Raw genomic sequence first — 57671 nt, forward strand, 5'->3', positions numbered from 1 at the left:
CGCTCACCACGAACAATCGCATGGAGTTGACGGCGGCGATCATGGCGCTTGAGACTTTGACGCGGCCATGCGTCGTCGATCTCCATACTGATTCGGAATATTTGCGCGGCGGCGTCACATCCTGGATCGCCGGCTGGAAAACGCGCGGCTGGCGCACCGCTGACCGGAAACCTGTGAAAAACGTCGATCTCTGGCAAAGACTGGAAGCCGCGGCTGAGCGGCACGACGTCGCCTGGCATTGGGTGAAGGGCCATTCGGGCCATGACATGAACGAACGCGCAGACGAGTTGGCGCGGGCCGGTATGGCCCCGTTCATTCCTGGCAAGCCGCCGGGAAGAGAACCGGCGTCTTCGAGATAGTCTTGCCGGCGGACGGGCGCGCTCTACTTCACATTCGACCAGGACTCTTCTTCGCCTCTGGGGAGCGCGGCGCAGCCGCGTTCCCCATTTTGCATTGGCCATCATATTGACATCCCGCCGCGCAAAGGAACCATGTGCAGTTTAGAGTATGCGCGTCTTCGCTGATTCTCTCTAATGGGGAGCAAAGACGTCGATGCATCTTCCCAGAAAATGGTGGATCGGCCTGCCGGTCCTTTTCGGGCTGGCCTATTTTGCACAAGGCGCGCTGACGTCTCGGCTAGAGAATGATTTGCGCGCCGGGGTCCTCTCGCGTCTCGCTCAGTCGCCCGACGCCATCGATAAGGCTGAGGTCGGCATCGTGGGGCGTGACGTCGTCATCGCAGGCATTTCGCTGTCGCCTGATGTGAAAGCGCGAGTCATGGCGGCCTTGGTGGGCGGCACGCCCGCGCGGCGAATCATCGATGCGACACAGCCCCTCTCGCGCGCAACGCCCTTCGTGCTCACGCTTGAGCGTCATGGCGCCAAGGCGACGATGTCGGGCAATGTCCCGCCGACAGGCGCGCGTGAAAGGCTGCGCGCCGAGATCGCCGCCTTGGGGCTCGAGGTGACGGACAATGCCGCATATGCCGATGGCGCGCCGAAATCCTTCGCCGATCTGGCTTCCTTCGCCGTGCGCCGCCTCGCTGAACTCGACCCTGCGACGACGACGCTCACGGACGCGACGCTCTCTGTTTCTGGCGAGGCGCGCAGCGCAGCCGATTACGACAGGGCGGTCGCGGCGCTTAAGGCGCCGCCGTTCGGTGAGAGCGCAATAAAGTCGCAAGTGTCGCCGCCGCGCGTCTCTCCCTACGTATTTTCTGCAACATTGCGCAACGGGATCATCAGCCTGTCCGGCCATCTTCCGAGCGACGACATGCGCAAACAGGTTGTCGCTATGGCGGCTGCGGCCGGCGCCGGGGCTGCAGTCAGCGACTCCGCTCAGCTTGGCGCGGGCGCGCCGGCCGGAGACTTCGCCGGCGCGCTTGCGTTCGCGGTCGGCGAACTCGGCAAGTTGTCGCAAGGCAAAGTCGCTGTGTCGGACGGCAAAATCTACGTCGAGGGGCAGGGGCGCGAAAATGTCTTGAGCGCCACGATTGAAGCCGACGCGAAGGCGCGGCTACCTTCGGGATTCGAGATCGCGCGGCTTGACGTCATGGCTGGTCCGATCGCGCCTTACGTTTTCAGAGCGGAGCGCGCTGGCGGAGAAGTCGCGCTTACGGGCTATGCGCCGGATGAAGCCATTCGGAATCGTATTGTCGAAGCCGCGCGCAGGAACTTCTTCGACGCAGCGGTTGTCGATCGACTCGTTGTTGCGAAAGGCGCGCCGCAGAACTTTGCCGAAGCGACGGATCGCTCGCTTGCGGCGCTTGCGCGACTGGATGAAGGCAAGCTCGCGATCAGCGATTCGAATATTTCGCTCGCGGGCTCCGCGCGCCATCAGCATGCGCGCGCCGAAATTGCAACATCATTCGCCGATACGCTTCCGCCGAGTTTCCGTGGCGAAGCGCAAATCTCTACGCGCATCATTGGTTCGCCGCTCGACGCCGGCCAATGCGGCGCGGCGCTGTCCGCCCTTCTCGCCAAATCGCCGATGGTCTTCGCTTCGGATGATTCGACGATCGCCACAGAATCCGCGCCTCTGATCGATGCGATCGCCGCGACGGCGCTGCGCTGCCAGGGGGCAACTCTCGAAGTCGCCGCTTACACCGACAACGTCGGAATTGCGGAAATGAATCTGGGACGCAGCAAGCGTCGCGCGCAGGCGGTCCTCGAACAACTCGTGAAAGCCGGAATCGACCCATTCAAAATCACCGCCGTCGGCTATGGCGGCGAACGTCCAATCGTTCCAAATGACAATGACGAAAATCGCGCGCGCAATCGTCGCGTCGAAATCTTCGTCAAGTAGCGTCAGAGAAGGAGAAGCGGATGTCTTACTTGCTGACGCTTGGCTGGCCCTGGTTCGCCGCGGCATGCGCGCTCGGCGCGCTCATCGGCTATCTGACCACATCAGACGCCAAGAACGCGCCCATGGCGCCGGGCTGGAACCTCATCGCGATCGCATCGGCGCTCGGCGCAGGCGCAGCCGCCTCGGCGCTCGGGGTCTTTGATGGTCGCGCCGCGCTGACGCTCGACGTTTTTCTGATGGCGGCCATCGCCTATCTTGTTGGTTTGCCGCTCGGCGGCGCGCTTAAGATGACACAGGCGCCAACAGCGGTTCATGCCGGTAAGCGGCCGGTCGTCGTGTTGCGCGGTGCTCAAAGTGAAATTCGCGCGCCGAGCTCAGCGCCATCGCCTGAACCGCAGAATGAGAGCCTCGCCAACGCACGCTCAGCAATGCCGCCAAGCGTCGAGCCGACGTTGAAGGCGGCGGCGGCGGCTGTGGCGGAGAAATTAAAGGAAAGCGCCGCGCAAATGCGCGCGCAGAGCGGCAAAGCGACGCCCAGCGCACGTCCTGTAGCGCTTTCCGCACCGCGAGGCGCGAGCGCCGACGATCTCTCGAAGATCAAGGGGCTCGGACCCAAGAGCGTCGAGAAGCTGCACGCGCTCGGCGTTTTCCACTATGATCAGATCGCCGGCTGGAGCGACGACAACATCAAATGGATCGAGGCGTCGATTGGCGCGGCGGGGCGCGTGAAGCGCAACGGCTGGGTCGAACAGGCGCGAGCGCTGAGCGGGAAGGCCCGCGCTGGTCATAGCGCCGACGCCGCTTAGCGCCGGAAAAGCGAGTTCGTGCGTATGCGTATCGTTCTGGGATTGGTTGTTATCTGCTTTGCGGCGTTATCGGCCCAGGGCCTGCGTGCGCAAGACATGCTGCAAGGCGTCGATCTTGCGCAGCCCGCCTATTCCCAGGCTGAACTCACACGCGCCGACATCGAAGCGGCGTTGCAGCATCGCAAGAGCGGACACAAGGTCGATCTTTCGGAGAAAAGCCTTAACGGCCTCGATCTTTCCGGCCTCGATTTGCACGACGTCGATTTTCGCGCGGCGCGCCTAAACAAGACTTCGCTGGCGGGCGCACGGCTTGACGACGCCATTCTCGATCAGGCCTGGCTCATTGAGGCGGACCTTACTGGCGCATCGCTCAAAGGCGCGCGCGCTTTCGCGACGCAAATGCAGCGCATGCGCGCAGACGGCGCCGACTTCGCGCATGCGCGTCTCGCGGGCGATCTCACCGGCGCGTCAGCGCGTGGCGCCAATTTCAGCGAGGCGGATCTTTCCGCCGACATGAAAAACCAGTCTATGGGTTTGATGCGCGCGGTCTTGCGTTCGGCCGTGCTCGAAGGCGCGCGATTTCACAACGCTAATCTCGCGAGCGCCGATCTCCGGTTTGCGCGCGGCGCGGGCGCTGATTTTTCCAACGCGAATTTGAAGGGCGCGGACGCCGCCGGCGCGGATTTCGCCGGCGCCAATTGGACCGGCGCGAAGACCGAGGGTTTAGACTTAGATTCCGCACAGATCGACGCCACCGCTCGGGCTACGCTCGCAGGCGCGCAAAATGTCGATCGCGCGCGCTTGAAATGACGCGCGATTTCATTCGCATCGGCGTCGATCTTGGCGGCACAAAGATCGAGTCGATCGCGCTTAACCCTGCAGGGGAGACGCTGGCGCGTCGGCGCGTCCCAACGCCTGCGCATGATTATGCGGCTATCATCAACGCCGTCGCGACGCTTGTTCACGACATTGAATCCGATATCGGCCGGCGCGGGGCCGTGGGCGTTGGCGCGCCCGGCTCAATCGCCCCCCACACCGGACTTGTGAGAATTTCCAACACCGCCGTCGTCAACGGGAAGCCGCTCAACGCTGATCTCGCGCAGGCGCTCGGGCGTTCGGTGCGTATCGCCAATGACGCTGATTGTTTCGCGCTGTCGGAGGCGATCGACGGCGCCGGTCGTGGCGCTGGCGTGGTCTTCGGCGTCATTCTTGGCACGGGCGTCGGCGGCGGCCTAATCGTCAACGGAAAGATCGTCGAGGGCCGAAATCGGCTCGCCGGCGAATGGGGCCATACGCCGCTGCCCTGGATGACGCCGGATGAATATCCTGGCGTATCCTGTTTTTGTGGACACAGCGGCTGCATCGAGACCTTTCTCTGTGGCGCGGGCCTTTCACGAGAGCATGAGAGACGCTCCGGCGAGCTTCTTCCTGCGACCGAAGTCGCTGCGCTGGCGGAGGCAGGCGACCCAAGCGCGCTTGCAAGCCTCGACCGCTATCAGGACCGGCTGGCGCGCGCTCTCGCGATGATCGTCGACATCATCGATCCTGACGCATTCGTGCTCGGCGGCGGGCTCTCCAATATCGCGCGGCTCTACGAAGGGCTCGCTGCAAGAGTAGGAAAGCATGCGCTTATCGAAGACCTCGACACGAAAATCCTGCCGAACGCGCACGGCGATTCAAGCGGCGTGCGCGGCGCGGCATGGCTTTGGAGTCCTGGGGAAACCGGCTGACGAGCGCCGCGGCGCAGCGACGTCCAAGCGGCCCTCGCTGAGAGCTTGCGCCGGCGCCGTTCCCTCCCGCCGCGCGCCGGTGTATGCGGAAAGGATCGCGACGGCAAGAGCGCGCTGCGAAAAGGTGGGAACCGGTTTTTCGCGTAAGGCGCGCTCCAAATTATAAGAATCGATCACGCTATCTGCGTTCAGGCGAGTCCGCCTGAAAGCAGCGTGATCTAGGGGCGAACGCGAGGGGAGTAGCGATGGGCGCCGCCGGAGACAGCGGAAAGAACCTTTGCGCGAAGCTGGCCTTTCTCGCCTCAGGCGCGCCGGAGGCGGAAGAGGCGCGCCAGCGCCTTGTCGGAAAATACGGCGACTGCCCGCCTGAGGAAGCCGATTGCATCGTCGCGCTCGGGGGCGACGGCCTTATGCTGCGCACGCTGCATCGCTTCATGGACGCCGGCAAGCCGATCTACGGCATGAACCGCGGCTCGGTTGGCTTTCTGATGAACCAGTATCGCGAGACCGGGCTGCGCAAGCGGATCGCCGACGCCAAATCGTCGGTCGTGCACCCGCTGCTGATGCACGCCGTCAATGTGCGCGGCGACGAGTTTTCGGCGCACGCCATCAACGAGGTGTCGTTGCTGCGCCAGACGTCGCAGATCGCCAAGCTGCGCATTTTGGTCAATGGCCAGGAACGCATGCCAGAGCTCATCACAGACGGCGTGCTGGTGTCGACGCCCGCCGGCTCCACCGCCTATAACCTTTCCGCCAATGGTCCGATCCTGCCGCTCGACGCGCCGCTGATGGCCTTGACGCCGATTTCGGCCTTTCGCCCGCGGCGCTGGCATGGCGCGCTATTGCCGGACGCCGCCAAGGTGCGCATCGAAGTCCTGGAGGCGGGCAAGCGTCCTGTCTCCGTCGTCGCTGACCATGACGAATTCCGCGACCTCGCCTATGTCGACGTTGAGATGGACCACGGAACGGAGCTGATTCTGCTCCACGACCCTGGCCATTCGCTGGAAGAGCGGATTCTTCGCGAGCAGTTCGGATATTGAATGCCTGACTCAGCGATCAAACCATTTCGCTGTCACGTCTTCGTCTGCGTCAACAAACGCGATGGCAAACCGGCGTGCGAGGACCACGGGGCGAAGAAAGCGCTCGAAAAGGCGAAGGACGCCGTGAAGGCGCTGCCTTTCGCCAAGCGCGAAGGCATACGCTTGTCGCAGTCGGGATGCCTCGGCCAGTGCGAGCACGGACCGGTTGCGGTCGTCTATCCGCCCGGGAAATGGATCAGCTATTCGTCGGCCGACGAGTTGGTCCGCTTCATTCTGGACGCGATCGAAACGGCGGACTGATCAGGGCGGGGGGCCGGCGAACCCAGCGCGGCGTGAATTCGCGGGTGGGATAGTTGATATAGTCCGCCCTTTCGCCCTCAGGCGTGCGCGAGCCGGTCCCGTCGAGGCCGGGCTATTTCGGCCTCGTAGCGTTTGGCCTCGGCGGCCGCCAGTATTCGGTGCGGCGGCGCACGCGGGAGATCCCGCAGGCGATCCTTTGATGGGTATCTAGAGAATTCTTGATTGCGCCGTCGCGCGAGATCACGCCGTCGAGCGTTGTTTCAGCCAGCGGAAAAATGCGATTCCAAGGAAACCGATCACGATCAGCGTATGCGGCGCGGTGATCGAGAAATGGTACGCGAGCGCCGCGGAAATGGCCCGTTCCTTTTGAACGCCGTAGGCATTGACGAGATAGGCGACAATGCCAGCCTCAAAGAGCCCAAGGCCGGCGGGGCTCGCCGGAACGGCGATCGCCAGCGCGCCGATGATCAATAATGTCATCGCGTGTATAAAGCCGAATTCTATCTCAGGCAGCAGCATTCTGAAGGCGACATAGACGAGGCAAACATTCGTCATCCAAATCGAAGCCGTGAAGAAGGCGGCTCTTGCCGCGCTGTGATCGGCGATCAATCGCTCGGCCTGCTGAAATATGGCGTCCAATCGCATCGACTCGATGATGCGCGATTTGGGGAGGCTCCAAATGACGCCTTTCCGCCGGAAGAAGAACATGCCGCCAAAGACGATGGAAACGACCAAAGCGGCCGCAATGAGCATGCGCGGGTCGATAATGTTCGAATCCGAGCTCGCCAAAATCAGCAAGGACAAAATCGTGATCGCGGTTAGGTCATAGAGTTTTTCCAAGAGGACAGCGGCGCTGATCCCCCCGATTGCGTGATTAAAGTATGAATGCCCAAAATATATTTTCACCCCTTCGCCAGCCCTCAATGGAATGAGGCTGTTGAAGGTGAACCCCATCGTGGCGATCAAAAAACCGGAAAAGAGTCCGCCATCGAGCAGCGTCGAGAGGCGCGAGCCATAGAACAGCAGGACAAAGACATTCATCGTCATCGCGACGAGAATTGCAGTTAAGGGGATTTGTTTGAGCTGCGACGCGAGATCAGCAAACTCTATGTTGTGGTAGAGCCAATAGGAAATAAAAGCGAGAAAGGACGCATTCAAAACCAGAGCGACATAGCCGCCGCGCTGAGAAATGTATTTCAGCGAACCGGCCGCGAGTTGCGGTTCGGAGATCATGGACGAAGGCGAAAAGCCGCCTGCGGGCGAGACGATTGCGCTCAATCGAAACTCGCGCGTCAAAGGCGTGGGTCGAAGTCGATCGTCCTCTACGCTCATGGCCATCTCGCTTAAGCGCGGAATAGCGCTCCGCCTTCAATGCGGAAAAATGGCCAGCGGAATAACGGCCGGCCATTCTCTATTAAAAGCAGCAGCCTAGGTCAGATACTGGCCGCCGTTGACCGTCAGCGTCGAGCCAGTGATGAAGCCCGCGTCATCGGCGGCGAGAAACACGACGGCGCGCGCGATCTCTTCCGGCTCGCCGAGGCGCCCCACCGCGATATACGGAATGATGTGCTTATCGAGCACGTCCTGCGGAACCGCCTTCACCATCTCGGTGGCGATATAGCCCGGCGCGATGGCGTTGACGGTGATGCCCTTCGACGCGCTCTCCTGCGCCAGCGCCTTCACGAAACCAATATCGCCGGCTTTCGAGGCGGAGTAATTGGTCTGGCCGGCCTGGCCCTTCTGGCCGTTGATCGACGAAATGACGATGATGCGGCCGAAGCCGCGATCGCGCATGCCGTTGATGACCGGGCGCGTGACGTTGAAAAGCGAATTGAGATTGGTGTTGATCACCGCCTGCCACTGGGCAAGCTCCATCTTGTGGAACAGACGGTCCTTGGTGATGCCGGCGTTGTTGATGAGGATATCGACCGGACCGAGATCCTTCTCGATTTGCGCCATGCCAGCGGCGCAGGCGTCATAGTCGGAAACGTCGAACTTATAGACCGGAATGCCCGTCTCAGCCTTGAACTTATTGGCGGCTTCGTCATTGCCGGCGTAGGTGGCCGCGACAGCGTAGCCCGCCGCTTTCAGCGCTTTGGAAATCGCTTCGCCGATGCCGCGCGTCCCGCCCGTCACAACTGCAGTTCTTGCCACGTCTTTCTCCCTCAATATTCTGATGCAAAGTGAGAACGTGAGTAGTGAATAGTGAGTGGCGTAAAGCGCTCTTCACTAACTCACTACTCACTATTCACTGAACTTACCGCTCCACCGTCAGCGCGATGCCCATGCCGCCGCCGATGCAGAGCGTCGCGAGGCCCTTCTTCGAGCCGCGCCGCGCCATTTCATGCAGAAGCGTGGTCAGCACGCGCGCGCCGGAGGCGCCGATCGGATGGCCGATGGCGATCGCGCCGCCATTGACGTTCACGATGCCGAGATCCCAGCCCATGTCCTTGTTCACGGCGATCGCCTGAGCCGCGAAAGCTTCGTTCGCCTCGACGAGATCGAGGTCGGAGACCTTCCAGCCGGCCTTCTCCAGCGCCTTGCGCGAGGCCGGAATCGGCCCCGAGCCCATAACAGAAGGATCGACGCCGGCGGTCGCCCAGGAGGCGATGCGCGCGAGCGGCGTCAGGCCGCGCTTCTTGGCCTCTTCGGCGCTCATCACGATGAGCGCCGCGGCGCCGTCATTGATGCCCGAGGCGTTCGCCGCCGTCACCGTGCCGTCCTTGGCAAAGGCGGGACGCAGCTTGGCGACGCCCTCCAAGGTCACGCCATGCTTGATATATTCGTCGGAGTCGACGACGACGTCGCCCTTCTTGGTCGAGATCGTGTAAGGGACGATCTCGTCCTTGAACTTGCCGGCCTTCTGCGCGGCCTCAGCCTTGTTCTGCGACTTGACCGCGAATTCGTCCTGCTGCTCGCGGGTGATCTGCCACTGCTTGGCGACGTTCTCGGCGGTGACGCCCATGTGGTAATTGTTGAAGGCGTCGGTGAGCCCATCGACGATCATCGTGTCGACGAACTTCACGTCGCCCATCTTCGTGCCGGTGCGCAGCTGAGCCGCATGGGTTGAAAGCGACATCGACTCCTGGCCGCCGGCGACCACAATATTGGCGTCGCCAGACTGGATCTGTTGCGCTGCAAGCGCGACGGCGCGGAGGCCCGAGCCGCAGACCTGATTGACGCCGAAGGCTGTGGCGCTGTCCGGAATTCCGGCCTTGATGGCCGCTTGACGCGCGGCATTCTGGCCCTGAGCGGCGGTGAGCACCTGCCCGAGAATGACTTCGTTGACCTCGGTCGGCTGGACTTTGGCGCGCTCTAGAGCGGCCTTGATGGCGACAGCGCCGAGCTCGTGGGCCGGAACCGCTCCAAAGGCTCCGTTGAACGATCCAACGGCGGTGCGCGCCGCGGAAACGATCACGATATCGGTCATCTGTCGCTCTCCTTAGAAAATAGTCCAACTGCCCGGCCGCCTCGGCCGGCCAGGGGGCGAATTGTTGGTCTTTCGCGCTTGCGTTGGGCAAGCCGCGGCCCGTTTTGCACGGAATCGAGCGGTAGCGAAAGGCTTTCGCCACGAAAATATTGCCGCAGGCGCCAATTTGCGCTTATCGTCTGGACTAGACGATTGTTTTTTGGGCGGGCGGCGGCTGTGCGGCGAGGGGAGCAGGTCAGGCGTATGGCGACTGAGAAGAAACCCACAACCATCAAAAAATACGCCAATCGTCGCCTCTACGACACCGGAACAAGCACCTATGTGACGCTGGAGGACCTCGCGGCGATGGTGAAGCGCGGCGAGGATTTCGTTGTGTGCGACGCAAAAACCGGCGAGGACATCACCCGCCCGGTGCTGACCCAGATCATCTTCGAGCAGGAGGGCAAAGAGGGCCAAAGCCTGCTGCCGATCGCCTTCTTGCGCCAGCTCATCCGTTTCTATGGCGACTCGATGCAGATGCTGGTGCCGAGCTATCTCGAATTCTCGATCGACAAGTTGACGAAGGAGCAGCAGAAGTTTCGCGACCAGTTCGCTTCGGCGCTCGGCGTCGGCGCTGGTCCTCTTGCCGAGCCGACGCGCGCCGCCTTTCAGTCGCTCGAAGAGCAGGCGCGCAAGAACATGGCCGTGTTCCGCCAGGCGCTGACGATGTTCAATCCCTTCGGCGTGCCGACCGAAGGGCTGACGACCGGCCCGACCCTGGATGAGCACGAGGCCGGCGGCGCGCATAAGGAAGGCGACGTCGCCGAATTAAAGCGCCAGCTCGATGAGCTGAACAAGCGGATCGATAATTTGTCGAAGCAGGGGTGAGGTGCGCTACACGGACAAGCGGGAGCCGCGCCTTACGGTCAATGCAAAAAGAGCTTCAGCGCCACTGCTGATAACAGCGCCATGACGAAGCCAACCATCCATTTCAAGACCGCCAGTTCACTTTCAATTTTCGAGAAGCGATTTTCATGAACGGTCATGGCTTCCGCCGCCTTGCGCGCTTTCTCTTCGGGCGCGCCAGCGGCGATGAACGCGTCGTAAATTTCTGAAATCATCAGGCTCATAGAGCGCTCTGTTTCGTGCTGTTTCCGCAAGCACAGCGACTAAAAATAGTTTGCTTGCACAGGAAGTTCAAGCTGCAGCCAATTACGTATTAAACCTGAAATGCATCACGTCGCCGTCGGCGACGACATATTCCTTGCCTTCCAGCCGCAACCGGCCGGCGTCGCGCGCGCCGGTTTCGCCCCTGTTCGCGACGTAATCATCATAGGCGATCGTCTCGGCGCGAATGAAACCCTTCTCGAAATCGGTGTGGATGACGCCAGCGGCCTGCGGCGCGCGCACGCCTTTTTCGATGGTCCAGGCGCGCGCCTCTTTCGGTCCGACGGTGAAATAGGTGATGAGATGCAAGAGATCATAGCCGGCGCGAATGACGCGATTGAGCCCGGGCTCGGTGAGGCCGACGGCTTCGAGATAATCCTTCTGCTCGTCAGCCGGCAATACGGCGATCTCGCTTTCGATCTTCGCCGAAACGACAACCGCCGCCGCGCCTTCTTCGGCGGCGCGCTCTCCGACTTTCGCCGAATGCGCATTGCCCTCGGCCGCCGACGCTTCTTCGACATTGCAGACATAGAGCACGGGCTTCGACGATAAGAGCCCGAGACCCGCGAAGGCGGCGCGCTCGTCGACGCTAATCTTCGCCAGACGCGCGGGCTTGCCCTCGCGCAGCAACACGAGGCAACGACTCATCAGATCGACGAGCTCCTTGGCCTCCTTGTCGCCGCCCTTCGCTTTCTTCTCCATCGCGACGACGCGCTTCTCGAGGCTTTCGAGATCGGCGAGCATCAGCTCAGTCTCGATCGTCTCAATGTCGCGGATCGGATCGACGCCGCCCTCAACATGAGTCACGTCGCCATCGTCGAAACAGCGCACGACATGGGCGATCGCGTCGCATTCGCGGATATTGGCGAGGAACTGGTTGCCGAGCCCTTCGCCCTTGGAAGCGCCGCGCACGAGGCCGGCGATGTCGACGAAGGTCAGCCGGGTTGGAATGATTTCTCTGGAGCCGGCGATCTTGGCGAGTTGCTCGAGCCTCGGATCAGGAACGGCGACTTCGCCGACATTGGGCTCGATCGTGCAGAAAGGATAGTTGGCGGCCTGGGCCGCGGCGGTCTGCGTGAGCGCGTTGAAAAGGGTCGACTTGCCGACGTTCGGCAGGCCGACGATGCCACATTTGAACCCCATATCCGTCCCGGCTTTCGATTGCGTATTGCGGCGCGGTATGCGGGGCGGCGCGACAAAAGGCAAGGGGGACGCGTGGTCCCCCTCGTCTATGCTGCAGCGGCAGGTGCGCGGCCTAGAGGCTCTTCAAATATTCGAGAAGCGCCTTCTTTTCGGGGTCCGAAAGCGAAGTCCCAAAATCATGGCCGCAGCGGCTATTGCCGGAATCCCGTTTCGAGCAATCGTCGGCATTGTAGGTCGAACTGAACGAGCCTTGCTCCTTCGCCAGTCCGACATTCTCAATGTCATAGGCCGGCCCGACCTTGAAGGCGGCCGGACGGTCCGCAGGCTTTTTCAAGAGATCGGCGAGCGTCGGCACCGATCCGTTGTGAAGATAGGGCGCCGCCGCCCAGATGCCTTGCATTACGCGGGACTCGAAGACGATCGAGGGCTGTGCGGCGGTGGGCTTTCTATAGAGATTTTTGAGGTCCGCCGAGAGCTTGGCGCTAATGAGCGTGGCGGCCGTGTCCGCCCTGGCGACCCGCGATTCCGGGATGCATTGTTCGACGATGGGCTTAAACACGTCGATGCCGAAATGCAGCGGCGCTTCGATGATAGATCCGATCACCGAGAGGCCGAGAATGCTGATGATCTTGTCTTTGGGCTTCAGCGGCGTGTCGATGCCTGGAACAAAGGGGATCGCTGCGCCGTTCAGCACGCCGGTGTCCGCCTCACGCACAAGGACTTTATATTCGCGGCTGTCCGTGCCGACGTCCTGAAGCGGCGTTTTCCACGTGTTGACGTTGCACAGTCGCGGCGTTCCCTTCGCGATTTCGTGACAGCCTTTGGCGCATCCGCCCTGCTTCGGATCGCGATGGAAAATTTCATCGCCTTTCGCCACGAGTTCCTGATTGAGAGCCCACGGCCATTTCGGCGGCCCGATCTGCTGGATCAGCGTTTCAAGACGCATGAGGCCAGGATAGTTCAGCGAAGAATCATTGAGGAAGTTGATGAGTTTGGGCAGTTGGCTCGAAGAGTTGAACCTCGCGAGTTGCGGCAATACGGAAATGAGGGGCGTCGGACGGTATACGCCGAAAACCCCGTAGACTTCCCCGACGTTTCTGGCGAGACCAAGAATGTCATCGCCATTTTCGGCGAAGCCCGGCCATTGCGTCATGTCCTGAATGGCGGCGTTCCAAAGGAAGGGATAGCGCACCGGCGCGTCGGCGAGCGCGATATTCTGTTCAATGATTCGTGAGGATGTCGTTCCGATGTCCAATCCGGCGACGCGGTTGAAGATCATCGACACCGCGTCGGCGCGCGCCACGCCCCAGCCGGGCTTCGGCAGCGATTTGCGCATCAGAACGTCGTAAGGCTGGAACCAGACCTCAACGTCGCTGCGCAGTTTCCGTAATGCGCTTTCGTTGGGGTCGCCGCCGAGCACTTCCTTGGCGAATGCGTTGAAGGCGGCCTGATCGGTCAGAAGCGTTTGAAACGCCGTATCGATATCGGCAAGGAGGGTTTGGAAGTCGCTAAGCGCCGGTCCGCCGTCGATGCGCCAGGAGACGCCATTCACGTCGATCTGACGCGTATGGCAGGCGGAGCATGTCATGCTCAAAAATCTTGCGCCATTATCGGAGGCGGCGAGAAAGCCCACCGGCAGTCCGGGTGCGGGGCTGTTCGGATTCGGCAGATAGCCGTAGCGGGTCAGCCCGTCGTCTACAAAATGCTTGCCGTCGGGATGTCTCAGGGCCTTGAACCAGGAGAACGGCATGATCCGCGCCCCCTGATCGAGACTGTAGAAATCGTCGCGATCCGGTGGCGTCCAACGGGCGCCCTGATCGGCGTATTTCAGTTCGGCGGCTGACGAAGGATTTGCCGCGGCGAGCGCCAGGAGCGCGAGGCCGGCGAGGCGCATCGTCAACGACGCGCGCAATGAATTCTTTGCAATCATGGCTCCCCCAAAAGAAAAGAATATGCGATGCAACTAGAGCATAGGCGCGCGCGTTTCACAATGGGCGCGAAGATGCGCGTCCACGCGCGATGTGGTTATGGCGATACGAGATGAGAATGAAGAGAATTTCGTGGTCTTGCAGCGTCCGCTTCCTGCTCGGGGCGATGTTGACGATAGTTGCTATGGACGCGCCGCTCGCCGCTCCAAAAGCGTCGCGGGATTCGGCGCCTGCTACGGCGCAATCGCCGCCCGCTCCGGCACAATCGCCGCCGGCTGCCGCTTCGCCGCCGATGTCGGCGCCTACCGAGGCTGCCCCCGCTAGTCCGGCTGCGCCTGTCAGCGCCGCGCCCGCCACGGCGCAACCGACAAGTCCCGCGACAACCCAGGCCGCCGCGCGCAAGCCGAAGCCGAAACCCGCGCCGCATGAGATGGCGCTTTCCGACGATCCGACTCCGGCCTTACAGCCACAGACATTCTTCACGACCTCGAAGGCGGCCGATCGCTACCGACAGATTGTCGACCTCGGCGGATGGCCAGTCGTCGGCGTTTCGCTTCGGCCGGGCGCGAAGGGGACGGCGGTGTCGACTCTGCGCCGCCGCCTCGCCGCCGAAGACGACAGCATCGTCGACACGGCGAAACAGAAGTGGGACGCCGATCTCACCGCGGCGGTAAAGCGCTTTCAGTTTCGCATGGGGCTCAAACAAACCGGCGTCGTCGCCGGCGCGACGCTTCGCGAACTCGACGTTCCGGCGGAAGTTCGCTTCCATCAGCTCGAGTCATCCGCTCGACGGCTCACGGCGCTCGATTTCGCCTTCGGCCCGCGATACATCGTCGTCAATATTCCCTCGACGGCGGTCGACGCGGTGGAAAATGATCGCGTTGTCCGCCGCTACGCCGCGATCGTCGGCGACCTTGAGCATCATTCGCCGGAGGTGCAGGCGAAGGTCGGCGCGGTCGACATCAATCCCACATGGACGGTTCCGGTCTCGATCATAAAGAACGAGATCGCGCCGAAGATGCTGAAGGACCCGACCTATCTTCAGCGTTCGCACATCCGCGTGCTGAACGCTCATGGCGCCGAAGTCGATCCGCGCTCAGTCGACTGGGCGAGCGAGCGCGCGACGCATTACACGCTGCGTCAGGATTCCGGCGCGGACAATTCGCTGGGGTCGATTCGCATCTCAATGCCCAATCCCTATTCCGTCTATATGCATGACACGCCGTCACGAAATCTCTTCGCCAATGATTATCGCTTCCTGTCGCATGGCTGCGTGCGCGTGCAGGGAGTCGTCGATCTCGCGGCCTGGCTGCTCGACGGCGAATCCGGCCCGCAGATGAGCAAGGATGAGATCACTAAGAAGATCGCGTCGGGCGAGCGTGAGGAAGTGAAGTTGACGCATCACGTGCCGGTGGCGTGGGTCTATATGACTGGCTGGGCGTCAGCGGACGGCATGGTGCATTTCCGCGACGACGTCTATGGGCTCGACGAGATCGGCGGCATCGCCGAGCAGTGACGGTCAAATCCCATATGGGAACTACAGCGTCAGACGGTAGCGAACGAAAGCATCGGCTTCGACGAATGAATCATAGAGCCGCCGCGCGCGTTCATTGTTTGCGCGCGTAAGCCAGTAGAGCTGCGACCAGCCGCGCATGCGTCCTAGATCGATGAGGTCTTGAATGAGCGCGCGGCCCACGCCCGCGCCGCGAAGAGTTGGATCGACGAAAAGGTCTTCAAGATAGCATGTCTGGGACAAGGTCCAGGTGCTGTCGTGCAGCACAGAGATGGAAAAGCCGGCCACGCGCCCGTCTTTTTCCGCGATCCGTCCAATCAACGCGGATTTGGGATCGAGCAGGCGGCGTAAAGTGTATTCCGTGACTTCGTCCGGCACAGCCGTTTCATAGAAATCATTGTAGCCATCCCAGAGCCTGCGCCAATCTTCGACGTCAGTCTCTCGAAATTCTCGCACGAGCGTCATTCCTGGTCCGCCCTTGCGCTTTCATGCCAGCCTCGCAACAGAACATAAGAGAGCGCTGCAAGCGCGCCGTAGATCGCAAGCCCGCTCAGAGAAATGAGCGCCAGCGCCGCGAACATGCGCGGAATGTCGAGACGGAAACCCGCTTCGACAATGCGATAGGCAAGTCCGGTTCCCTGACCCGAAGCGCCAGCGGCGAGCTCAGCGACGATCGCGCCGATGAGCGCCAATCCGCCGCCGATGCGCAAGCCCGTCAGGAATTGCGGCAGCGCCGACGGGAGCCGCAGATAGATCAGCTTCTGCCATGGCGAGGCATGGTAGAGATCGAACAGATCGCGCAAGCCGAAATCGACCGAAGCGAGCCCAAGCGACGTGTTCGAGAGAATCGGAAAGAAGGCGACCAGAAAGGCGCAGACCAGCACTGCGTTGCCGGGTTGCATATAGACGAGCAGCAGAGGCGCGATGGCGATGATCGGCGTGACCTGCAAGGTGATGGCGAAAGGCAAAAGCGCGCGCTCCAGCCATTTCGATTGCGCGATAAGAAGCGCCAACGCCACGCCGCATATAGTGGCGACGACAAGGGCTTCAAAAGTGACGCCGAGCGTCACCATCAGCGATGAGAACAGAAGTTCGCGATCCTCGATCAGCTTCTCGAAGACGACACTGGGCGCCGGGAGAATATAGGGCGGGACGTTCTTCCAACGCACCAGCGCTTCCCATAGCGCGAGGGCCGCGAAGAGGACGGCGAATGGCACGCCGATGTCGCGCCAGTGGATCGTGCCCCGCTTTTTGCTCATCGCGTCGCCTCTTGGATTGAGATGCGAAGCGCGTGCGACGCACGGCGGCACACTTCGGCGAAGGTCTTGCTCGAACGATAGTCGTCATCGCGCGGGATTGCCGGGTCGATCTCGATTTCGTCGATAATTCTACCGTCGCGTCTCGACATCACCATGATGCGCGTCGAGAGATAGGCGGCTTCGAACACCGAATGGGTGACGAAGACGATCGTCGCGCCGAACTGGCGTTTAAGCATGATGAGGTCGTCGTTGAGCTTGAAACGCGTCACCTCGTCGAGCGCGGCGAAAGGTTCGTCCATCATGATCAGCGCAGGTCGCGTCACCAGCGCTCGCGCGATCGCGCAACGCATCCTCATACCGCCAGAGAGTTCGCGCGGCAGGCTGCGCGAGAAATCAAGAAGACCGACAAGTGCGAGCGCCTCGTTGACGCGCGGCGACGCCGTCTCACGGGATAGACCGCTTAGCTGCAGCGGCAGGAAGACATTGTTGAAAACGCTTGCCCAGGGAAGCAGCGTCGCGTCCTGAAAGACGAAGCCTATGTTGTTCTTGATTTGAGGCGCGCTCCAGTTAATGGAGCCAGCGGTCGGGCTCGCGAGGCCTGAGATGAGCCGCAGCACCGTCGACTTGCCGCAGCCCGATGGTCCAAGCAGCGTCAGGATCTCGCCCTGGCGCACGTCGAGATCATAGTCGGCGAGGGCGACGAGCCCGCTCGGGAACGTCTTGCCGACATTACGCAGCGAAACGAGCGCGGACGCCGTCATTTGAGCGTCCGCGAGATCAAGCACGGTCATGACGGCTTTCTGGGCGTCATTTTGGGCGCAGCTCCATGCCGACCTTCTTGCCGATGAAACGCAGCGTGTAGCCGCGCTTGTAGTCGAGATCGGCGGGAACCACGCCGGCCTTCGCCATCTTATCAAAGAAGCTTTTCATTCGCGCGTCGGTGATCACGCCGACGCCATAGGTCAGCGCGTCGCCGGAATCGACGATGCCGCGCTCCTTCATTTTCGCGATGGAATAGGCGATCTGGCCATCGGTCATCTCCGGATTGTCGCGCTTGATCATCGCGTTCGCCTGAGCTTTATCGCCATAAAGATAATTGTACCAGCCGATGATCGACGCGTCGACAAAGCGCTGCACGAGGTCAGGAGTTTTGGCGATGACGTCGGCGCGCGTCTCTATCGTCGTCGAATAGCTGTCATAGCCGTAGTCGGACAAAAGAAAAATATTGGGCGTAAAGCCGCCTTCGCGCTCGATGGCGTAGGGCTCTGAGGTCAGAAGCCCCTCCTCAATTGATTTCTTGTCGGCGAGAAAAGGCGCCGAATTGAAATTGTAGGGCTTGGCGTTTGCGTCCTTGAAGCCGTAAGCCTGCTTCAGCCATTGCCAGACGGAAACGCGCATGTCGCTCGCGATGAAGGCGGTCGCCTTGGGCAGGTCTTCAAAGCGATCGAGACCTACGCCGGGATGCGACATGAATATCACCGGGTCGATCTGAAACATGCTGGCGACAGTGACGATCGGCACGTTCTGCTGCGCCGATTCGAACATTTGAATGGTGTTGGCGCCCATCGCGAAGTCGACCCGGCCTGCCGCGAGCAGCAGGCGCGCATTGAGCTGCGGTCCGCCTTGCAGAATGGAAACGTCGAGCCCATAGCGCGCGTAAGTCCCGTCGGCGACCGCCTGATAGAAGCCGCCGTGTTCGGCCTGCGCGCGCCAATTGGTGGCGAAGCGTATTTTGTCGAGCGCATGCGCAGGCGCCGCGATGAGGAGAGCGATGAGAAATACGACAAGACGCATGATGCGGCTCCGACTGCGAGGCGCGCATCATACATGAACGCGCGCGGGCTCTATATCCCGCTCGACTTCGACGAGAAGTTGAAGCCTTCGACGAGCATCGCCGGCGCCGCGGGCGCGCCGCCGCCATCCCCTGCCGCCCGCCAGGTGCGCCGCGTCGGACCGAGCGCCTTGATGTTGCTGAACAGATCGCCGAGCCGTTGATTGAAGCGCATGTTGCGCATCGGCGCGACGATGCGGCCGTTCTCAATGAGAAAATTACCGTCGCGCGTGAGGCCGGTGAGCAACAGGTTTTTCCGCTCCACGATATTGGTGTACCAGAATCTCGTCACCAGAACGCCGCGCCGCACCGAGCGGACCATGTCGTCAATCGAAGCGTCGCCGCCCGACATCACGAAATTGCGCGCAAAGGGAATTGGTTCGGACCCGGTCTTTTGCGCCCAGGCGCGCGAGCGGTAGAGCGTCGTTAGGACGCCATTCTCGACGAAGGCGCGGGCGCGATGCGGGAGACCCTCGAAGCCGACGGCGGCTTCGGGCGCCAGCGGATCGGCGGGATCGACGCGGATGGTTAGCTTCTCGTCGAAGAGCTTTTCGCCGATTAGCGCTCCGCCGCCGGGACGCGCGAAGGAGCTTCTGCCCTCGTCGGCCGCGCGCGCCTCCATCGTTCTCATAAGCCAAAAAGCGAGCTCGGTTGTGGCGTCGGGCTCGAGAATGACCGTGTAGGCGCCGGGCTCGAGATCGACTGGCGTCGCGTCATGCGCGCCCTTAAAGCAAGCGACACGCGCGATTTGCTCGGCGTCGAGACGATCCGCGGAGAATTGATGCGCGCCGGCCCAGCCCGACCAGGCGTCGGCGCGATTGCGCGCCGTGGCGGAAAGATCGATTTCGCTGCGCCGCTCATAGGCGAAAAGGCTGGCGCTGGTCGCGAACGCCTCGAACCGCCTTGCTGTTGTCGCGCAGCCGAAGGTGTCGACGCCAATTCGTGCGCCTTCCTTGATGACGCGCGCCGCCGCGTCAGCAAGCGCGTCGAGATGCAAATTCGCCGTCGCCTCGTCATAGCGGTTGGAGAAGCCGTAGTTCTGCGGACCGAGCGGCGCGACATAGTCCGGATCGACGGGCAACATGCGCGCGATCTCTTCCGAACGCGCAACGGCGGCAGCCAAAGCCTCGTCGTCGAAATGCGAGATGCTGCAGGAGCCGATGCGCCTGCCGATATGCGACGAGACGCGCAGACTGGCTTCTGCGCTCGCGAGATTGGTCGTCGCGCCGCCACGCGCGAAGCGCAGACTCTGGTCCAAACCGCCCTCGATCTGCACAGTGCAAGCGTCGGCCTTGGAATATGCGAGAACCTTATCGGCGATCGCCTTTGCGTCGTCTGAAGAAAGAAACATGCGCTATGCGTCGTCGCTCGTGTTCAGCACGCGCACATTACGAAAGAGCGCTGGCGGACTGCCGTGCGAGACAGGCGCCACCTGCATCGGCTCGGCCTTGCCGCAGGTGAAGGTGCCATCGAGATGATAGGCGCTCGCATCGCCTAGCCCTGCGAGAGAATTCCAAAACTGCGTCGTGCGGCCCTGATAGGCGCCGTCGCGCAGTAGATCGCCGAGCTTGCCATTCTTGATCTCATAGAAGAGCTGTCCGCCGAACTGGAAATTGTCACGCTGCTGGTCGATGCTCCAGCTGCCGGCGCCGACGACGTAGATTCCATTCTCGACGTCGCTGACGAGATCGTCGAACGAGCATTTCTGAGGATTGGGCATGAGTGAAATATTTGGCATGCGCTGAATGGGGAAAGTCGTCGGACTGTCCGCATAGGCGCAGCCGTTCGAATGCGACAGTCCGATGAGATGCGCCTGTCCCAGCGCCATCTGGAAATTCTTGAACACGCCTTTTTCGACGATGGCGAATTCCGCCGCCTCCGCCGGCGCGCCGTCGTCGTCATAACCGATCGTCGCGAGCGCGCCGGGCTGCGCGCGATCCGCGACGATCGTCATCAGCTCTGAGCCGAACCGCAGCTCGTCGAGCATGGAGGGTTTAACGAAGCTCGTTCCGGCGAAATTCGCCTCCCACCCGAGCACGCGATCGAGTTCGGTCGAATGGCCGACCGTCTCGTGAATTGTGAGCCAAAGATTCGTCGGGTCGATCACGACGTCGTAATCGCCCGGCGCCACTGGCTTGGCGTCGAGTTTCGCGCGCGCCTCTTCGCCGGCGCGCGCGGCTTCTTCGATGAGGCCGGCGCCGACAACGTAATCCCAACCAGCGCCGCGCGCCGGCGTCAGGCAGTCGCGCGTGGCGAAACGGCCGCTTGCGCGATCGATGGCGGTTGCCTGAAAGCTCGGGGCAACGCGCGTGCGCGTCTGATGAATGCGGCTGCCGAGACTGTTGGCGAAGAATCGTTCTTCGCAGGCCGCCGAAATCGACGCCGAGCAAAAATCAGCGCCATGATCGCGCGCGCTGGCGATGATCGAAAGCAGCAGGTCCGCTTTCTCGCTGGCCTGCGCTTCGAATGGGTCGACGCCCATGGGCATGATCCATTCGGCTTCGTGGACGGGCAGACGCTCAAGCTCGATCGGCTGGAATTGTATGGGCTTCACCGCGCGGGCGTTCTCCAATGCGCGCTCGACGCCGTCGCGCAGACTTTGCGGATCTAGCCTGCGCGCGCCGTAAAATCCCCAGCAGCCGTCGAGCAGCACGCGAACGCCGAACCCTTGCGATTCGCGCTCGTCGAAATTTTCCAGTCGGCCGTCCTTGGCCAACGCGTATTCGCGGCGTGTTTCACCGATCCGAAGATCGGCATAGCTCGCCCCGCTTTGCCGCGCGGCCGTGAGCGCTATATCGGCAAGATCGTAGAGGAGCACATGGTTCAGGCCGAAGGCGCTACGGCTCCGGCATGAGGCTTCGATAGGCGAAGGCGCGGCGACGGCCGCCATAACTCGCTCCAGAGTATCGCTCCAAACTGCGCCATTATGTTGGGCGTTTCGGCGGCGATTTGCAATCGCTGCGTCACGGTTGCGTCGCTCCGCGCCACCCGCAGGCGGCGAGCGCCTCGGTCATATGCGCAGGCGGCGCGGCGACAGCTTCAACCGGCGGCTTGCCATCCTGCATCGGCACGCGCACCGCGCGCGCATGAAGATGTAGGGGAGCTGAGCCCTCGCGGCGACCTGAGCCGTAGATTGGATCGCCGAGAATTGGCCAGCCCATCGCCTGCGCATGCACCCGGATCTGATGCGTGCGGCCCGTGTGCGGCGTGAATTCGATGAAAGACAGCGCGCTATCGGGGCTTCTGCCAAGCACGCGCCACGAGGTGCGCGACGGCAGGCCAAGCGGGTCGGGCCGCATCCACCAGCCGCGCGCCGCGTCGAGCCGCCCGAGCGGCAAGTCGATCTCGCCTTCCTCATCCGCCGGCGCGCCTTCGACGACCGCCCAATAGGTCTTGTCCACTCGGCCTGATTTGAAGAGCTTGCCGAGCCGGTCGAGCGCCTTACGGTGGCGCCCGAGCACGAGACAGCCGGACGTGTCCTTGTCCAGACGATGCGCCAGCGCTGGCGCGCGCGGCAGGCCGAAGCGGAGCTGATCGAAGGCGTCTTCAAGGCTCGGACCGCCCTTCGGGCCGCGATGTACGGCGACGCCCGCCGGCTTGTCGATAATCAGCATCAGCCCGTCACGGTGCAGCAGGCGAGAAAGCAGGTCCATGGCGGGCTTATAGCAGGGCGCTGCGCTAAGAAGCGTTATTTCTCGGCCCGCTTTTCCTTTCCGAGCGTGAGCGCGCCGCCGATAAACTTTCCATATTTGTGGAAACATTCGTCCGTCAGATGCACGCCGTCGGCGGTGTAACAGCGCTCATTTCCCTCGTATTTGTCGATGAAATCGTCGAATTCAACAACATTGAGTTCGGGGTGGTCGCGCCAAAGCGCAACCCGATAAAGGTCGTTCACTTGCCGTTGGCAGTGATCGTAGAAGCAACTCAATATGGACCGCTTGACGGCGCTGTAGAGATTCGGCGGTTTGAACCGGCGTTCGTTGACCCGGGGGATCGCGATGATCTCAACGTCATCAACGTCGGAAAAATACTCGACGAGCTTTTTCGTGTATTCGACATAGGCCGATTGGCCGACGTGCTGGATTTCATCGTTGACGCCGTTCATGATGACGACGGTGTCCGGCTTGTTGTCGTCGAAAGCGCGATAGAGTTTTTCCTTCGGAAATTTCTCGCGCAGTTCGGTGAAGAGCAGCCGCGAGTTGCGGCCCGCAAAACCGAGGCTGCAGGCCGTAACGCCTCGGCCCTTTAGCCTTTCGGAGACGGCGCGCGGCAGTTCGGGTAGAATTTTGCCGTCCGAGGCCCAGGACTCGCCGACGACAAGGATCCGGTAGTCGCCGCCGCCGCCGTTGACCGTGGCGCAGTCGAGCGTCGGTTCATCCGACCGCTTTAGGCTGAGAAGCGTCAGCCCGCCCGTGACGGCAAGAATAAACGCCAATCTTTGCGCGCCAGGGAACATGGCGCACCCATAGCCGGCAGACTGGACTCAGGCAAATTTCTGGATGTGGCCGCCGCGCTGTCGGTCTGAAGTGGCCGCGGCGCGCGGTTAGGCGAGCGCCGGCGCGGCCGCGGGCAGCGCTACGGGCGCGGCCAAGAGTCGATTGGATACCCAAGAGGCGCGCAGCTTGTTGATCGGCCGATCGAAGAGACGCCAGATCAGATAGGAGGCGACGAAGATGATCACGAGCGCCTCGGAGCAGAGCAGCATTCGTTCGGCGTAAGACCCTTCGCCGGTCTTCAGAGCGCCGAGCACCGACCAGTGCAGCAGATAGAAAATATAAGAGAGCTCGCCGAACATTCTGTCGGTCGAAGCGCTCGCCTGCCGCGTCGTATAGAGCGCCCAGGGCGTCATCATCACCGCGATCAAGAGATTCGTCTTGTCGCTGAAGGCGAGCAGTTGGCCCGGCGATTCGCCGAGCATGAAGTCCTTGGCGAAGATCAGCGCACACAGGAATAGCGTCGCAAGCGTCGCGTATAGCGAGCGATAGGCGAAGGCGCGGCTCGGCTTCAACTCATGGCTCGCCGCCGTGACGCCGATTCCAAAAAACAGCAGAAAGGGCGCGACCGTGGCTGAGCCGCCGAACCACGGCGCGAAAGCCGAGATCAAAAGGCAGATCACCAGCAGGTGGATGTTCCTGGAGATGAGGAAGATGATCGCCGGCGCGATCAGATAGAATTGTAACTCCATGTCCAGCGACCAGCCGGGAATATTGGCTTGGAAGGGCAGCGAGTTGTAGCCGAGGATCATGATATTGGAGAAGAGCTGGTGCATCAGCCCGCCAAACGCCGCCGGCGCGTCGCCGCGCCAGAACAGAAGCGCCCAGGCGATCGCCGAGCACAAAGCGAAAACCGGCGCGATGCGCCAGATGCGTGAAACGAGATAGGTGAAATAGGCGGATGTGGTCTTGGAATAGGTCTTCCGCCACATAGCGGCGACCCAATAGCCGCTCAGTACGAAAAAGATCAGCACGGCCGACATGCCGAGGTTGAAATTGGTCGTGTGGTGGAGAAAAACCGCGAAAGCCAAAGTCATCCGCAGGGCGCCTGGCGACGCGACTTTATCCGTTCCCATCGCCATTGCTGCTCCGCGGTTTGGCAGGAGGTTTTCTTAAAAATGAGCGACGTCGAGCTTAACTTGATCGGACTGCGAAATGCTGTGGCAAGAGGTCGCAAAAGCTGCGGCGCGCCGCGGCATTCGGTCGCGCTTTGCAGCTCTGCAGCATGCATTCGCATGTGGTTCGGCGCTTTCCCTTCATGTGGCCTCAGAGTGGCCGGCCTATGTGGTCCAAACACGTGTCGGTGTGCGCTCCTAGCGCCTGCTGATTAGCGATCTCACGACGTCGAAATTTTGTCTCCGAGGAACAATGGCGATCCTTTCTCCGACACCCAAGCTGCGCGTCGCGGTCAATTTCGGCGTCGCGCGGCTCTACATCGAAAATCCGGCAAAGCGTAACGCCTTCGACTTTGAGATGTGGCGGGCGTTGCCGTCGCTGATGCGCGCTGTGGATGCGGCTGAGGAAGCGCGCTGCCTCGTCATCAGCGGCGCGCCGGGTCTCTCGTTTTGCGCCGGCGCGGACATCAGTGAATTCTCCACCCTGCGCGCGACCAGCGAAGGCGGGCGCGCTTATGAAGACGCCAATGTCGAGGCGTTCGATTCAATTTCGAATCTCTCTAAACCGACGATCGCAGCCGTTTCGGGCTTCTGCATGGGCGGCGGATTTGGGCTAGCCGCGGCCTGCGATCTGCGCGTCGCCGATACGGAGGCGGTTTTTGGAATTCCGGCTGCGAAACTCGGGGTCGGCTATCCGCCGGCGGCAATGTCTTACATTGTCGCCGCGGTCGGCGCGCAACTCGCGTTCGATCTCTTTTATACGGCGCGCCGCCTCACCGCGAACGAAGCCAAGGAGCGCGGTTTCGTCAGCCGCCTCTTCACGACTGAGAGTTTCGAAGGCGCGGTGCATGCGCTCGCCGAAACGATCGCAACAGGCGCGCCGCTGACATTGCGCGCCGCCAAAGCGGCGATCCGCGCCGCCGCCGGCTTGCCCGGCGCGTCGTCCAACGAACAGTGCGAAGCTCTTGCGACCGCCTGTTTCGACAGCGCGGATTACATGGAAGGGCGCGCCGCCTTTCTCGAGAAACGCGAGCCGCGTTTTTCGGGCCGGTGACGCGCTGTCTCATCATTTGTTTGCGCTTGCCTCCACTTCGAGGCTTTCCAAAATTTCGCTGGGCTTGCGGGTCAGCGCATCAAGCGCGCTGACGCCTTTTGGCGCGATAAAACGCAAATGGAGGCGCCTCGGCTTCTCGATATAGGCCGAAACGGCGTCGGCCACTCGCTTGGCGTTGGCGCCATTGCCGCCGAGCGTCGTGATCGCCGTTCCGGCCGCCTTCGCGTAATCCGCGCGCGCCTTTTCGACGGACGTCTTCTGCTCTTTGGCTTCCAAAGCGAGCACGCGGTCGACGAGACCATTTCCTTCAAGCGTCAGGTCGACCGACTTGACGGATGTTGTAAGCGTCGCTGCGCGCGAGATTGCAGGCGAGGATGAGAAGGCCGCGCTCGATACATTGCCAAAGAGCGCCGACAGATGCGCAGCGCCCATGTTCTTGGCGTCGATCGCGACCGGCTCCAACGCAGCTTCAGACATTTTCTCGCGCCATTCTCCGGCTGCGACGCCGGAAAGCGCGAGTTCGCGATAGCCGAGCGCCAAGAAATGCGCCGTCGTCTGCGTTTCGCCGCGCGCCGCGAGGTCGACGATGAAGTTGTCGACGCGGCCCGAAAATTTCGTGGGAGTCGTTTTGAGAAAATTGCCGAAGCTCGCGCTTGCGTTCTCCATGCTGAATTTTATCCGCGACCTCTCGCTGGTCTTTGGATCAGGCAAATCGGCCAGGACGCCGTTTATGTCGACGCGGGCGAGCTTGGGATAGGCGCCGTCTTGCAAGACAGGAGAAAGCTGCAATTCATTCAGCGCAAATCGCTTCACCGACAGATTGCCGCCGTCGGACGCTGCGAGCGAAAAATCGTCGAAAAACATTTCCCCGGCGCCGGCGCCCGCGACTTTGCGCATGCCGAAGCGCGCGATCTTCGACGTGAACGGCTTTCCTGCGGGTTCGCCTTTGCCGGTCCCGACGACGTCGTCAACGTCGATCGAGGCGGCTTCGAAAGATTGAAGCGCAGCGAGAAGATCGCGCATCAATGCGGCGTTGTCCTCAGGTTTTGCTGGGTCGAGCTTCCCAAATCTTTCGATGAGCTTGCCGACCGGAGCTTGTAGCGCTCGCCCGCGCACGCCCTCGATCTTCAACCGGCCTGTCGTCACGATGAAATTGGCGTTCGCATCTTCGAGTCGCGAAGATTGAATGACTTCCTCCTCGACCAATGGCCTCAAAGGCGCGTCCGCCGCGCCGGCGGTGGAGAGCGCGATGCGCGCAAGCTCAACAAGATCGACGCCTTTCGCCTCTGAGGCGCTCCAAGAAATCCGCTGAACGCCGCCTTTCGCGGATTCGATCGTTTCTTCGCCGCCGTCAGCGCGGACGGTCGCGGCGCGTCCGGAGATCACGTTCTCGAAGAGAAGCTTGCGATATTGGACGCGCACGACGCGTAATTCATCGCGACTTTCGCTCGACATCGCAGGCACGGCGATTCGCCGCGCCGAAATTCGCGCAAGGCGCGCTGCGACATTTGTATCGCCGCTCAATAACAGCGTGGCTAACTCCGCCCAAGGCAGATTTGCGCCTTCGATTTCGATGTGAGGAATGCGATAGGTCGTCCCGTCGAGCGAGAAGACGATATTGTCGAGCGCGAGCGGCTTTTCGCCGGCGCTTTGCGAAGGCGCCGAGAAACTCGCGATCGAAAGCGACGTCACGATGCCGGCGGCGAGAAATTTGCGCATCCGAAAACCTTGGAAAGGGCCAACGGGGGAAGAGCCTGCACGGACTGTCTTTAAGGGTAAAGAGGCGCGTAGTTTCGTCGCAGCCGGTCTATCGCGCGCGGCGGCGAGTGGCGGCGCGACGGCGCCGTGATAGAGAGACGGTATGCGTCGACTCCTGCTCCTGCGCCATGGCAAGGCTGACCGGCATTCAGCCGGCGGCGACCGCGAACGTCCGCTCACCCGTCGCGGCATGGAGGATTCGCGCCGCATGGGCGAGTATCTGCGCGACGCGCATGTTGCGCCGGATCTCGCTGTGGCGTCCAACGCCCGTCGGGCCAAGCAGACGCTCGACCAGGTGCTCGACGCCTTTCCGAACCACGTCACCCATCTGATTGAGAATACGATCTATCTTGCGACGGTCGACCATCTGGTCGAGGTTTTGCGGCAGACCCCCGACAAAGTCGGAACCCTGCTGGCCGTCGGTCATAACCCGGGCTTTGCGGAGCTTGCTTACTGGCTCGCCGGCTCGGGCGAGACGGATGAATTGGCGTTGATGCGCACTAAATTCCCAACAGCGGCGCTGGCGATGCTCGATTTTGAGATCGACCATTGGTCGGACGTCCGCAGGGGCGGGGCCCGCCTCGCGCGCTTTGTGACGCCAGGCATTTTGCGGGGCGAGGCGGCGGAAGACCCCGACTAGAGCGCGCTGCGAAAAAGTGGAAGCCGGTTTTTCGCGAGGAGCGCGCTCTAAATTTTGGAGATCGATCACGTTATCTGCCTTTGGGCGATTCCGCCCAAAGGCAGCGTGATCTAGCGAACTCCGCAACGCATGGAGCAGCCATGCTGATCGAAGCGCTCCTGACGATGCTGGCCGCAGCGGCGCCACAAAAGGCGCCTGCCACGGTCGCCACGCCCATGTCGCTCTTGGCGACGACGCCGAACCCCGCCTACCAGCCCGAAGTGCGGGCCGTGGACAATTGGCGCTTTGAAAGCGCGCTGGCGCTGGAGATGGCCCCGCTCGCCGCAATCCGTCGTGCGGTCGGCGCGGAGGAGGGCGAGCCTGCCCGCTGCGTCAAGCTCAACAATTATTGGTGCATCAAGAGCGCGGGCTGGAGCGGCGAAATCGCCGCCGACTCGGACGGTCATGTCGCCTTCGCCTCGGCCGAAGAGGGAGCCGCCGTCGCGGCGCTGCTGCTGCGCCGCTACTATGTCGACTATGGGCGGCGCACCGCGCGGGCCATCGTCGAGCGCTGGGCGCCGGCGCAATGTTCGCTTGTCGTCGCGCGCTCCGTCGCCGCGCCGCGACTGCCGGCGGTTATTTCCAGTCCGCCGCCATCACGCGCCGGGATGGCGCGTATGCCGCCGCGGCGCATCGCGCCGATGGGGCTCGCGCCGCGCGGCATTCAGAACACGTTGCGGGCCCGCTGGCTCGCGGCGCATGGGCGTGGCGGGGTCAATCCGAAGAGTGCGCGGCTGCCCCTCGCTCGGCCAGTCGACCTCATGCCGGCGCCGTCGATCATGGCCGGAATTTCCGAGCTGCCTGCTCGGCGGGAGAAATTCGCCGAACTCATCCGGCCGGCGCCCCAGACGACGATCGCCGATCTGCCCGCGCCTACGCCTCTGCCGCCGCTTACTGGCGTTTCGAATTGCAGCGGCGAGCTTGCGCGGATCGCCAATTATGCGGCGAATGTCGCCCAAGGGGTCGTCGGCGGCCCCAATGAGGACCTCGCGTTGTTTACGCCCGATGGCCTGCCGACCGAGAACCTCGCCAAGGTGATGGCTAATATGGCCGCCGTCGAGATCGGGCCGGCGCGGCCGCGCGACGCGCTGATCCGAATCGCCGTGGCGCAATTGCGCCAGACGCTACAGGAGCCAGGAAAGAAGGGCGGCGGCGCCGCGCCTGCGTCTGAATCGCCTACACAGCCAGCACGCGCGGGCCAAGCGCCTCAAGAACGGGCCATCAGCTCCAGCGCGAGTCCGTAAACTTTCGTTCGCGCGGGTTCGGGGAGCGTTTTCAGCACTTCGAAATAGGTTTGCCCGGCGCCGCACATGCGCGCGTCTTCGAGCGGCGGATTGGGCATCTTGCCGTCGAGCAGCGCGTCGATCTCGACCTTGCCGAGGCCCCGCGCTGCAAGCGCGTTTTCCAATACGCGGAAGTCCGCCTCGGTCGGCGCGGCGCGGTCGATCTTTTTGGCCTGTCCGCTGACGATGGCCTCAAGGCCCGCAAGCGCCATGTCCGCGACGATCGGACGGCGTGAGGCGGCGAATCGCTGAAAGTCGAGATCAGTCGCGCCGTAAAGGAAGGCCACGCACATGCGCTTGTCCTCCCGCGCCACCGCCTGCAGCACTTCAAGTTGCTTTTCGAAAACGCGCGCGATCGGCTCAGGCTCGGCTTTCGCGGCCAGCGCGCCCCGCGAGGTTCGAATACGGCGCACCGCCTCGGAAAGGTAGTAGTCGACGCTCTGCTCTTCTTTCGTCTCGGCGAGGCGCGTCGCGAACTCGTTGATCGCCGCTTCGTAATCCCCGGTGAAGGTCTCGCGCAGGCGTGCGAAATAGCGCGCATAGTCCGGCGTCGCGGCGATCAGCGTCTCGATCTGCTGGCGCGCGCCGCCCTTATCCAGGGCCGCGCTGACGCGCGCTCCCGAATCCGCCAGGTTTGGCGTCGGGTTGAGCGCCATCCACGTCAAGCTGACGCCGGCCCCGATCGCGACGAGCGCCGCCGCCAACAGCGCCAGTATTTTCTCCAGATACATCGCCGGCCTTTGCGTCTCAGATGGAAAGCGTGAAGCTTAAAGCATTGCGGATGTGGGCGAAAGCGGACCGTCCGCGACGCCCTTCAGCAGCCGGTTGAGCCGCGTGGTCTCGGCGCGATGGGAGACGAGCAGGCTGATATGCCGGTTGAGATCGTAGCTCCAATGACCGCGGCGGGCGCGTTCGGCGCGCATCGCGCGTTCGATTTCCTTGAGCGCCGCGCGCGCGGCGTCGGGCGAGTCGCTTTCGATCAACTCGGGCGACAATCGATGGAACCGCGCCAGCGCGCTCGGGCGATCATAGCCCTTTAGACCAGCGACGAGGGCGGCGTCGAGCGCGGCGCTGGCGGCCGCGGCGAAGCGGGCGGGGCGGCGGTCTTGAGGGGCTGGAATTGGGTTGTGCGTCATGGGTCATCCTCCGCGACGCGAAGAATGCTCTCCTCCAAGCGCATGAGGATAAGTATTTTGTCTCTTGAATAGGATTATATTCCAGCTTACGGTTTGGCTCTCACCCAAGCTGGAGATTTCAATGTCGCTCAATTGCTCGCTCATTCCTGGGCTTAGCGCCGCCGCGGCAGCCGCGGCTCTGGGGACGCCTTACGCCGAACTCTTCTCGCCGCGCCGCTCCCGCGCCGCAGTCGCTCGCGCCCGCCAGCTTGCCGTCTACCTCTGCCATGTCGCGTTCGGCGCGAGTCTTTCGGCCTGCGCCAGGGCGTTCGCGCGCGACCGCGCGACCGTCCGACACGCCTGCGCGATGATTGAGAACTTGCGCGACGATACGCGCTTCGACGCCGGCGCGCGCAGGCTCGAATCAGCGCTCGTCACGCAGCGCGACATGATCTGCGCCCTTCTTGCGCAAGGGAGCGCGCAATGAAGAAAAACGCAGGGCGCTTACCCAAAGAAGAAATCGGCCGCGCGACGCGCCGGCTGTTGCAGGCGCTTAGCGAGCCGGGCGCGCGCGGCGCGCTCAGCGCGCTCGAAGCGTCGACGCTTGTCGTGCTCGCCGCGAGTAAAGGCGTCACCGTGGTGCGCGCGCGATTGCCCGCCGCCGTTGGCGACGCCGCGCTCGCCGAAGGACTCGTGCGATGGGACAATGAAACAGGCGAGCGCCGGCTTGCGCTGACCGACGCCGGACGCGCGCATCTTCGCAGACTATCCGCGCCGGATGTCGATCAGGCCGAGCCGTTTCGCGCGCAACATGCGTCCTATGCGCTGCGCCAGCTCGAAAAGGGCGCGCGTCCGGCGCTCGTCAATGAAGCGGAAAGCCCGCTCGCCTGGCTGGCGCGGCGCAAGGATCGCGACGGTCGCACCTTTCTCGACGCCGCGCAGCTTGAAGCCGGCGAGCGCATTCGCCGCGACATCGAGCAGGCGCAGCTCTTGCAGCGGGTGACAGCGAATTGGGAGGCTTCGATCAACGCCGCGCGCCGCGGCGCCGAGGTGGGCGCCGTCTCCGAGGTTGCGATTGACGCGCGTGGGCGACTGGCGCGCGCCTTCGACGCGGTGGGACCGGAAATGGCGGGGCTCGTGACCGACGTCTGCGGCTATCTTAAGGGTCTCGAAGTCGTCGAAAGCGAACGCGGCTGGCCGCCGCGCTCGGCGAAAGTGGTGCTCAGAATCGCGCTTGATCGGTTAGCGCGCCATTACGGACTCGCTGTCGAGGCGCGCGGCCGCGACCGCGCCGATGCGCTGCTGCATTGGGGCGCTGAGGACTACCGGCCGAATATGTGAGCCCAGTCCCGTCATGGCCGGGCTTGTCCCGGCCATCCACGTCAAACCGATTCAATCGTGGATGCCCGGCCCAAGGCCGGGCATGACGCGGTAGAGTTTGCGCCCTACGCCGCCATCGCCTCTTTCGCTTCTTTCTTGATGCGCTCGACCATTGAGCGCAGACCATTGGCGCGCTGCGGCGTCAGATGTTCGGCGAGGCCGAGCTCCTTGAACAGCGGCTGCGCGTCGGTGTCGACGATCTCCTGCGCCGGCCGACCGGAGTAAAGCGCCAGCACCAGCGCGACGAGACCGCGCACAATATGCGCGTCGCTGTCGCCGCGAAAGGAGAGCGTCGTGCGCCCCTCAGGGTCACGAGCCGGCGTCGTTTCAAGCCACACTTGGCTGGCGCAGCCGCGCACTTTGTTAGCGTCGGTATAGGCGTCTTTCGGCAGCGGCTCGAGCGTGCGGCCAAGCTCGATGAGATAGCGGTAGCGATCCTCCCACTCATCGAGCAGTTCGAAATTGCCTATGATCTCGTCGATTTGCATTTTGCCCCGCATCCTTCAGGCGCATTCTACCTCAATTTAGGCGCCAATTAAGCGTCAACCCGCGCCCTTTCCCTGGCGAGGGCCACGCCTTACATTTCCGCGCAACGATCGCTGGCGCGCCGCGCCGCTCTTTGGGAGTTTTAGATGAGCGACTTTTCCCGTTGGCGCGCCGTCGCCGCCGCGATTTTCCTTAGCTTGGGTCTTTCCGGTTGCGGCTACAACACGATTCCGACGCTTGAAGAAAACGCCAAGGCGAGATGGTCGGAGGTGCAGTCGCAATATCAGCGCCGCGCCGATCTCATTCCAAATTTGGTCGAGACGGTGAAAGGCTATGCCAAGCAGGAGAAGGACGTGCTCACCTCGGTCGTCGAGGCGCGCGCCAAGGCGACATCCGTCAAGGTCGACGCGAGTTCGCTGACCGATCCTGAAAAGATGAAGCAGTTCCAGGAGGCGCAAAACCAGCTCACCGGCGCGCTCGGCCGGCTGATCGCGGTCAGCGAAGCCTATCCTGATTTGAAATCCAACCAGAACTTCCTCGCTCTGCAATCGCAGCTTGAGGGCACAGAGAACCGCATCAATGTCGCGCGGCGCGACTACATCGAGGCGGTGCGGGAATTCAACACCTCGCTGCGCACCTTCCCGACGATTTTCTGGGCGAAGACCTTCTTCGCTGGAACGAAGCCCATGGCGGAATTCTCCGCGGCCGGCGCGGCGCAATCGCCTCCGGCGGTGAAGTTCTAGAGATGGACGCCGACGCGCCAAGGGAAGAGTTGAGCGCGCTCGCGGCGGAGGCTGAGGCGATGTGGGCGCATATGCGCCGCGAAGCCGAGGAGGCGCTGCGTCTCGATCCGTCGCTGACGTCGCTGATGCTCGGCGCGATCCTCGACCGCGCGTCGCTTGAAGAGGCCGTGGTCCAGCGCATCGCCGCAAGACTCGGCGCCTCGGCGATGGACGCGGACACGATCGCCGACGCCTTCATGCAAGCGGTGAGCGACGACGAGACGATCGCGGCGGCGTTTCGCGCCGATCTCGTCGCCTGTGTCGAGCGCGATCCCGCCTGCGGGCGGATGATCGAACCGCTGCTGTATTTCAAGGGCTTCCACGCGATCCAGTCGGCGCGGCTCGCGCATGCGCTGTGGCGCGCGCGGCGCCATGACTTCGCCTTCTATATTCAGAGCCGCGCCTCCGACGCGCTCGCGGCCGATATTCATCCGGCGGCGCGTTTCGGCAAGGGGCTGTTCCTCGATCACGGCACGGGCTTCGTCGTCGGCGAGACGGCGGTCGTCGACGATGACGTTTCTATCCTGCATAGCGTCACGCTGGGCGGCACAGGCAAAGTTGCGGGCGACCGACATCCGAAGGTCAGGCGCGGCGTGATGATCGGGGCAGGCGCCAAAATCCTCGGCAATATCGAAATCGGCGCCTGTTCGCGCATCGCCGCGGGCTCCGTGGTGCTGAAATCGGTTCCGCCGAATTCGATCGTCGCCGGCGTCCCGGCGAAAGTGGTCGGGACCGAATCCCGCACGGAGCCGGCGCGCGACATGGACCAGATCCTGCGCGGCCTCGCCTATGATTCCTTCGATTATGTCATCTGACCCAGGCCGCTGCGGCGCCTAAGCGGCTTAAGCGATTGAGGGTTGCGCAGGTCCGCGGTTCTCCTGCTATGTGTCGTTGGATGAGGCGGCCCGTATTATAGCCGGGCCGAACGGCGGGCGCGGCGGCAGGGGGATCAATGCTCGAGATAGCGGTCCAGATGGACCCGTTGGAACGCATTAATTTCGCTGGTGATTCTACCTTTGCGCTGATGCTGGAGGCGAAGCTTCGGGGGCATCGCCTGTGGTTCTATACGCCAGATCAACTGTCGCTTGAGGGCGACCGGCTGACGGCGCGCGCGCATGGCATCGAGGTTTTCGACGATCCTTCCCGCTATTACACGCTCGGCGAGGCGACCGACCTTGATCTGCGCGCCATGGATGTCGTGCTGCTACGCCAAGACCCGCCGTTCGATCTCGCCTATATTACCTCCACGCATTTTCTGGAGCGGCTCGCGCCGAAGACTCTCGTCGTCAACGACCCCGCGCATGTGCGCAACGCGCCCGAAAAAATCTTCGTGATGGAATTCGCCGACCTTATGCCGCCGACTCTCATCACGCGCGACCGTGCGGCGATCGAGCGCTTTCGCGCCAAGCATGGCGACATCGTCATGAAGCCGCTCTACGGCCATGGCGGCGCCGCGGTGTTCAAGGTCACGCACCGCGATCCGAACTTTGGTTCGCTTTTCGACATGTTCGCGACGACGTTTCGCGAGCCATGGGTCACACAGCGCTTCCTGCCGGAGATCGTGAAGGGCGATAAGCGCATCCTTCTCATCGACGGCGAGGCGATGGGGGCGCTCAACCGCATTCCCGCCGATGACGACATCCGTTCGAATCTGGTGCGTGGCGGCGCGCCTGCGGCGTCAGAACTCGACGCGAGAGAGAAGGAAATCTGTGCGAGGCTTTCGACGGAACTGAAGCGGCGCGGGCTGCTCTTCGTCGGCATCGATGTGATCGACGGTTGGCTCACTGAAATCAACGTGACCTCGCCGACCGGATTGCGCGCGCTAAAACGCGTCGGCGGGCCGGATCTCGCGCCGCCGCTGTTCGACGCTATCGAGAGGCGTCTGCGCGCCCAGCGCGCTTCGGGCCGATCGCCGGAATACACTCTATGAACGAAGTCGCGCAGATCAGCGTTTTCGACGGCCTTGACCCGAACAACCATTTCCAAGGATTGCGCGAAGCGCTCGCGCCCGTGGTCGCGGCGATCTGCAAGAGAGAGCGTGGCCATGCGCGGCGCACGGCGATCGTCGAACTCTTTCGCTCGGCTCTCGCCGAAGGACGCGAGATCGCCCGCGCGCGGCTTGAGGCGCGCGGCTCGGGATGGGCCTGCGCGAGATTGCTCTCCGCGCTCGAAGACGAACTGATCGGCGCGATCTACGATTATGTCGTGCGTTACGTTTACGTGGTCGATAATCCGACCTTCGCTGAGCGTCTCGCGATCGTCGCTGTCGGCGGCTATGGGCGCGGCGCGTTGGCGCCGGGCTCAGACATCGATCTTCTGTTTCTCGTCCCCTACAAACAGACGCCCTGGGGCGAGAGCGTCATCGAGGCGATCCTTTATATTCTGTGGGATTTACGCCAGAAGGTCGGTCATGCGACGCGCTCCGTCGCAGAATGCATGCGTCAGGCCCGCGCCGACATGACCATTCGAACGACGCTTCTCGAATCACGCTTCATCCTCGGCAACGTCGAACTCTTCAATGAATTCCGCGACAGCTTCGACCGCGAGGTCGCCCGTTCGGATACGCGCGAGTTTGTCTCCGCCAAGCTCGCTGAGCGCGACGCGCGCGTGATGCGCGCCGGCGCCTCGCGCTATCTCGTTGAACCGAATGTAAAGGAGGGCAAGGGCGGCCTGCGCGATCTCAATACGCTGTTCTGGATCGCCAAATATGTCTATCGCGTGCGCGAGCCGAAGGAGCTCGTCGCCGCGGGGCTTTTCACCGCCGCGGAGCTCAGCCTCTTCGAGCGCTGCGAAGAGTTTCTGTGGCGGGTGCGCTGCCATCTGCATTTCGCGACGGGGCGCGCGGAAGAACGGCTTGCTTTCGACGTGCAGCCGACGATTGCGCGGCGTCTCGGCTATCACGACCGCAGCGGACTGTCGCCGGTCGAGCGCTTCATGAAGCACTACTTCCTCGTCGCCAAGGAAGTCGGCGATCTCACGGCGATCGTCTGCGCGGCGCTTGAAGAGAAGCAGGCGAAGCCGCGCGCGATTTTCGAACGCTTCCTGCAGCCGTTCCGGCGCCGGCGCAGCCGCGCCCCGCAGGGCGATTTTATCGTCGATCACGATCGCATCAGCATCGTCGACGCCGACGTGTTCAAGCGCGATCCCGTCAACATCATCCGACTTTTCTGGATGGCTGATCATCACGGCCTGCCGCTTCACCCCGACGCTTTGCGCGCGGTGACTCTGTCGCTGCGGCTCATCGACGCCAATTTGCGCGCGAACAAAGAGGCCAATCGACTCTTTCTTGAAATCCTGCTTTCGCGCAACATGACCGAAATCACGCTGCGCAGGATGAACGAGACCGGCGTGCTCGGGCGCTTCATTCCGGATTTCGGCAAAGTCGTCGCGATGATGCAGTTCAACATGTATCATCACTATACTGTCGACGAGCATCTGCTGCGCGCAGTCGGCGGATTGTCCGACCTCGAAGCCGGGCGCATGCCCGACCATCAGCAACTCGTCGACGAAATCCTGCCGACGATCGTCAATCGCAAGGTTCTTTATCTCGGTCTCTTCCTGCACGATATCGCCAAGGGCCGGAAGGAGGATCACTCCCTCGCCGGCATGGAGGTGGCGCGCACGCTATGTCCGCGCTTGGGGTTCACGCCCGGCGAGACAGAGTCTGTCGCCTGGCTCGTCGAGCACCATCTCACCATGTCGAGCTTCGCCCAGAGCCGCGACCTCTCTGACCGAGTCACAATCGACAATTTCGCGGCCATCGTTCAGACGATAGAGCGGCTGAAGATGCTGTTCGTTCTCACCGTCTGCGACATCAACGCGGTCGGGCCCGGCGTGCTCGACGCTTGGAAAGCGCAGCTTCTGCGCGTGCTCTATTGGGAGACCGAAGTCGTGCTCGGCGGCGGCCATTCGGCGGTCGATCGCAAAAGTCGTGTCGCGGTCGCGAAAGAAGAGCTGCGTGCAGCGCTTCCCGAGTGGAGCGATGAGCAGTTCGACGTCTACGCCAAGCGTCACTATCCCGCTTACTGGCTCAAGGTCGATGCCGCGCGCAAGGTTCGCCACGCCGAGATGCTTCGCCAGATGAAGGGCGCGCCGGCGCCGCTTGCGACGGCTGTTGAACTCGACAGAACGCGGGGCGCCGTAGAACTGACCGTCGTCGCTCCGGATAATCCGCGCCTGTTATCGATCATCGCCGGCGGCTGTGCGGCGGGTGGCGCAAATATTGTCGACGCGCATATCTTCACCACCGCGGACGGTCTCGCGCTCGATACGATTTTCTTCTCGCGCGCGTTCGACTATGACGAAGACGAAATGCGTCGCGCTCGACGCGTCGCCGACCTCATCGGGAGAGCGCTGCGCGGTGAGATCGTTGTGTCTGAAGAGCTGCGGGCCCGCGCCAAGGCGCATTTGCCGACGGACGCTTTCTCGGTCGCGCCAGAAGTCGTCGTCGATAACAGCCTGTCCAACGTCTATACTGTGATCGAAGTTTCGGGACTTGACCGCGAAGGGCTGCTATTCGAACTCACTAATGCGATCTCGCGACTCAATCTCAATATTGCTTCAGCGCATATCGTCACCTTCGGCGAACGCGCGGTTGACGCCTTCTACGTCACCGATTTGACGGGCGCGAAGATCGCGTCGCCGCAGCGCCAAGCGGCGATCAAGCGCCAGCTTTTGGATGTGTTCGGCGGTCAGGGCGCGCGTGGCGCGAGAGCGCCCGCCATAGCGACTTGATTTTGACGTTTCCTGCGCAGATATCGGCGCCTTTACCGAACTAAGGTGACAGCATGAGCGATCCAACGAACGCGGACAAAAAAGCTGACGCTAACGGGAAGCAGGCGGGCGCCGAGCCCTCGTCGCTGTCGCAGCCGTCGGCCGAATCCGACATTGCGCAGCCGGAGCCGTTCACCGAGCTCGAAAATCTATACGCCGAGAATGCGGGCTTGAAGGACAAGCTGCTGCGCGCGCTTGCCGAAGTCGAGAATGTGCGCCGTCGCGCCGAACGTGAGGTCGCTGATGCGAAAGCGTATGGCGTCGCGAATTTCGCGCGCGAGACGCTGTCCTTCGCCGATAATCTGCGCCGTGCCTTAGAAAATGTGCCAGAGGGGTCGCGCGCGGATCCAGCGGTCGCGTCGCTCGTCGAAGGCGTCGAGGTGATGGAGCGCGATTTTCTTGCGCGGCTCGCACGATTCGGCGTCAAGAAGATCGAAGCGCAGGGCGCGCGCTTCGACCCCAATCAGCATGAAGCGCTGTTCGAAATTCCGGACGCGGGCCAGCCCGCCGGCACGGTGGCTCAAGTCGTTGAGGAAGGCTATATGATCGGCGAACGCGTGTTACGGCCCGCGAAGGTAGGCGTGACGCGGGGCGGATCGAAGTCTTCCTGACGGCCGGAGAGCGACCATGGACGAACGGACGCCGGCTGAAAAACGCCAGGAAGCCGGGGTCGTCGCGGCGGCCGTCTATCAGGGCGGCCGTAAGATCGCCGACATCGAGATCGACGAGGCTGGAAAATGGGCCAAGCGCGAAGGCCATGTCGTTTGGATTGGCCTTTATGAGCCGTCGCAAGAGCTGCTGGAGCGCGTTGGACGCCAATTCTCGCTGCATCACCTGGCGATCGAGGATGCATTCAAGGCGCATCAATTTCCCAAGCTCGAAGAATATCAAGACAGCCTCTTCATCGTCGCGCGCACGGCGCAGATGGTCGATGGCCGGATAGCGTTCGGCGAGACGCATCTCTTCGTCGGCGTCGGCTATGTCGTGAGCGTGCGTCATGGCGCGTCGAGCTCTTACGCACATGTGCGGGAACGCTGCGAAGCGCGGGTGGAGCGGCTCTCTGAGGGCGAGGATTTCATCGTCTACGCCATCCTCGATTTTATCGTCGACAACTACTTTCCGGTGCTCGACGCCATCGACGATAGGGTCGAGGACATAGAGGACCATGTGCTGACGAAGACGATGGGTGGGGCGGAGATCGAGCAGCTCTACACGTTGCGGCGCGACCTTCTGCATTTGCGCAACGCCGCTACGCCGCTTTCTGATGTTTGCCGTCGCCTGGAGCGCAGCGACGTCGTGGCCATCGATCCGGTCATGCGGCCACATTTTCGTGACGTGCGCGATCATCTGCGCCGCGTACAGGAACGCATCGACACCATGCGTGAGACGCTTGCCTTCGCCTTCGAGGCGAGCCTGATGAACGCGCAAATGCAGCAGACGGACATTTCCCGCCGGCTTGCCGCATGGGCCGCCATTCTCGCGGTGCCGACGGCGATCGCAGGCATCTACGGCATGAATTTCGAGCACATGCCAGAGCTGAAGTGGGAATATGGCTATTACGTCGTCCTGGGCGCGACGGCGATGGTCTGCGCCTACCTCTACTATCGGCTCCGTCGCGCCGGCTGGCTGTAGGCAAGCGGCGCCTTACGAAAGTTTCATGCCGCCGCCATTGGACGGCAAAGCGACCGTCTCCATCTTTCATCTCGCAGCGGCGTTTCGCGTCTCCTCCGCGAGACGTCGCTCGGAGATGGAGATTTTCGAGAAATGGCTATCGCAATCAATCCTCGCGACCGCGCCGTAAAAGCGCCGCGCCGCGCGTCCCGCCTGGCGCTAATGAGCGCTGCGGCCGTGTTCGCGCTTGGCGCAGCCATCGGCCCGGCGCCGCTCACGCCGGCCTACGCCGAAGCGCCGCTTTCAGGATCCGTCACCGCTGCCGGACCCGCATCCTTTGCTGACGTTGTGGAGCGCGTGAAGCCGGCCGTCGTCGCCATCAAGGTGAAGGCGGTCGAGAACTCGCAGGGCGGCATGTTTGAGATGCCCGACATCTCGCCCGACGACCCCATGTATCGTTTCTTCAAGCGTTTTGGCGAACCTGGCCCCGGGGGCCGTCCCCAGAAGCATATGACGATGTCCCAGGGCTCTGGATTCATCATCAGCGCCGACGGCTACGTCGTTACGAATAATCACGTGGTCGAACACTCCAGCGAAGTCGAGGTTGCGCTCGACGATAGCAGAACGCTTCCGGCCAAGGTGGTCGGCACCGACAAGCGCACCGACCTTGCCCTGCTCAAGATCAACGACGGCCAGAAGTTGCCCTATGTCGAGTGGGGCTCGACGACGCCGCGCGTGGGCGACTGGGTCATCGCGGTCGGAAATCCGTTTGGTCTCGGCGGCTCCGTGACCGCCGGAATCATCTCGGCCCGCGGACGCGACATCGGGGCAGGCCCTTACGACGATTTTCTGCAGATCGACGCGCCGGTCAACCGCGGCAACTCGGGCGGCCCGGCGTTCGACTCGCACGGCAATGTGATCGGCGTGAATACCGCGATCTATTCGCCCTCTGGCGGATCGGTTGGCATCGGCTTCGCCATTCCAACCGAAGTGGCGAAGGACGTCGTAGCCGCGCTTAAGGAAAAAGGCTCGGTTTCGCGCGGCTGGATCGGCGTCAAGATTCAGAATGTCACGCCGGAAATCGCCGACAGCATGGGACTGAAAACGACGAAAGGCGCGCTGGTCGCGCAGCCGCAGAAAGGCGCCCCGGCTGAAGAGGCGGGCCTTAAGGCGGGCGACCTCATCGTCGCGGTCAATGGCGACAAGATCGAGACCCCACGTGATCTTGCGCGCCGCATCGCCGCCCTTGGCCCCGGCAAAACGGTGGATGTCACCTATCAGCGCGCGGGCGCCGAAAAGACTGTGAAGCTCAAACTCGGGACGCTGCCTGAAGAGCAGGAAGCGCGCGCCGATGACGAGGGCCCTTCACAGCAAGGTTCAGAAGTTTCCGGCCTCGGAATTGAGGTGGTGCCGGCGCCTGAGGTGCGCGGCGCGGGTCGGGAAGGCCTTCTTGTGACGGATCTCGATCCGAATGGCGCCGCTGCGCAAAAGGGATTGCGCAGGGGCGACGTGATCGTCGAGGCCGGAGGCCGGCCAGTCAATTCCAGCAGCGAGCTCGCCTCTGCATTTGAGACCGCTCGCAAGGAAGGCCGCCATTCGGTGCTGCTGCGGGTCAAGTCTGCGAACGGCGCGAAATTCATTGCCGTTCCAACCACGGGCGCCGGCTAAGCGGCATAAAGAGCTTCTTGCGTTGAGGCCGACATACTGCACCCGCCCGCAGCCGGTCTCCGCAACGAAGAGCGTCGGGAAGAGCCAGTCCCCTCCTGGCTCCCGAACGCGGGGCAGGCTGGCGCGCAAGCGCCGGCCTGCCGTTTTTTACAATATCGGATATAGAGACACATGCGCATTCTCATCATTGAAGACGATAACGAAGCGAGCGAATATCTCGTCAAAGCTTTCCGCGAACAGGGCCACGTCGCCGAACATGCCCCGGACGGGCTCTCAGGCTACGGGCGCGCCAGCGAAGGCGACTACGACGTGCTGATCGTCGACAGGATGCTGCCCAAAATGGACGGGCTTTCGCTGATTTCCGGCCTGCGCGAGCAGGGCGTAGAAACCCCGGCGCTCATTCTCTCCGCTCTCGGCCAGGTCGATGACCGCGTAAAAGGTTTACGCGCCGGCGGCGACGATTATCTGCCAAAGCCTTACGCGTTCTCGGAACTACTGGCGCGGGTCGAGGCGCTGGCGCGCCGCCGCGTCGGCCCAAAGGGCGAAGAGACGCAATACCGGGTTGGCGATCTGGAGCTCGATCGCCTGTCGCATAAGGTGACAGTCGGCGGCCAGGAGGTGGTGCTCCAGCCGCGCGAGTTTCGGCTGTTGGAATATTTGATGAAACATGCGGGTCAGGTTGTGACCCGCACAATGTTGCTGGAAAACGTCTGGGACTATCATTTCGATCCGCAGACAAACGTCATCGATGTGCATATTTCCCGTTTGCGCTCGAAGATCGACAAGGGCCGCGAGAATCCGCTTCTGCATACGATCCGCGGGGCGGGGTATATGATCCGTGACGGCGCTCGGTAAGCTCTTCCGAACGACGGCGTTCAAACTGTCGATCGCCTATCTCGTGCTGTTTTCGATCGGCGCGGGGCTTGTGCTCACCCGCGTCGGGGCGCGAGTGAAAGAGGTGCTCGACGAACAAATCGAGCAGACGGTCGACGCCGAAATCCGGGCGCTTTCCGAACAATATGCGCAGGGCGGCCTGCGTCAGCTCGCTAATGCGGTCGAACGCCGCGTGCGCGCGCCAGGCGGTTCGCTCTATCTGCTCTCAAGCCATTCGGGAGACGTCATCGTCGGCAATATCGAGCCGCCGACTCTCACGCCATCGGGCGGAACGGAGCTCGTCGAGACAACCTATGAGCGACGCGGCGAACCCGGCGTCAAGCACCCGGCGTTGCTTCGACTGTTTCTTCTTCCCGGCGGCTTTCGCTTGCTCATCGGCCACGATATCGAAGACCATGAGGTGTTACGCGGCATCTTGCGCCGGGCGCTCGGCGTCTCGCTGTTCTGGCTCGCCCTTGTCGGCGCGCTTGGCGGACTCTTCGTCGCGCATCGCATGCTCGAGCGCGTCGACGTGATGTCGGCCTCGGCGCGGCGTATCATGGCGGGCGACATGCACGAACGCCTCGCGGTCTCGGGCGCCGGCGACGAACTTGATCGCTTGGCCGAAAATTTCAACGCCATGCTCGAACGCATTAGCGAGCTGATGGCCGGCTTGCGCGAAGTTTCCGACAATATCGCGCATGACCTCAAGACGCCTCTGACCCGCCTGCGCAATCGCGCCGAGGCGGCCTTGCGGGCAGGCTCAGACGATCGAGAACATCGCGAGGCGCTGGCCGCGGTGATCGAAGAGTCAGACAATCTGATCGGCGTATTCAACGCGCTGTTAATGATCGCGCGCGCAGAGGCCGGCTATTGCAGCGACAATATGGCCGCCTTCGACGCCGACGCGGTCGTGCGCGACATCGCCGAGATGTATGAACCCGTCGCGGAAGAGCAGGGGGCGCATCTCGACGTTACGGCGCAGGACGGCCTTGCCGTCACGGGCAGCAGGGAACTGCTCGGGCAAGCGCTCGTCAACCTCGTGGACAATGCGCTGAAATATGGCGCCACAGGCGATGATCCGCGCATCACGATCGAGGCGCGGCGCGTCTGCGACCGTGTGGAGATCATCGTCGCTGACCGCGGACCCGGCATTGCGCCATCGGATCGCGAGCGTGTCGTCGGTCGTTTCGTGCGGCTTGAGAATTCGCGTTCTCGGCCTGGCTCAGGTCTGGGATTGTCTCTCGCCGCGGCGGTTGCACGGATGCATCATGGCGCGCTGCGGATCGAGGACAATGCGCCCGGCTTGCGCGTGGCGCTGTCGTTGCCCGCGATACGGATGACAGCGGGTCCCGCTCCGCGAATGGAGCGCGCATAAGGCGAGACTTTCTCTCGCGCGCCCGCCTGCTCGGTCGCGCGCGGCTTTAACGGAGTTACCGTCGCAGAGGCGGCTGGCAGCCGCATCATGACGATCGTGCCTTCTCCGAGACGCGAGCGGAAGCGTAGCGCGCCGCCATGCAGTTCGATAAGCGCACGCGCTATGGCGAGGCCGAGCCCCGAGCCCCGCATGCCATCTTCCATCAAATCCGCGCTTTGCTCGAAGGGCTTGCCGAGCTTGGGAATTTCGTGGGGATCGACGCCGCGTCCCGAGTCCTCGACATAAACATCGATCGCGCCGAAGTGCGGACGCGCGCGAACGCGCACGATGCTACCGTTCTTGCTGAATTTCACGGCGTTGGAAAGAAAGATGCCGAGCGTCTTAGCGATCGCCGCTTCGTCTCCTATACAGCGCAGATTCTCGCCGGCATCAACGATAAACTCAACATTCTTGAGTTCGGCGCGCCCGCGCCAGGCGCCGACGGCCTTGCGTAACGGCTCCGCGACATTGAACTCCCGCTCGGCGAGACGGACAAGCCCGGCTTCGAGACGCGACATGTCCAGAATGTCGGACAGCACCTCATTGAGGTAATTGCCGCCCTGGCGTATGCCGCTGCAATATTCAAGATATTTGGGGGAACCAAGCGCGCCGAAGGGCTGCGCCTCCATCATTTCCGAAAAACCGATGATGGCGTTGAGCGGCGTGCGCAATTCGTGGCTCATATTGGCGAGGAATTCCGATTTCGCCACATAGGCGGCTTCCGCCTGAGCCTTCTGGTGATGATACTGCTCGGCGAGCGTCGCGAGTTGCTGCGCCTGCATTTCAAGAGTCTGTCGCGAGCGGGTGAGATCGGCGACGCTTGCCGTGAGCCGGCGCTCCGATTCACGCAACTTCTCCTCGTTACGCTTCAGCGCGGTGATGTCAGCGCCAACGGACACATAGCCGCCGTCCTTCGTGCGGCGCTCGTTGATCTGAAGCCAGCGCCCGTCGATGAGCTGCGCCTCATAGGTCCGAGCGTCAGGCGACGGACCATCGGGCGAGTCGATCTCGGTGCGGATCAGCGGCGCCGTGGCGCAGCCCATGACTTGCCGGTAGCTGGCTCCGACCACTGCGGCTTGAGCCGAGAGACCATGGAGAGCGAGAAATTTTGAATTGCAGGTGACGAGGCGATTTTTCGAGTCCCACAGCACGAACGCTTCCGAGATGGCGTCAATGGCGTCGCGCAGGCGCAGATTGGCGACTTCGGTATGTTCGGCGAGCGCCCGCTGCTCGGAGACGTTGATTGCAATCCCGACGAGATGCTTGCCGGATTCAGCGTTTTCTTCGACGATCTGCGCCCGGGCGCGGATCCAAATCCATTGGCCCTCGGCGTTCTTCAGCCGAAACTCGTGATCGACGCTGTTCGTGCGCGAGCACGCGACCATGTCCGCGATCGTCTGGAAGTCGCCATCGTTGGGATGGAGCATCCCGCTCAATTCTGCGAAGGAGAGAAAGCGGCGCTCTGCGGGAAGCCCCAACATCTCATACATGGAATCCGACCAATAGATCCGGCCACGGCCGATATCCCACTCCCACAGGCCGCATCCGCCGCGCGACAGAGCCGTTTCGAGTCGTCTGCGGATCAGCGAATTGGCGCGCTCGAGCTCTTCACGGCGCCGGGTCTGATGGAGGTAGGCGAAGATGATGACGATCAGCAGCAGCGTGGCGCCGGCGAAAAGCAGCGCATAGCGCGAAGCGACGTCACGCCAATCGCCGAGCACATTGTCGACGGGATAGATCATCGCGACCTGGCCGAAGGGCGCCGGGAGGTTTCTGACGCTGACCAGGGCTGCAGCGCCCTCGGGTAGAGTGACGCGCATGACGCCAGCGTTGTCAGCGAAGTCGACGAGCGCCTGCTCCAGACCCAGGACCTGCGCCAACGTAAGGTCTTTTGAGGCAATGGGGGGAAAGGCGGCGGCGACGCGGCCGCGCTCGTCGGCGACCAAAATGCGTCGACCCCGCGAATGCGCGCCTTGCGGCAAAAGCTGATCTAGGGGCGCGGCAAACGGCTTTTGCGCATTAATCTTGATCTTGTCGCGGAGGTCGAGCGCGACGGCGCGCGCGAAAAGTTCGAGGTCGTCGACAGCTTGCTCGACCAGCCGATCCTGCATCGCGCTGGTCAGCGACATGGTGAAAACAACGAGAGAGAAGAGGCAGACGACGCAGGCGGAGATCGTCAGCGGTCGCAGCCCGGCGAAATTCTTCAGCCCCTTTGGGCGGTCCTCATCGAAACGATACGCTCCCCACACCGTATGGGCGTGAGTCTTCACGCGGGCAGCGGAAGCGCGCGCCATCAATAACCTCCGAAATGATTGTGATGCGAACGCGGCTTGTCGCCCGAATCATTTTCATTCGAATCTCTCTCGGCGAAATTGTCCAGACCTTAACGCGACGTTAACGGAACTTTTTTTGTCTTTTTAACCGAGCGCCCGTGTCGCGATATCGCGTAGATCCGCTGAAAGACTCTCCTGCGCGACGATATGCTTAAGCCGAGCCTCAATGAGATCGCGTCGTCGTGGCTCCATCGTGCGCCACGAACGCAGCGCGGAGAGGAGCCGCGCGGAGAGCTGCGGATTCTTCGGATCGACGTCGAGAACGACGCTCGTCAGCAAATCATATCCCGACCCATCGAGCGCATGAAAGCGGGTGAGATTGCCGTTCGCGAAGGCGCCGATCAAGGCGCGAACGCGGTTGGGATTGGCCATCGAAAATTCCCGATGCGTCATCAGGCCCAACACGCGCTGTGTCGTCGCTTCTTCCGGAATCATCGCCTGCAGGGAGAACCATTTATCGATGACGAGCGCGTCTCCGGCGTATTGCGCATAGAAACGGGCGAAGGCCTCCTCGCGCGCATGGCCGCCAAGAAGCGCCAATGTCGCAAGCGCCGCGAGCTTGTCGGTCATATTGCCTGCGGTCTCGAACTGCGCCATCGCGAGCGAGCGCCCGCGTTCAGGGTCACCTGCGGCCAGGAGGTCGAGCGCCACATTGCGCAGAGCGCGGCGGCCCGCGCTCGCCGCGTCGGGCGTATACGCGCCGACGTCCGAAAAGCGCGCGTAGATATCGTCGAGGTCTGAACGAAGCGACTTGCCGATTTCGGCGCGAAGCGACATGCGCGCGTCAAATAAAACGTCGGGGTCGACGTCGGTCGCCTTTTCGCGCGCGAGGTCGATTTCAGAGGGCAGCGACAACGCCTGCGCGACAAGCGCCGGATCGGCCTCGGCCTTGGCCAGCAGCAATCGCAGCGCCTCGCCGAGCCCTTGCGCTTCAAGCGCGCCAGTTTCAAGCCGATTGAAAATCGTGCGCAAGGCGAGGCTTTGCGACGCCTGCCAGCGATTGAACGGATCGTCGTCGTAGGCGAGCAGGCGCTCGAGGTCCTCGCTCGACGGCGCGGGTTCAATGCGCACGGGCGCAGAAAAGCCGCGCAGAAGCGAAACGATCGGACGCGAAGGGATTTCACGAAAACGAATGACGCGCTCGGCGCAATCGAGTTCGATCAATCCACGGGCGAGTTCAGACGGCGTGGCGTCATCGCTTACGAGATCGAGTTTTTGCCCGTTCTCGCCGAAGAGCGCGAGCGTAATCGGAATGACGACGGGCTTTTTGTCGCTTTGACCCGGAGTAACCGCCGTTTCCTGGCGGAGCTTTAAAGAAAATGTCTTAGCGCTTGCGTCAAAGTCGCCCGACGTCGTCACGGCCGGCGTGCCCGCTTGACTGTACCAAAGCGCGAAATGCGTCAGGTCGCGGCCTGATGCCGCCGCGAAGCAGGAGAGAAAATCTTCGACGGTCGCGGCCGTCCCATCGAAGCGCTCGAAATAGAGATCCATGCCGCGCCGGAAATTTTCTTCGCCAATCAGCGTTCTCAGCATGCGGATGATTTCCGCGCCCTTCTCGTAAACGGTCGCCGTGTAGAAGTTGTTGATCTCGTGATAGACCTCCGGACGCACGGGATGCGCCAACGGACCAGCGTCCTCTGGGAATTGTGCGAGACGAAGGCCCCGCACGTCGCCGATGCGCTCTACGGCGCGCGAACGCATGTCGGCGGAAAATTCCTGATCGCGGAAAACCGTCAGCCCTTCCTTGAGGCAAAGCTGGAACCAGTCGCGGCAGGTAATGCGGTTGCCTGTCCAATTGTGGAAATATTCATGCGCGATGACGCCTTCGATGCCGGCGTAATCGCCATCGGTCGCGGTGTCGGGAGACGCGAGCACGTATTTGTCGTTGAAGATGTTGAGGCCTTTGTTTTCCATCGCGCCCATGTTGAAGTCGGAGACGGCGACGATGTTGAACACGTCGAGATCATATTCGCGGCCGAATCTTTCTTCGTCCCAGCGCATGGAGCGCTTCAGCGCGTCCATCGCGTAGCCGGCGCGCGCTTCCTTGCCGTGTTCGACATAGATGGCGAGATCGACGTTGCGTCCCGACATCGTCGTAAATCTATCGCGCACGACGCCCAGATCGCCCCCGACGAGCGCGAAGAGATAAGAAGGCTTGCGGAAAGGATCGCGCCAGACGGCGTAGTGACGGCTTGTTCCAGCGACGTCGCCGTGTTCCACGGGATTGCCGTTCGACAGCAGGATCGGCGCTTCGCTCTTCTCGGCTTCGATGCGCGTCGTATAGACGCTCAACACGTCTGGCCTGTCGAGAAAATAGGTGATGCGGCGAAAACCCTCCGCCTCGCACTGTGTGCAATAGGCGGAGCCGGAACGATAGAGGCCGGAAAGCTGCGTATTGCCGCTCGGATTGAGCTCTGTGTCGATCTCCAGCGTGAAAGGCGCGTCAGGGACTTTGGGAAGAGTGAGCCCATCCGGCGTCGCCTCATAATCGCCTGGAGCGAGCGTGACGCCGTCGAGCTTGACGCCAAGCAGAGTGAGATCGTCGCCATCGAGCGCGAGCGGCGCCCCGGGATCGCCCGCTGGATTGCGGCGCAGCGCCAACCGCGCGACGACGCGGGTTTTGGTCGGATGCAGGTTGACGTCGAGTTCGACCGAATCGATCGCGAAATCGGCAGGACGGTAATCGACAAGCCGGATGGCGGCGGTCGAAGGGTGACGCATTTCATCCTCAGGGCTAGGGCCACGGTTTCTGGAGGTGATTATAGAACCTGCGTCGTTATTTGCGACCGCAAGAGCGCCAAAGCGGACCCGCGCCGCCGGTTTTTCTGGAAAAACTCCGCCACAAGGCCGAAATGCCTTGAGCATGTCGAGGCGGCCGGGCAAAATCAGCGTCGCTGCGGCGCCGGAAATTTGGCGTCCTCCGCGCGTCACACCGGCGCGCCAGCTTCGCCTCTGGAACGATGCCGCTGGCCCGAATACCAGATGCAGACTGACGGCCTGCAAAGCGAAGGTTCATGATCAATCACATGCGGCGAGCGCTTGCTCCTTTCCTTCGCCTTATTGCTCTTGGCGGCCTTCTGACTATTAGCGCTTCAACTGGACAGAGCGCGCCCGTCGAAAATCAGAACGCCCCCCAGCCGATCCTCGTGAAAATCACCGAGGATCAGATGCGCGTCGCGGGCATTGAAACTCAGCCGGTCGAATCAGAGTCGGGCTCGGGCGAGCTTGTCGTGCCTGGCGTCGTCGCCGTGCCGCCGCAGCAACTGCGCATTGTCGCTACGCCTGCCGCCGGTCTCGTCGAGACGTTGCTTGTCGCTGTCGACGAGGACGTCAAGCAGGGCGCGCCCATCGCCACATTGAAGTCCTCGGAGCTCGTCGAGGCGCAGCGCGCTTTCCTGCATGCGGTCTCAGACGCGAACCTCGCGGCGGAAAAGCTGCGGCGCGACGAACAATTGTTCAAGGAGCATATCATCGCCGAACGGCGATTGATCGTGACGCGGGCCGAAGCGACTCAGGCGCGCTCGGCGCTCGAAGAGCGACGGCAAATTCTCACGCTCGCCGGGATGACTGACCCGGAGATCGAGACGCTTCAGCGCGATCGCAAGCTCGCAAGCTCTCTTGTCGTGCGCGCGCCGATCGCCGGAACCATTCTCCAGCGCCACGGAACGACGGGCGAGCGCGTGCAGGCTTCGGCGCCCCTCGTCACCATTGCGCGACTCGACCCCATTTGGGTCAATCTGCAAGTGCCGCTTGGCCGCGCCGCAGCCCTTGACAACGTCGACCGCGTGCATTTGCCTTCGGCGGGGATTGACGGCAGGCTTATTCGCATCGGCCGCACCGTCGACGCCGCGACGCAATCCGTAACGGCCGTGGCCGAGTTCCGCCCAGGCCGCAGTTCGCTGCGTCCCGGCCAGGCGGTGCAAGCGATCATGCGTCTGTCAGGCTCTAACGGAGCGATGCAGTGGCGGGTTTCCGCCGACGCGCTCGTGAACTTTAAGAACCATAATTGGGTGTTCGTGCGCGCGCCCGAAGGCTTTATCGCCACCCCGGTGACGCTACTTTCCGAAACGCCGCAGTACGCCTCGGTCCAGGGCGCGCTCAAAGCCGGCGAGCGCGTCGCGACGCGCGGCCTCTTGACTTTGCTCGCGGAACTCGCCGAAGGCGAGAGGTGACGGTAAGCGATGCTTGAAAGGCTGATCCGTTTCGCGCTTCAGCAGCGGCTGCTCGTCGTTCTCGGCGCGCTCGGGCTCGCCGCCTGGGGCGCGATCAGCTATTTCAAACTGCCGATCGACGCTTTTCCGGACGTCGCCCCGGTGCAAGTGCTGGTCGCTATGCGCGCGCCGGGCTTGACTCCTGAGGAGCTGGAGACGCGCGTCACCGTTCCGATCGAGGTCGCGGCGAAGGGCATTCCCAATCTCGTTCGGATGCGATCGACGACGCGATATTCAGTGACGCTGATCACCTTCGAGTTTTCGGAAGGAACGGATATCTACTGGGCGCGCGCCCAGGTGAATGAGCGTCTGGCGCAGGCGCAGAACCAACTGCCAGACGGCGTCTCAGGCGGTCTCGCGCCGATCGTCACGCCGCTTGGCGAAATGCTGATGTTCACCATCGTCGGCGGCGACCTTACGCCCACCGAGCAACGCTCGCTGCTCGACTGGACGATACGCCCCGCCATCCGAGGACTGCCGGGCGTCGCCGACGTAAATGTGCTCGGCGGTTTCGTGCGCACGTTCGAAGTCGCGCCGTCGCCTTCCGCCATGGCGTCCCGCGGCGTCACCGTAGAGATGCTCCGGTCGGCGCTCGCCAATAACAATAAAAACGATGGCGCAGGCCGCGTGCGCGACGGCGAGGAAGCTTTATTGGTGCGCGCGGAAGGCCGCCTTCGTTCGCTTGAGGATATCCGTTCCGTCGTTATCGCCGTGAAGGACACGGGCATCGTGCGCGTCGGCGATGTCGCTGAGGTGCGCAACGGCGCGCTTCCGCGCAATGGCGTCGTCACGCGGAACGGCGAGGGCGAGGCGGTGTGGGGGCTTGTCCTTGGCTTGCGCGGCGCGGACGCGCGAATGGTGGTCGATGGCGTCAAGGAGCGCCTTACCGAAATCGAATGGACTCTGCCGAATGGCGCCAGGATCGAAATCTTCTACGATCGCAGCGAATTGATCGGCCAAGCGGTCTGGACCGTGCAAAAAGTGCTGATCGAGGCGATCGTTCTCGTCGTCATCCTGCTTGTCTTATTCCTTGGGAACCTTCGGGCCGCGATCGTCGTGTCGCTCATTCTACCGCTCGCTGCGCTCTCGACATTCGGCATCATGCGCTGGTGGGGACTCTCGGCGAACATCATGTCGCTTGGCGGCCTCGCCATCGCGATTGGACTCTTGGTGGATTGCGCCGTCGTCGTCGTCGAGAATGTCGAACATCGGATGGCGAATGCGCATGACGTCAGTCTCTCCGACCGTCTTTTCATGACGCTTGAAGCAACTCGAGAAGTCGCCGTTCCGCTGACGTCCGGCGTTGTCATCATTGTCACCGTCTTTTTGCCTCTACTGTCTCTCGAAGGGCTTGAGGGTCGTCTGTTCGCGCCGGTGGCGCTGACTATCGCCTTTGCGCTCGGTTCGGCGCTCCTATTGTCACTCACCGTCGTGCCGGCGCTCAGCGCAACTTTGTTAAAGCCAGGTCATTCCGATGAGCCGTGGCTCGTACGTAAGATCGCCGCCGTTTATGAGCCTTTGCTCAGGCGCGCGCTCGGCAGGCCATTGCTCGTTGGCGCCGCAGCGATCATCGGCCTTGTCATCGCTTTCACCGCATATACGCGCATCGGCCAGACCTTCATGCCGGTGATGAACGAGGGCACGCCGGTTATCACAATACGCAAACATCCGACGATCAGCGTCAATATGGCGGCAGAAACCGACATGCGCATTCAGCGCGCGATCATGGAGCGGGTACCCGAAGTCAAGGGAATGATGGCGCGCGCCGGCGCGGATGAGCTCGGCATCGATCCCGTTGGTCTCAACGAGACCGACAATTTCCTTACGCTGGCGCCGCAGAGCGAGTGGCGCGGCAAGGATATGGATTGGCTGATGGGGGAGATTCGCGCCGTGCTCGATGGCATGCCAGGGATCTCTTATGCATTTTCGCAACCGATCGACATGCGCGTGCAGGAAATGATCATCGGCGCGCGCGGGGACGTCGTCGTCAAGATTTTCGGCGACGATATCGATGAGCTCAACCGCCTCACACGCGAGGTCGCGGCGACATTGCGCAAGATCAAGGGCGCACGTGACGTGTTTGGGCTTCAAAACGACGGCATGCGCTATCTGACGGCGCGCGTCGACCGACTCGCCGCCGGACGTTTCGGCCTCAACGCCAGCGAAATCCAGGATGCGCTGCGCGTCTGGGTCGACGGTCAGCCAGTCGGCATTGTGCTTGAAGGGCCGATCCGCACGCCGCTCGTGATACGCGGCTCCGAGACGTCGCGCCGCTCGTCCGTGGACTTCGCACGATTGCCAATGGTGTCTTCGGAAGGCAAGGTCGTCGAGTTGTCGCAGCTTGCCGACGTGCGCGTGGAGAACGGTCCCATTCAGGTGGTTCGCGAGGGCGGACGTCGCTTCGCCACAGTTCTTGCCAATGTCTCCGGGCGCGACCTCGTCGGATTCGTCGACGAAGCAAAAAAAGCCGTCGCGAAAAACGTGAAGACGCCGCCGGGATATCGTTATCAATGGGGCGGGCAATTCGAAAACCAGCAGCGCGCTTCGGCGCGATTGGCGATTGTCGTGCCGATCGCGATGGCGCTGATCTTTTTGTTGCTTTATGTGACGTTCAACTCGGTCCTGCAGGCGACGCTGGTGTTCTGCAACGTGCCCTTTGCCGCAATTGGAGGAATCCTAGGCCTCTGGCTTTCCGGAGAATTCATTTCGGTGCCATCGTCGGTCGGATTTATTGCCCTTATCGGAATCGCGGTTCTCAACGGCGTCGTCCTTATTTCGTACATCAACAAGCTCGTCTCGGAGGGCGCGCGCAGCACGCGCGAAGCGGTGCTAGAAGGCGCGCGCCGGCGCATGCGGCCGGTTATGCTCACCGCCACCATCGCGGCCTTCGGGTTGATTCCGTTCCTCTTTGCCCATGGGCCGGGCGCCGAGATTCAGCGTCCGCTCGCCGTCGTCGTCATCGGCGGGCTCATATCCGCCACAGTTCTGACGCTTATTCTGCTGCCAATTCTTTACGATCGCACAGCTAATCTCGGCATGGTCATTCGCCAGAAGTTCAGCGCGCGCGCAATGCGCCGGGCCGCGGCGATGCGCCAGCGCGAGGACGCTCGCGCATGAGGCCGAGCGCGGTTCTCGCTGCATTTTCCATGTTTGCGTTCGCTTTTCCTTTCGAGGTGAACGTCTCTGCGCAGGAGCAGGGCGAGCAAGCGGAAACGCAGATCAAAGCCTCGGTTAAAACGAAACCCAAGAAAACGCCCGCGCGGGCGGCGCCCAGGCCAACAGGAGGCGTGCTGGCGAAACATCTCGAACAGGCAGTCTCCATCGATGCGCAGAGCCGGTCGCTCGAGGCGCAGTTTCGAGCGACCTCGGCGCGCTACGCGACGGCCAATTCGCTCACGCCTGGCTCGCCTTATGTCTCGGCCCTTCAGCGTAACAACACCAGCGGCAATTACCGCAATTTCAACGAAACCGAAATCGAAGCGGGCGTGCCCTTATGGTTGCCCGGGCAGCGGGACGCCTTTGAAGGGACGGTCACGACCGGACTCTTCGAAGTTGAAGAGAAATTGGCGCTGCGCAGGCTCGAAGTCGCCGGCGCGTTGCGCGACGCGTGGTGGAACGCGCAACGCGCGGCGCGCGACGTCTCAGTTGCGCGCTCGCGCGTCGAAACAGCGCGCGACATCGGCGCCGACATGACCCGCCGAGTCGAACTTGGCGAGGCGGCGCAAACCGACGCGCTGCTTGCAAAGAACGAAACGCTCGCCGCGGAAACCGAGCTGGCGCAGACCGAAGGCGTCGTGAAGGTGGCGCGCATCAACTACATGGCCCTGACCGGCGGAGCGCCGCCTGATGGGACCCTCGAGTCCGTGCGGCCGCCGGTCGATATAGAAGATCATCCGGCGTTGCGCACGCCGCGCGCCGCGCTCGAGCGTGCGCACGCACAGGCGCAGCTTGTCGACGCCACGCCGATCGACAGTCCGGAGATCGGCGTCTTTGGCCGGCAGGAACATAATCGACAATATTCGACGGACCCCTGGCAGCAGATCTCGGATCAACGCACTGATTCGACGACGATCGGCGTGCGCCTAAGGATCCCACTCCCGACCCCCGGACGAAACGAACCAAGACGCGCCGAGGCGCTCGCCGAGATGGACCGCGCGACAGCCGAATACGAGCGCGCGAAGCGAATGGTATTGGCGGAGATCAAGGCGTCGCGCGAAGCGCTGGCGGCCGCGCAGCGCGCAGCGAAACTCGCCGACAACCGTCTTGCCGTCGCGAATGATCAGTTTGAATTGTCGCGAAAGGCGTTCAAGCTCGGCGAGCTCAGCGCGTTCGATCTTTATCGTGTGCGTCAGATCCAGCTTGACGCCCAGCGCATGCAGGCGAATGCGACAATCGCTGTCGGCGCCGCGATCTCGCGAGTTAATCAGGCTCAGGGATGCGCGCCATAGAGCGCGGCTCGCGAAAAGTGGAGCCCGGTTTTTCGCTTGAGGCCCGCTCTATGCTTTTGGAGCCGATCACGCTGTTTGCATTTGGGCGATTACGCCCTATTGCAGCGTGATCTAGCGATCGGCGCGGCCCGCCATTTTATGGACATTTGCGGATAAAATCGGCGATGCGCAGAATCGTCGATTGATCGAGCAGCAACGGCGCATGACCCTGGCCTTCGACTAAGGCCTGCTCCAGACGAGGCGCGCGTCGCGCCATCTCCTCGAAAACCTCTGGCGAGAGAATATCCGAATTTGCGCCGCGGATGGCGAGAATGGGAACATGCGACAACGCGTCGAAGTCGTCCCAATGTTCTTCTGGCGTGACGTCAGGTTTTACGCCATCGAGCGTATGCGACAATTCCGGATCGTAGCGCAGCAGAACTTTGCCGTCTTTCTCGACGAAGGTGAGGCGCGCATAATCCTCCCACTCCTTCGCCGACACGCCGGAAAAATCGACGCCGGCGGTCATTCGCATCAAGGCGATCGCTTCGCGCATGGAGGGGATCGGCGGCAGCTTGCCGACGTAGCGCTTGATGCGAAGCAAGCCGGCATGCTCGATCTTCGGTCCAATGTCATTGAGCACGGCGCCGCCCACGACGTCCGGCCGCCGCGCCGCAATGCGCATTGTGTGAAGACCGCCGCGCGAGGTGCCAATGAACACAGCTTGCTCGACGCCGGCGTCAGAAAGCTGAGCCGCGATGTCGTCCTGCTCGACGTCGAAGTCATAGCGCCGCCAATCCTGATCCCAATCGGATCGGCCGCGCCCACGGTAGTCGAGAGCCAGCACGCGTCGGCCGTCGGCTTGCAGCGCTTTGGCGATGCGGTCGAAATCATCGGCCGAGCGGGCCAACCCCGGTAGACAAACGACGGGCAGCAATCCTCTCTCGCCGTCGGTTGGCGCGGGATAGTCGAAATAGTGCAAGCGCAGGCCATCGGCAGCGCGGATAAAGCGGCTAATCGGCTCTTGCGCAGACGCCATGGAGTGACCATTCCTGCATTACGATGCCCGCCCGTTCGCCCGCGACAGTTACGCCCCCAATCGCGTTCCGCAACTGCGCCGTGGGCGCTCCGGGTTCCTTGACTTAAAGGCTGGTTGCGGCGAGTTTGCGCCCGCCTGTAAAGGGCCTCTCTCCTAGGGAAATCGCCCTCTCAATGCGTTCCTATCTCGATTTTGAAAAGCCCGTCGCGGAACTCGAAACCAAGGTGGACGAGCTGCGCGCGCTGGCAGAAAACGGCGAGGCTGTATCAATTGGCGAGGAGCTGAGCAAACTCCAGGCCAAGGCCGCCAAGGCGCTCGCCGATCTTTACGCCGGCCTCACCCCCTGGCAGAAGATTCAGGTCGCGCGGCATCCGCAGCGTCCGCATTTTTCTGACTATGTGCAGCAGCTTATCGATGAGTTCACGCCGCTCGCGGGCGACAGGCTTTTCGGCGAGGACGCTGCGATTGTCGGCGGCTTCGGGCGCTTCCGGGGAGAGCCGATTTGCGTGATCGGTCAGGAGAAGGGCTCGGACACGGCGAGCCGGCTGCATCACAATTTCGGCATGGCGCGGCCGGAGGGCTATCGCAAGGCCGTCCGCTTAATGGAGCTTGCCGACCGCTTCGGCCTGCCGGTCGTCTCGCTCGTCGACACGGCCGGCGCTTTTCCTGGAATCGACGCCGAAGAGCGCGGTCAGGCGGAGGCGATCGCCCGCTCCACCGACGTGTCGCTCTCGCTCGGCGTGCCGAATGTCGCCGTTGTGGTGGGGGAGGGGGGCTCCGGCGGCGCAATCGCCATCGCCGCCGCGAATAAGGTGCTGATGCTCGAGCACTCCGTCTATACGGTCGCGTCGCCTGAGGCCTCGGCCTCGATCCTGTGGCGCGACTCCGCCAAGGCGCAAGAAGCCGCGACGAGCATGAAGATCACGGCGCAGGATCTCTTAAAGTTCGGCATCATCGATCTGATCGTGACGGAGCCGCCGGGCGGCGCTCATCGCGATCCAGAGGCGGCCATCGGCGCGGTGGGGGAGGCGCTCGCCAAGGAGCTTGCGGACTTGGCGAATTTTTCGCGAGAGCAGCTGAGAAACGCCCGCGCTGAGAAATTCATGGCCATGGGCCGGAAGCTGGAAGAAAAGCGTTAACGCAAATCTCGAAAGATTCGCCTTGAAAGGCGCAGAGGCGCCAATTTCTGGGTGATTCGGACACGTTCTCGTCCCAATGTTCCTTTTTTGTGGTCATCGCGACAGCCTCGCTTTTTGAGCCATCGCGAGGCGACGGCGCCGCTAGAGGGGACAAGATGAAGATTCAAGGCACAGCGCCGGCTCTTGGGCTTGCCGCCTTGGGCGCCTTCGGACTTTCCGGCTGCGATCAGGGCGGTCTCGCGCACCGCTCGCTTGCGCCGATCCCCTCCGAGACTGTCGCCTTGATGGACCAGGTCGGGACGTCTAAGGAAGCGCCGATGCTGATCCGCGCTTACAAGAAAGAAGCGGAGTTCGAAATCTGGAAGATGCGGTCAGATGGCCGCTACGTTCATCTGAAGACCTATCCGATGTGCCGCTGGTCGGGTCAGCTCGGTCCCAAGCGCCAACAGGGCGATCGCCAGGTGCCGGAAGGCTTCTACGCCATCGGCCCGGCGCAGATGAATCCTAATTCGAACTATTATCTTTCCTTCAACGTCGGCTATCCGAACGCCCTCGACCGCGCGCTGGGCCACACAGGCGGCGATATCATGGTGCATGGCGCCTGCTCGTCGGCGGGCTGCTTCTCCATGACCGACAAGCAGATCGCTGAGATTTACGCGATCGCCCGCTCGTCGCTTAACGGCGGCCAGCGCGCGATTCAGATGCAGTCCTTCCCATTCAAGATGACGGCGGAAAATCTCGCCAAGCATCGGCTCGATCCGAACATCGGTTTCTGGAAGCAGCTGAAGGAAGGTTCCGATCATTTCGAAGTGACCTTGCAGGAGCCGCAGGTCGCCTTCTGCAATCGGCGCTATGTATTCAACGCGACCAGCGCCGCTCCTCTCGACCCCAACGCCGCCTGTCCGGCGCTCAAGCAGGATCCCGAAATTGCACAGGCGGTGGCCGAGAAGTCAGCGCGTGACGACGCTAAAATTGCTGAGCTTGTCCAAAGCGGCGTAAAGCCGGTGCGCGTCGTCTATCAGGACGGCGGTCAGCACCCGAGCTTCGCTTCGCGTATTTCTGAAGTCAGCCGGCCTGAAACGATCGTTCCGCCGACCGAAATCGCGCTCGACGACAAGCCAGGCCTTGGCGGTGGCGTTGGCGCTGGACAGCCGGCCGCCAAACTTGCCGGCGCATCGCCAGCCGTGACTTTGGCGGGCGCGAAGGCCGCTGACGAAAGCAAGCGCACGCATGTCGCAATGGCGCCGACGCACGGCGATCGCCGCGAAATGTCCGCGCTCGCCGCTTCAGAGCCGGTCCTCGCGAACAAAAAAATCTTGCGCCCGAAAGACGCATCTGGGGAGGACGCGCCTATCCCGCCCGCCTCCATCGGCATCAGGAAATCCACCACAGTTCATTAGTCGCAATCTTTTCGAATTCTTGATAATCCAAGCAGACTTAAAGCCGCGTCCTGACGCGGCTTTTCTTTTGTGCGCGGTGAAATTACGGCCACGGCTCAGTCACGTGACAAAAAATCCTTGACTCTTGTGCGGCGCAGCAATATAACAGTGCGACGCAGCGAGAGCTGTCTCGCTTCGTAGCCCTCCTTGGGCGTTTCCTCCCTTG

50 protein-coding genes (1 of these 50 cut by a window edge) are annotated in these 57671 nt (G+C 62.4%); 28 read left to right on the plus strand and 22 right to left on the minus strand.

From position 1 onward, the window contains the following. The 7 genes from rnhA to FEV16_RS02720 all read left to right on the plus strand — a co-directional run. A protein-coding gene (gene rnhA, locus FEV16_RS02685; protein WP_138166040.1) for a ribonuclease HI crosses the window boundary here: on the plus strand, positions 1-359 show its 3' portion. It extends 118 nt beyond the left edge of the window; 359 of the gene's 477 nt are visible here — the last part of the coding sequence; the start codon falls outside the window, past its left edge; it ends in the stop codon at positions 357-359. A gap of 193 nt (positions 360-552) precedes the next feature. Next, the gene (locus FEV16_RS02690) at positions 553-2304 is read left to right on the plus strand and encodes an OmpA family protein (protein ID WP_138166041.1); all 1752 of its coding nucleotides are present in this window, start codon (positions 553-555) and stop codon (positions 2302-2304) included. 20 nt (positions 2305-2324) lie between these two features. Beyond that, a complete protein-coding gene (locus FEV16_RS02695) occupies positions 2325-3110 on the plus strand; it encodes a hypothetical protein (protein ID WP_138166042.1) in 786 nt (261 codons plus the stop codon). A gap of 24 nt (positions 3111-3134) precedes the next feature. Next, positions 3135-3920 (plus strand): pentapeptide repeat-containing protein, encoded by a 786-nt coding sequence (locus FEV16_RS02700; protein WP_138166043.1) that lies wholly within the window; start codon positions 3135-3137, stop codon positions 3918-3920. Continuing rightward, positions 3917-4840, plus strand: coding sequence for an ROK family protein (locus tag FEV16_RS02705; RefSeq protein WP_138166044.1), 924 nt, complete (start codon positions 3917-3919; stop codon positions 4838-4840). Before FEV16_RS02700 ends, FEV16_RS02705 begins: the two co-directional genes overlap by 4 nt. A 245-nt stretch (positions 4841-5085) precedes the next feature. After that, positions 5086-5880: an NAD kinase gene (locus FEV16_RS02715; RefSeq protein WP_138166045.1), complete on the plus strand. Its 795-nt coding sequence runs from the start codon at positions 5086-5088 to the stop codon at positions 5878-5880. Then, positions 5881-6180 (plus strand): (2Fe-2S) ferredoxin domain-containing protein, encoded by a 300-nt coding sequence (locus tag FEV16_RS02720; protein ID WP_138166046.1) that lies wholly within the window; start codon positions 5881-5883, stop codon positions 6178-6180. Positions 6181-6420: 240 nt separating this feature from the next. Here FEV16_RS02720 and FEV16_RS02725 read toward each other — a convergent pair whose 3' ends face one another. The 3 genes from FEV16_RS02725 to FEV16_RS02735 all read right to left on the minus strand — a co-directional run bounded on the left by FEV16_RS02725 (position 6421) and on the right by FEV16_RS02735 (position 9610). Beyond that, positions 6421-7512: a lysylphosphatidylglycerol synthase transmembrane domain-containing protein gene (locus FEV16_RS02725; protein WP_246657135.1), complete on the minus strand. Its 1092-nt coding sequence runs from the start codon at positions 7510-7512 to the stop codon at positions 6421-6423. A gap of 96 nt (positions 7513-7608) precedes the next feature. Continuing rightward, positions 7609-8334 (minus strand): acetoacetyl-CoA reductase, encoded by a 726-nt coding sequence (phbB, locus tag FEV16_RS02730; RefSeq protein ID WP_138166048.1) that lies wholly within the window; start codon positions 8332-8334, stop codon positions 7609-7611. 103 nt (positions 8335-8437) lie between these two features. Continuing rightward, a complete protein-coding gene (locus FEV16_RS02735; protein ID WP_138166049.1) occupies positions 8438-9610 on the minus strand; it encodes an acetyl-CoA C-acetyltransferase in 1173 nt (390 codons plus the stop codon). 243 nt (positions 9611-9853) lie between these two features. Between FEV16_RS02735 and phaR the strand changes: the two genes are divergently transcribed. Further along, on the plus strand, positions 9854-10477 hold the full coding sequence (gene phaR / locus FEV16_RS02740) for a polyhydroxyalkanoate synthesis repressor PhaR (protein WP_138166050.1): 624 nt from the start codon (positions 9854-9856) through the stop codon (positions 10475-10477). 38 nt (positions 10478-10515) lie between these two features. Here the strand turns inward: phaR and FEV16_RS02745 are convergent, their stop codons facing one another. From FEV16_RS02745 to FEV16_RS02755, 3 genes are all read right to left on the minus strand, one after another. Next, a complete protein-coding gene (locus FEV16_RS02745) occupies positions 10516-10719 on the minus strand; it encodes an integrase (protein ID WP_138166051.1) in 204 nt (67 codons plus the stop codon). Positions 10720-10801: 82 nt separating this feature from the next. Continuing rightward, on the minus strand, positions 10802-11899 hold the full coding sequence (ychF, locus tag FEV16_RS02750) for a redox-regulated ATPase YchF (RefSeq protein WP_138166052.1): 1098 nt from the start codon (positions 11897-11899) through the stop codon (positions 10802-10804). Between the two features lie 112 nt (positions 11900-12011). Beyond that, entirely contained in the window at positions 12012-13829 is a 1818-nt protein-coding gene (locus FEV16_RS02755; RefSeq protein WP_138166053.1) for a di-heme-cytochrome C peroxidase, read from the minus strand. Between the two features lie 116 nt (positions 13830-13945). Here FEV16_RS02755 and FEV16_RS02760 point away from each other — a divergent pair, with 116 nt between their 5' ends. Continuing rightward, a complete protein-coding gene (locus FEV16_RS02760) occupies positions 13946-15343 on the plus strand; it encodes a L,D-transpeptidase family protein (RefSeq protein ID WP_246657136.1) in 1398 nt (465 codons plus the stop codon). Positions 15344-15364: 21 nt separating this feature from the next. Here FEV16_RS02760 and FEV16_RS02765 read toward each other — a convergent pair whose 3' ends face one another. The 9 genes from FEV16_RS02765 to FEV16_RS02805 all read right to left on the minus strand — a co-directional run bounded on the left by FEV16_RS02765 (position 15365) and on the right by FEV16_RS02805 (position 24005). Next, entirely contained in the window at positions 15365-15805 is a 441-nt protein-coding gene (locus tag FEV16_RS02765) for a GNAT family N-acetyltransferase (RefSeq protein WP_138166055.1), read from the minus strand. Next, positions 15802-16599 (minus strand): ABC transporter permease, encoded by a 798-nt coding sequence (locus tag FEV16_RS02770; protein ID WP_138166056.1) that lies wholly within the window; start codon positions 16597-16599, stop codon positions 15802-15804. The genes FEV16_RS02765 and FEV16_RS02770 overlap by 4 nt, the downstream gene beginning before the upstream one ends. After that, positions 16596-17390 carry an ABC transporter ATP-binding protein gene (locus FEV16_RS02775; RefSeq protein WP_138166057.1) on the minus strand — a complete coding sequence of 265 codons (795 nt, stop codon included), beginning with the start codon at positions 17388-17390 and terminating at the stop codon, positions 16596-16598. Before FEV16_RS02775 ends, FEV16_RS02770 begins: the two co-directional genes overlap by 4 nt. A gap of 16 nt (positions 17391-17406) precedes the next feature. Continuing rightward, a complete protein-coding gene (locus FEV16_RS02780; protein WP_138166058.1) occupies positions 17407-18393 on the minus strand; it encodes an ABC transporter substrate-binding protein in 987 nt (328 codons plus the stop codon). Positions 18394-18443: 50 nt separating this feature from the next. Then, a complete protein-coding gene (locus FEV16_RS02785) occupies positions 18444-19781 on the minus strand; it encodes a TldD/PmbA family protein (protein ID WP_138166059.1) in 1338 nt (445 codons plus the stop codon). Between the two features lie 3 nt (positions 19782-19784). Further along, entirely contained in the window at positions 19785-21320 is a 1536-nt protein-coding gene (locus FEV16_RS02790) for a TldD/PmbA family protein (RefSeq protein ID WP_138166060.1), read from the minus strand. Positions 21321-21393: 73 nt separating this feature from the next. Further along, complete coding sequence (locus FEV16_RS02795) at positions 21394-22083, minus strand: RNA pseudouridine synthase (RefSeq protein WP_138166061.1); 690 nt, start codon at positions 22081-22083, stop codon at positions 21394-21396. A 35-nt stretch (positions 22084-22118) separates the two neighbouring features. Beyond that, the gene (locus FEV16_RS02800; protein ID WP_246657137.1) at positions 22119-22865 is read right to left on the minus strand and encodes an SGNH/GDSL hydrolase family protein; all 747 of its coding nucleotides are present in this window, start codon (positions 22863-22865) and stop codon (positions 22119-22121) included. Between the two features lie 108 nt (positions 22866-22973). Next, entirely contained in the window at positions 22974-24005 is a 1032-nt protein-coding gene (locus tag FEV16_RS02805) for an acyltransferase (protein WP_138166063.1), read from the minus strand. A 286-nt stretch (positions 24006-24291) separates the two neighbouring features. Here FEV16_RS02805 and FEV16_RS02810 point away from each other — a divergent pair, with 286 nt between their 5' ends. After that, positions 24292-25092 (plus strand): enoyl-CoA hydratase-related protein, encoded by an 801-nt coding sequence (locus FEV16_RS02810; protein WP_138166064.1) that lies wholly within the window; start codon positions 24292-24294, stop codon positions 25090-25092. A 12-nt stretch (positions 25093-25104) separates the two neighbouring features. Here FEV16_RS02810 and FEV16_RS02815 read toward each other — a convergent pair whose 3' ends face one another. Next, positions 25105-26811: a hypothetical protein gene (locus FEV16_RS02815; protein WP_138166065.1), complete on the minus strand. Its 1707-nt coding sequence runs from the start codon at positions 26809-26811 to the stop codon at positions 25105-25107. Positions 26812-26953: 142 nt separating this feature from the next. On the opposite strand from FEV16_RS02815, the gene FEV16_RS02820 reads away from it, so the two are divergent. Together FEV16_RS02820 and FEV16_RS02830 are read left to right on the plus strand one after the other, a co-directional pair. Next, positions 26954-27490: a histidine phosphatase family protein gene (locus tag FEV16_RS02820; protein WP_138166066.1), complete on the plus strand. Its 537-nt coding sequence runs from the start codon at positions 26954-26956 to the stop codon at positions 27488-27490. Positions 27491-27630: 140 nt separating this feature from the next. Continuing rightward, positions 27631-28773: a hypothetical protein gene (locus tag FEV16_RS02830; protein ID WP_138166067.1), complete on the plus strand. Its 1143-nt coding sequence runs from the start codon at positions 27631-27633 to the stop codon at positions 28771-28773. Here the strand turns inward: FEV16_RS02830 and FEV16_RS02835 are convergent. Further along, positions 28737-29543 carry a hypothetical protein gene (locus tag FEV16_RS02835; protein ID WP_138166068.1) on the minus strand — a complete coding sequence of 269 codons (807 nt, stop codon included), beginning with the start codon at positions 29541-29543 and terminating at the stop codon, positions 28737-28739. The two genes, FEV16_RS02830 and FEV16_RS02835, sit on opposite strands and share 37 nt — an antisense overlap. A 36-nt stretch (positions 29544-29579) precedes the next feature. Next, complete coding sequence (locus tag FEV16_RS02840; RefSeq protein ID WP_138166069.1) at positions 29580-29948, minus strand: DUF6477 family protein; 369 nt, start codon at positions 29946-29948, stop codon at positions 29580-29582. Between the two features lie 121 nt (positions 29949-30069). Between FEV16_RS02840 and FEV16_RS02845 the strand changes: the two genes are divergently transcribed. Together FEV16_RS02845 and FEV16_RS02850 are read left to right on the plus strand one after the other, a co-directional pair. Then, positions 30070-30414: a helix-turn-helix domain-containing protein gene (locus tag FEV16_RS02845; RefSeq protein WP_138166070.1), complete on the plus strand. Its 345-nt coding sequence runs from the start codon at positions 30070-30072 to the stop codon at positions 30412-30414. Beyond that, positions 30411-31268: a DUF6456 domain-containing protein gene (locus FEV16_RS02850; RefSeq protein WP_138166071.1), complete on the plus strand. Its 858-nt coding sequence runs from the start codon at positions 30411-30413 to the stop codon at positions 31266-31268. Before FEV16_RS02845 ends, FEV16_RS02850 begins: the two co-directional genes overlap by 4 nt. Before the next feature lie 104 nt (positions 31269-31372). Here the strand turns inward: FEV16_RS02850 and FEV16_RS02855 are convergent, their stop codons facing one another. Then, complete coding sequence (locus FEV16_RS02855) at positions 31373-31795, minus strand: SufE family protein (RefSeq protein WP_138166072.1); 423 nt, start codon at positions 31793-31795, stop codon at positions 31373-31375. 144 nt (positions 31796-31939) lie between these two features. Between FEV16_RS02855 and FEV16_RS02860 the strand changes: the two genes are divergently transcribed. The 9 genes from FEV16_RS02860 (at position 31940) to FEV16_RS02900 (ending at position 42878) form a co-directional block, all read left to right on the plus strand. After that, positions 31940-32536, plus strand: coding sequence for a LemA family protein (locus FEV16_RS02860; protein ID WP_138166073.1), 597 nt, complete (start codon positions 31940-31942; stop codon positions 32534-32536). A 2-nt stretch (positions 32537-32538) separates the two neighbouring features. Beyond that, a complete protein-coding gene (cysE, locus tag FEV16_RS02865; RefSeq protein ID WP_138166074.1) occupies positions 32539-33390 on the plus strand; it encodes a serine O-acetyltransferase in 852 nt (283 codons plus the stop codon). Positions 33391-33527: 137 nt separating this feature from the next. Next, entirely contained in the window at positions 33528-34505 is a 978-nt protein-coding gene (gene gshB, locus FEV16_RS02870; RefSeq protein ID WP_138166075.1) for a glutathione synthase, read from the plus strand. After that, a complete protein-coding gene (locus FEV16_RS02875) occupies positions 34502-37309 on the plus strand; it encodes a [protein-PII] uridylyltransferase (RefSeq protein WP_138166076.1) in 2808 nt (935 codons plus the stop codon). Before gshB ends, FEV16_RS02875 begins: the two co-directional genes overlap by 4 nt. A 53-nt stretch (positions 37310-37362) precedes the next feature. Next, entirely contained in the window at positions 37363-37959 is a 597-nt protein-coding gene (gene grpE, locus FEV16_RS02880) for a nucleotide exchange factor GrpE (RefSeq protein WP_138166077.1), read from the plus strand. 16 nt (positions 37960-37975) lie between these two features. Next, positions 37976-38980 (plus strand): magnesium/cobalt transporter CorA, encoded by a 1005-nt coding sequence (gene corA / locus FEV16_RS02885; RefSeq protein ID WP_138166078.1) that lies wholly within the window; start codon positions 37976-37978, stop codon positions 38978-38980. 132 nt (positions 38981-39112) lie between these two features. Next, the gene (locus FEV16_RS02890; RefSeq protein ID WP_246657138.1) at positions 39113-40627 is read left to right on the plus strand and encodes a Do family serine endopeptidase; all 1515 of its coding nucleotides are present in this window, start codon (positions 39113-39115) and stop codon (positions 40625-40627) included. A gap of 171 nt (positions 40628-40798) precedes the next feature. Further along, positions 40799-41482 (plus strand): response regulator transcription factor, encoded by a 684-nt coding sequence (locus FEV16_RS02895; protein WP_138166079.1) that lies wholly within the window; start codon positions 40799-40801, stop codon positions 41480-41482. Continuing rightward, entirely contained in the window at positions 41466-42878 is a 1413-nt protein-coding gene (locus FEV16_RS02900; RefSeq protein WP_138166080.1) for a HAMP domain-containing sensor histidine kinase, read from the plus strand. Before FEV16_RS02895 ends, FEV16_RS02900 begins: the two co-directional genes overlap by 17 nt. Here the strand turns inward: FEV16_RS02900 and FEV16_RS02905 are convergent. Beyond that, positions 42770-45211 (minus strand): ATP-binding protein, encoded by a 2442-nt coding sequence (locus FEV16_RS02905; RefSeq protein WP_138166081.1) that lies wholly within the window; start codon positions 45209-45211, stop codon positions 42770-42772. The two genes, FEV16_RS02900 and FEV16_RS02905, sit on opposite strands and share 109 nt — an antisense overlap. A gap of 123 nt (positions 45212-45334) precedes the next feature. Further along, positions 45335-47971, minus strand: a complete 2637-nt coding sequence (gene pepN, locus FEV16_RS02910) for an aminopeptidase N (protein WP_138166082.1) — start codon at positions 47969-47971, stop codon at positions 45335-45337. A gap of 293 nt (positions 47972-48264) precedes the next feature. On the opposite strand from pepN, the gene FEV16_RS02915 reads away from it, so the two are divergent. From FEV16_RS02915 to FEV16_RS02925, 3 genes are read left to right on the plus strand one after another with little or no spacing between them, the layout of a single operon-like run. Further along, positions 48265-49422, plus strand: a complete 1158-nt coding sequence (locus tag FEV16_RS02915) for an efflux RND transporter periplasmic adaptor subunit (RefSeq protein ID WP_138166083.1) — start codon at positions 48265-48267, stop codon at positions 49420-49422. Positions 49423-49431: 9 nt separating this feature from the next. Continuing rightward, complete coding sequence (locus tag FEV16_RS02920; RefSeq protein WP_138166084.1) at positions 49432-52578, plus strand: CusA/CzcA family heavy metal efflux RND transporter; 3147 nt, start codon at positions 49432-49434, stop codon at positions 52576-52578. Continuing rightward, a complete protein-coding gene (locus FEV16_RS02925) occupies positions 52575-53909 on the plus strand; it encodes a TolC family protein (RefSeq protein WP_138166085.1) in 1335 nt (444 codons plus the stop codon). Before FEV16_RS02920 ends, FEV16_RS02925 begins: the two co-directional genes overlap by 4 nt. A 136-nt stretch (positions 53910-54045) precedes the next feature. Here FEV16_RS02925 and FEV16_RS02930 read toward each other — a convergent pair whose 3' ends face one another. Further along, positions 54046-54927, minus strand: coding sequence for an alpha/beta hydrolase (locus FEV16_RS02930; RefSeq protein ID WP_138166086.1), 882 nt, complete (start codon positions 54925-54927; stop codon positions 54046-54048). 173 nt (positions 54928-55100) lie between these two features. Here FEV16_RS02930 and FEV16_RS02935 point away from each other — a divergent pair, with 173 nt between their 5' ends. Both FEV16_RS02935 and FEV16_RS02940 read left to right on the plus strand, forming a co-directional pair. Beyond that, complete coding sequence (locus FEV16_RS02935) at positions 55101-56066, plus strand: acetyl-CoA carboxylase carboxyltransferase subunit alpha (RefSeq protein ID WP_138166087.1); 966 nt, start codon at positions 55101-55103, stop codon at positions 56064-56066. Positions 56067-56221: 155 nt separating this feature from the next. Beyond that, positions 56222-57466: a murein L,D-transpeptidase family protein gene (locus tag FEV16_RS02940; RefSeq protein ID WP_138166088.1), complete on the plus strand. Its 1245-nt coding sequence runs from the start codon at positions 56222-56224 to the stop codon at positions 57464-57466. Positions 57467-57671: the final 205 nt, after the last annotated feature.

Origin of the sequence: Methylocystis sp. B8, from assembly GCF_005771425.1 — a bacterium.
Lineage (GTDB): Bacteria > Pseudomonadota > Alphaproteobacteria > Rhizobiales > Beijerinckiaceae > Methylocystis.

Excerpts from the sequence above, each read along its gene's own strand:
- grpE (WP_138166077.1), top strand. The coding sequence starts at position 37,363 with ATGAGCGATCCAACGAACGCGGACAAAAAAGCTGACGCTAACGGGAAG.
- FEV16_RS02820 (WP_138166066.1), top strand. The coding sequence starts at position 26,954 with ATGCGTCGACTCCTGCTCCTGCGCCATGGCAAGGCTGACCGGCATTCA.
- ychF (WP_138166052.1), bottom strand. The coding sequence starts at position 11,899 with ATGGGGTTCAAATGTGGCATCGTCGGCCTGCCGAACGTCGGCAAGTCG.
- FEV16_RS02785 (WP_138166059.1), bottom strand. The coding sequence starts at position 19,781 with ATGTTTCTTTCTTCAGACGACGCAAAGGCGATCGCCGATAAGGTTCTC.
- FEV16_RS02780 (WP_138166058.1), bottom strand. The coding sequence starts at position 18,393 with ATGCGTCTTGTCGTATTTCTCATCGCTCTCCTCATCGCGGCGCCTGCG.
- FEV16_RS02760 (WP_246657136.1), top strand. The coding sequence starts at position 13,946 with ATGAAGAGAATTTCGTGGTCTTGCAGCGTCCGCTTCCTGCTCGGGGCG.
- FEV16_RS02925 (WP_138166085.1), top strand. The coding sequence starts at position 52,575 with ATGAGGCCGAGCGCGGTTCTCGCTGCATTTTCCATGTTTGCGTTCGCT.
- FEV16_RS02850 (WP_138166071.1), top strand. The coding sequence starts at position 30,411 with ATGAAGAAAAACGCAGGGCGCTTACCCAAAGAAGAAATCGGCCGCGCG.
- phaR (WP_138166050.1), top strand. The coding sequence starts at position 9,854 with ATGGCGACTGAGAAGAAACCCACAACCATCAAAAAATACGCCAATCGT.
- gshB (WP_138166075.1), top strand. The coding sequence starts at position 33,528 with ATGCTCGAGATAGCGGTCCAGATGGACCCGTTGGAACGCATTAATTTC.
- FEV16_RS02715 (WP_138166045.1), top strand. The coding sequence starts at position 5,086 with ATGGGCGCCGCCGGAGACAGCGGAAAGAACCTTTGCGCGAAGCTGGCC.
- pepN (WP_138166082.1), bottom strand. The coding sequence starts at position 47,971 with ATGCGTCACCCTTCGACCGCCGCCATCCGGCTTGTCGATTACCGTCCT.
- FEV16_RS02795 (WP_138166061.1), bottom strand. The coding sequence starts at position 22,083 with ATGGACCTGCTTTCTCGCCTGCTGCACCGTGACGGGCTGATGCTGATT.
- FEV16_RS02830 (WP_138166067.1), top strand. The coding sequence starts at position 27,631 with ATGCTGATCGAAGCGCTCCTGACGATGCTGGCCGCAGCGGCGCCACAA.
- FEV16_RS02845 (WP_138166070.1), top strand. The coding sequence starts at position 30,070 with ATGTCGCTCAATTGCTCGCTCATTCCTGGGCTTAGCGCCGCCGCGGCA.
- FEV16_RS02700 (WP_138166043.1), top strand. The coding sequence starts at position 3,135 with ATGCGTATCGTTCTGGGATTGGTTGTTATCTGCTTTGCGGCGTTATCG.
- FEV16_RS02775 (WP_138166057.1), bottom strand. The coding sequence starts at position 17,390 with ATGACCGTGCTTGATCTCGCGGACGCTCAAATGACGGCGTCCGCGCTC.
- FEV16_RS02810 (WP_138166064.1), top strand. The coding sequence starts at position 24,292 with ATGGCGATCCTTTCTCCGACACCCAAGCTGCGCGTCGCGGTCAATTTC.
- FEV16_RS02835 (WP_138166068.1), bottom strand. The coding sequence starts at position 29,543 with ATGTATCTGGAGAAAATACTGGCGCTGTTGGCGGCGGCGCTCGTCGCG.
- corA (WP_138166078.1), top strand. The coding sequence starts at position 37,976 with ATGGACGAACGGACGCCGGCTGAAAAACGCCAGGAAGCCGGGGTCGTC.
- FEV16_RS02815 (WP_138166065.1), bottom strand. The coding sequence starts at position 26,811 with ATGCGCAAATTTCTCGCCGCCGGCATCGTGACGTCGCTTTCGATCGCG.
- FEV16_RS02860 (WP_138166073.1), top strand. The coding sequence starts at position 31,940 with ATGAGCGACTTTTCCCGTTGGCGCGCCGTCGCCGCCGCGATTTTCCTT.
- FEV16_RS02935 (WP_138166087.1), top strand. The coding sequence starts at position 55,101 with ATGCGTTCCTATCTCGATTTTGAAAAGCCCGTCGCGGAACTCGAAACC.
- FEV16_RS02755 (WP_138166053.1), bottom strand. The coding sequence starts at position 13,829 with ATGATTGCAAAGAATTCATTGCGCGCGTCGTTGACGATGCGCCTCGCC.
- FEV16_RS02940 (WP_138166088.1), top strand. The coding sequence starts at position 56,222 with ATGAAGATTCAAGGCACAGCGCCGGCTCTTGGGCTTGCCGCCTTGGGC.
- FEV16_RS02695 (WP_138166042.1), top strand. The coding sequence starts at position 2,325 with ATGTCTTACTTGCTGACGCTTGGCTGGCCCTGGTTCGCCGCGGCATGC.
- FEV16_RS02745 (WP_138166051.1), bottom strand. The coding sequence starts at position 10,719 with ATGAGCCTGATGATTTCAGAAATTTACGACGCGTTCATCGCCGCTGGC.
- FEV16_RS02905 (WP_138166081.1), bottom strand. The coding sequence starts at position 45,211 with ATGGCGCGCGCTTCCGCTGCCCGCGTGAAGACTCACGCCCATACGGTG.
- FEV16_RS02915 (WP_138166083.1), top strand. The coding sequence starts at position 48,265 with ATGATCAATCACATGCGGCGAGCGCTTGCTCCTTTCCTTCGCCTTATT.
- FEV16_RS02920 (WP_138166084.1), top strand. The coding sequence starts at position 49,432 with ATGCTTGAAAGGCTGATCCGTTTCGCGCTTCAGCAGCGGCTGCTCGTC.
- FEV16_RS02840 (WP_138166069.1), bottom strand. The coding sequence starts at position 29,948 with ATGACGCACAACCCAATTCCAGCCCCTCAAGACCGCCGCCCCGCCCGC.
- FEV16_RS02705 (WP_138166044.1), top strand. The coding sequence starts at position 3,917 with ATGACGCGCGATTTCATTCGCATCGGCGTCGATCTTGGCGGCACAAAG.
- FEV16_RS02875 (WP_138166076.1), top strand. The coding sequence starts at position 34,502 with ATGAACGAAGTCGCGCAGATCAGCGTTTTCGACGGCCTTGACCCGAAC.
- FEV16_RS02855 (WP_138166072.1), bottom strand. The coding sequence starts at position 31,795 with ATGCAAATCGACGAGATCATAGGCAATTTCGAACTGCTCGATGAGTGG.
- FEV16_RS02765 (WP_138166055.1), bottom strand. The coding sequence starts at position 15,805 with ATGACGCTCGTGCGAGAATTTCGAGAGACTGACGTCGAAGATTGGCGC.
- FEV16_RS02805 (WP_138166063.1), bottom strand. The coding sequence starts at position 24,005 with ATGGCGATGGGAACGGATAAAGTCGCGTCGCCAGGCGCCCTGCGGATG.
- FEV16_RS02720 (WP_138166046.1), top strand. The coding sequence starts at position 5,881 with ATGCCTGACTCAGCGATCAAACCATTTCGCTGTCACGTCTTCGTCTGC.
- FEV16_RS02890 (WP_246657138.1), top strand. The coding sequence starts at position 39,113 with ATGGCTATCGCAATCAATCCTCGCGACCGCGCCGTAAAAGCGCCGCGC.
- FEV16_RS02725 (WP_246657135.1), bottom strand. The coding sequence starts at position 7,512 with ATGAGCGTAGAGGACGATCGACTTCGACCCACGCCTTTGACGCGCGAG.
- cysE (WP_138166074.1), top strand. The coding sequence starts at position 32,539 with ATGGACGCCGACGCGCCAAGGGAAGAGTTGAGCGCGCTCGCGGCGGAG.
- FEV16_RS02895 (WP_138166079.1), top strand. The coding sequence starts at position 40,799 with ATGCGCATTCTCATCATTGAAGACGATAACGAAGCGAGCGAATATCTC.
- FEV16_RS02735 (WP_138166049.1), bottom strand. The coding sequence starts at position 9,610 with ATGACCGATATCGTGATCGTTTCCGCGGCGCGCACCGCCGTTGGATCG.
- FEV16_RS02690 (WP_138166041.1), top strand. The coding sequence starts at position 553 with ATGCATCTTCCCAGAAAATGGTGGATCGGCCTGCCGGTCCTTTTCGGG.
- FEV16_RS02930 (WP_138166086.1), bottom strand. The coding sequence starts at position 54,927 with ATGGCGTCTGCGCAAGAGCCGATTAGCCGCTTTATCCGCGCTGCCGAT.
- FEV16_RS02790 (WP_138166060.1), bottom strand. The coding sequence starts at position 21,320 with ATGGCGGCCGTCGCCGCGCCTTCGCCTATCGAAGCCTCATGCCGGAGC.
- FEV16_RS02770 (WP_138166056.1), bottom strand. The coding sequence starts at position 16,599 with ATGAGCAAAAAGCGGGGCACGATCCACTGGCGCGACATCGGCGTGCCA.